The sequence below is a fragment of the Caldimonas hydrothermalis genome, assembly GCF_056746695.1.
The window spans coordinates 56,151-111,010 of sequence record NZ_JBWQXA010000003.1 but is presented as its reverse complement, the minus strand read 5'-3'; the positions used below and the strand labels follow the sequence as shown (position 1 = coordinate 111,010).

Below are 54,860 nucleotides of genomic sequence, written 5' to 3'. Positions count from 1 at the left end.
ACGCCAGCCCCAGGACGCCAGGTTCTCGCCCACGGCGCGGCAACGCTGCAGCGGCGAGGTCCACACCTCGCGGGGGCCCGCCTCGCCCCGAGCCCATTGGCGGATGCGATGCGCCAGGCGCCGGGCGCGGCGCGGGTCGACGGGCAGGTCGGTGCGCCCCAGGCACAGGCCTTCGGCCCCCTCAGGCCGAGGGTGGCGCCACAGGCGCAAGTTCAGATCCATCGCAGGCTTGCCACCAGGGCCAGGTAGAGCGCCAGCTCCGAGAGCTGTTGGGCGGCACCGAGCCCGTCGCCGGTGTAGCCCCCGAGGCGGCGCTGAAGCCAGCGGCCGCACCACAGGCCGGCCAGCGCCGCTGCGGCCAGGGCGACAGCCACCGTCCATGGTGGCAGGACCCATGCAGCGCCCAAGGCGGCCAATGCGGCCCAGCCCAGCGCCACCGCCCACCCGGGGCCGGACAACTGTGTGGCCAGCGGCTTGGCCTTGGCATGCTGCGGGTCGCCCCCATAGGGCAGGGCGCGGATCAGGCCCACCGACACGGTGCGCGAGACAGTGTGTGCCAGCACCAGGGCCACCGGCACCCAGGCGATGGGCAGGCTCGCCAGGCTTGCTGCCTTCAGGCCCAGCATCATCACCAGGCCCACCGTGCCGTAGGTGCCGATGCGCGAATCCTTCATGATGGCCAGCGCCCGCTCCCGGCTCACCGCGCCGCCCAAGGCGTCACAGGTGTCGGCCCAGCCGTCTTCGTGGAAGCAACCCGTCATCCACAGGCTGGCCGCCATCGCCAGCCCCACGGCGATTGCCGGCGGCAGCAGCAGCGCGGCCAGCATGAACACGGCGGCGCTGAAGCCGCCCACCACCGCACCCACCAGCGGGAAGTGCCGTGCACTGGCCTGCAGCCATTCGGGCGCGTAGCCAGCGCGAGCCACCCAGGCGCGCGGCAACGGGATGCGGGTGAAGAACTGCCAGGCGATGGCCAGGAGCCGCAGTTCATGGCCCAGGGGGCTCATGAGCGCTCGCTCACCCCGGCCGACTCGAAGCTGGCCATCTCGGCCAGCAGCTTCACGCTGGAGACGATGAGCGGCCAGGCCAGGGCCGCCCCCGAGCCCTCGCCCAGGCGCAAGCGCAGGTCCACCAGCGGCTCGACGCCCAGATGGGCGAGCATGCGGCGGTGGCCCAACTCCTCCGAGCGATGCGCGAACACGCAGTAGTCGAGCACTTCGGGCGCCAGCGCATGGGCCACCACCACGGCCGCGCCGGTGATGAAGCCGTCCACCACCACCAGGCGCCGCTCGTGGGCGGCCTGCAGCACTGCACCGGTCATCATCGCGATCTCGAAGCCGCCCAGGGCCGCCAGCGCCTCCAGGGGCGATGCGGCGGCCACATTGACTTGCAAGGCGCGCTCCAGCACGGCGCGCTTGTGCGCCAGAGCGGCATCGTCGAGCCCGGTGCCCCGGCCCACGCATTCGGCCAGCGGCACGGCGGCCACGCGCGCCAACAGCAGCGCGGCGGCCGAGGTGTTGCCAATGCCCATCTCGCCCAGCAGCAGCACGTTGCCAGGCAGGCCGCGCACCACCTCGATGCCCGCTTGCAGCGCCGCCCAGCACTGGTCAGGTGTCATCGCCGGCCCGGTGCTGGCATCGGCCGTACCGGGGGCGATCTTGCGGATCAGCAAGCCCTCGCGCGGGGGAAAGTCATGCGCCACGCCCGCGTCAACGACGCGCAGGGCCAGGCCGTGCTGGCGGGCCAGCACGCTCACCGCCGCGCCCCCTGCCAGGAAGTTCTCGACCATCTGCCAGGTGACGTCGCTGGGATAGGCCGACACCCCCTGGCGTGCCAGGCCATGGTCGCCGGCAAAGACGACGAGCTGCGGCTCGCGCAGCGCCGGCGCCTCGCTGGCCTGCACGAGGCCGATCTGCACCGCCAGGGTTTCGAGCCGGCCGAGGGCCCCCAGCGGCTTGGTCTTGCGGTCCAGCCGGTGCTGCAGGCGCTCGCGCAGGCGGGCCTCTTCGGTCGGCAGGATACGGGGCAGGTCGGCAGGGGTCATCAGCGGTGTCCTTGCAGAGGTTTCAGGTCCAGGGGCAGGCCCGCCACCATCAGGGTGACGCGCCGTGCCCGCTCGGCCAGTTGCTGGTGCAGCCGGCCCAGCGCATCGACGGTGCGGCGCGTTTCGGCGCCCACGGGCATGACGCCCAGGCCGATCTCGTTGGAAACGAAGATGACCCGGCCGCTCAGGCCCGGCAGCACTTCGAGCAGGGCGTCAACCTCGGCCTTCGCATCACGCGCGGGCACGCCCGGCGGCGGGCACAGGTGCTGGGCCAGCCACAGCGTGAGGCAGTCGACGAGCAGGCAGCGGTCCTGGGCCGCCTGTGCGCGCAGCATGTCGGCGAGCGCGAAGTCGGCGTCGGGCAGCTCGAGGCTGACCCAGGAGGCCGGCCGCCGCGCTTGGTGCTCGGCGATGCGCGCGCGCATCTCCTCGTCGCCGGCCCAGGCCGTGGCGATGTAGACGATGCGCACCCCCGCCGACTCGGCCTGACGGGCCAGGGCTTCGGCATGGCGGCTTTTGCCCGAGCGGGCACCACCGAGAATGAGGTGAAGGTCGGGGTCGGGCTTCATTGGCCTGTGCGGGCATCGGACGCCCGGGGCATTGTAGGGAGTCCTGTGCCCGGCCCGCTGAGCGCCGGCGAGCCGCCACCGGCAGCAGGCTCCTACAATGCCTGTTCAAGGACGGGCCGCCTCATGTCAACCATCGACGAACTTGCCGATCGCATCGAGCGCCTGCTGCTGCGCCACGAGGAGCTGCGGCGCACCAACGAACTGCTCCAGCAGCAGCTCAGCCAGGTGTCCCAGGAGCGCGACAGCCTGCGCCAGCGGCTCAACACGGCACGCGCGCGCATCGATGCCCTGCTCGAACACCTGCCGGCCGAGCCGGCCCAGGCCACCGAGGACCGACAGGAGCGTTCATGAAGCAGATCGAAGTGACCATCATGGGCCAGAGCTACATCCTGGGTTGCGCCGACGGTGGCGAGGCGGCCCTGCTCGAAGCCGTCAATGCAGTGGACCGGGAGATGTGCGCGATCCGCGACGCCGGCAAGGTCAAGGCGCGCGAACGCATCGCCGTGCTGGCCGCGCTGAACATCGCCTTCGAGCTGGCCAACCGCCCAGCGCCTGCGCCGGCTCCAGCCCCTTCCACTGGCCCGGTGGACCCGGCCTCGCCCACCGACGCCCAGGCGCTGCGCGCTCTGGTGGCACGCATCGACGAGGCCTTGAGCCAGGAAGGTCGCCTGTTCTGACGGCCTCCCGGTCAGCCAAGCCCGCCGCCGTGCCGGGCGTAGAATCGCGATGTCCGTCGCGTTCGCGGGAGTTCTATATTTCCTTGAACCGATGCTCATCGAGCAAGGGCCTGGAACATTGCCTGGCTGGTGCGATCGTCTCGCGTCAGACGAACCCGAGGCCTGGCTGACCTCGCCCACCTGAATCCCCTGGGTTCAGGAATGCGGCTCCCGGCTCGCGGCGGACACCCCGTCTGCCGTCCTCTCGCCCATGCCGCAAAAACAACAGCAGTACTGGCTCATGAAGAGCGAGCCGGACGAATGCTCGATCGACGATCTCGCCGCCGCACCCGGGCAGACCGTGCCGTGGACCGGTGTGCGCAATTACCAGGCGCGCAACTTCATGCGCGATGCGATGCGCATCGGCGACGGTGTGCTGTTCTACCACTCGTCCTGCCCCGAGCCGGGCATCGCCGGGCTGGCGGAGGTGGTGAGCGACCCCTATCCCGACCCCACGCAGTTTGACCCGTCCAGCCCCTACCACGACCCGGCCTCGCGCCCCGAGGCCCCGCGCTGGATGCTGCGCGACGTGAAGCTGGTGCGCAAGACCCGGCTGCTGTCCCTCAAGGAGATGCGCACGCGCCCCGAGCTGGCGACCCTGCGCGTGTTGCAGCCGGGCAACCGCCTGTCCATCACCCCCGTCACGCCCGAGCAATGGCGGGCCGTCCTTGCCTTGCTGGAGCTGTCTTGAGTCTCGAATGGCTGTTCATCGCCGAGCTGATGGTGCTTGGCTGTTTCACGGGTTTCCTGGCGGGCCTGCTGGGCATCGGCGGGGGCATGCTGCTGGTGCCCTTCCTCACCTTCTTGCTGGCGCAGCGGGGGGTCGAAGCGCAACTGGCCGTGAAGATGGCCATTGCCACCTCGATGGCCACGATCCTGTTCACCTCGATCTCCAGCGTGCGGGCCCATCACAAGCGTGGCGCCGTGCGTTGGGACCTGGTGCTCGGCCTGGCACCGGGCATCGTGCTGGGCGGCCTGCTGGCCGGCGCGGGGGTGTTCGCCCTGCTCAAGGGCCAGTGGTTGGCCCTGTTCTTCGCGGCCTTCGTGGGCTTCTCGGCCACGCAGATGCTGCTGGACAAGAAGCCCAAGCCCACGCGACAGATGCCCGGTGCGGCTGGACAGGTGGCTGCCGGTGGCGTGATCGGCTTCCTCTCGGGCCTGGTGGGTGCCGGCGGCGGCTTCGTCTCCGTGCCCTTCATGACCTGGTGCAACGTGGCCATCCACCACGCCGTGGCCACCAGTGCCGCGCTGGGCTTCCCGATCGCGCTGGCCAATGTGGCGGGCTATGTGATCGGCGGCTGGTCGCTGCCGCCGGCCCTGCCCGGGGCCTTCGGCTTTCTGTACCTGCCGGCGCTGGCGCTGATCGCGGCCACCAGTGTGATGTTCGCCCCGCTGGGCGCGCGCGCCGCGCATGCGATGAACGTGAAGCAGCTCAAGCGCGCCTTCGCCATGCTGCTTTACGGGCTGGCGGCCTACATGCTCTACAAGGGGTTGGCCGGCTGAGCCGCCCTCGCGCGCTGCGGATCAGATCGCCGGCGCCGTTGCGGACGGCCGGGGCCGGAAGGGAATGCTGGCCAGCACCACGCCGTTGCCCCCACGGCGCCGGGCTTCCGACAGCGCCTGCTCGGCCAGCCGCAGCAGGCCGGGCAGATCGTCGCTGGTGTGCGGGAAGCTGGCCACCCCCATCGACACGGTGAAGCGCAGATCCTGGCCGTCGTGCATGACGATCTGGGCCTCGCACTGACGGCGCACCCCTTCCATGCGGGCATGCGCCGTGGCCAGGCCCACGCCCGACAGCAGCACGGCAAAGCGGTCGACCCCGATCCGGCAGGGGGCGTCCATGGCGCGGGTGTTGCCGCGCAGCAGTTGGCCCAGTGACTGCAGGCAGCGGTCCGCGGCTTGCCGGCCATGACGGGCCACCAGATCCTCGAGGTCGTCGACCTGGATGGCCACGAGCGCGAACTCGCGATGCTCCCGCGCCGACAGGTCGACCTCGCGCCGAAGCTGCTCGTCGAAATGACGCTGGTTGTACACCCCGGTGAGCGGGTCGCGCACGCCCTGGTCGCGCAGTTCCTGGCGCAGGTCCTCGTTCTGCCGCTGCTGCTGCTCCAGCAGATGCAGCGCGTGCCGCAGCTTGTCCTGCGTGCGGCGCAGTTCGCTGAAGTCGAGCCATAGGCCGGCCAGGCCCACGCCGTGCCCTTCCAACGGCACGGCCATGCGGGTGCAAACCAGGGCGCGGGAGGTGAGCTTTTCCTCGCGCTGCAGCGGCAGGCGCTGGGCGCGAGCCGCCTCGTCCCCTTCTTTCAGGACCGCCGCCGCCTCGGCATCGAGCAATTCCGCATCGGTGTGCCCGACCACGTCGTGCACCGAATGGCCGAGCACGGCCGCGGCAGCGGCGTTCACGAACAGATAGCGCCCCTGGGCATCCTTGACGAAGACCCCGGTGGGCAGTTGCTCGCAGGCCGCCTGGAGCAGGTGCACCAGCGCCTCCAGGCCCAGGCCGCTGCGTCGGGTCTGAGCCAGAACCTGGGCCAACGGGTCGCCCGAATCGGTGTCGGCACTGTCATCCATCGACGCATGGGGCGGCCGGTGCCGCGCGAAGCCGGCGATCAAGTCATTCATGGGGAAGGAACTGCTGCAGGCAGGGGCATCCGCCTTTTGGGGGATTGTCACCCCTTCCGGCAACCGCGTAATCCGGACCACCCCCCCTATTTGGGGCATGTCGCACAGAAAAATCTCAACCGAGCAGCCGCTCGAGACTCAGTTCGTAGCGTTCGGTCAGGCGGTCGAGTTCGGTGAGCAGGGCCTCGCTGGATCGGGCCAGGGCGATCCGGCCCGCCGCTTCGTGGGCCTGGCTCGCCCCGTCGAGCAGGGCCAACCAGGCCTGCGCCGCGGCCTGCAGGGACTCACGCAGTTCCGCGCCGGCCAACGGCAGGGCCTGCAGGTAGGCCTGGGCCTGCTCGAAGGCCTGGCGCGTGGCCTGCGCCTCAGCCAGGGCCTTCCTGTCGTGCGGCGCGGGCAGCAGGTGGGCCAGCAGGGCCTGCTTGGCCAGCCGCTGCGAGAGCATGCGCTGGCGTCCGGCCACGTTGATGACGTGCAGCGTGGCCGCCGGGCCGGCCTGCTCCAAGATCGTGGTCAGCCGCTCGGCCTGCTCGAGCAGCCGCTCGGCCTGGGCATCCACCTCGGGCAGATCCTGCACCATGGCGGTGCGGCCCAGGCCGTCCTTGAGCGCCGCCCAGGCCGATTGCACCGCGGCCAGCAAGTCGCCGAAGCTGGCGGCCGACAGATGACGTGTCAGCAACGCCAGGTTCTCGTCGATGCGCTGCACGGAGGCCACCAGCCTTGCCTGGCTGTCCTCGGCCTCGAGGCCGCAGGCCCGCAGGGCATGGAGCTTGACCAGGCGCTGCGAGAGCATGCGCAGCTGGCCGGCCCGGTTGACGGCCTCGCCGTGCCGGGCAGCGTCGATCAGATCGCGCGCGACCAGGCCGACGCGCCGGTTGGCCTGCATCGACGAGCGCCGCAGGACCCGGAAGGCTTCGTCCTCGCTCATTTGGGTGGCCCGCATCAGCAGGCCCTTGGCGCGGTCGACCAGCTTGCGTTCCTCGAAGCGCTGCCGCACGGCCGCAAGCTCTTCACGCAAGGTCCGCTCTTGCTCGAAGCGCAGCCGGGCCAGCGCCCATTCGGTGCGCAGCCGCTCGCGTGCATAGGCCTGCACCACACAGCCGTGCACCCCGGCCTGCAGCGCGCGGGCCAGGCGCTCCACCTCCGCGTCGGCCGTGTACAGCAGCACTGGGCGAGGCTCGGTGTCACGCAGGCGTTCCAGCGCCTGTACACACGCCTCGTCGAGGTGTGCCGCCCAGCCCACCACCCCATCCGGTGCGAGCCGCACCGCCTCGCGCACCAGCATGTGGCAGCCGGTGGCACCAAGCACGTGAAAGCCCATGGCGCCCAGATCGGCCTCGAGGGTGGCGCAGCGCAGCGGGTCCTCGCCCAGAACGAGGATGGAGACAGGGCGGCAGGCAGTGGCGTTCAGGGCGAGACTCCGGACAGAGGCACACCCTGGGCGTCTAGCAAGCTTCGCACCCGCCGCGGCACGGGTCGTCCAGCACCCGCCCTGGCACGGATGTTGCTGAACCGCCGCAGGGTGCAACGCCGCACCCGGACCGTGCACCGCACCGCCGGTCCTGCGCATGATGCTGTGCGCAACGCAGTGCCTCCCTTCCCGCCGGCCCGCAGGGCTGCGGGTTCACCGAGGCTCGTCATGTCCGGCTCCACGACTTTCCTGAAATCCGGCCACTGGCCGACGCTGTTCGCGTCCTTTCTCTATTTCGACTTCTGCTTCGCCATCTGGGTGCTCAACGGCGCGATGGGCCCGTTCATCGGCGAGAGCTTCCACCTCACGCCAGCACAGCAGGGCTTCATGATCTCGGTGCCCATCCTCGCCGGTGCGCTGATGCGCTTCCCGCTGGGCGTGCTGGCCCAGTACATCGGCCGCAAGAACGCCGCGATGGTGGAGATGGGCCTGATCGTGCTGGCCCTCGTCTACGGCTACTTCTTCGTGGACCGCTACGACCGCGTGCTGGCCATGGGCGTGCTGCTGGGCATCGCCGGGGCCAGCTTCGGTGTGGCGCTGAGCCTGGGCAGCGGCTGGTATCCGCCGCGCTACAAGGGGCTGGCGATGGGCATCGCCGGGGCGGGCAATTCCGGCACGGTGCTGGCCGTGCTGTTCGCCCCGCCCCTGGCCACGCACTTCGGCTGGCAGACGGTCTACGGTCTGGCCGCCCTCACGATGCTGCTGCCCATGGTCGTGATGTGGTGGGCCGCCAAGGAGCCGCCCGACCGTGAGCGCCAGACCCTGCGCGAGCACGTCTCCTGCCTGTTCGAGAAGGACGGCTGGGCCTTCAGCCTGATCTACATCGTCACCTTCGGCGGCTTCATCGGCCTGGCCAGCTTCCTGCCCACCTACTTTTACGACCAATTCAAGGTGACCAAGGTGGAGGCCGGGCAGCTCACGATGTTGGCCACGCTGATGGGATCGGCCGTGCGGGTGGTGGGTGGCTACGTCTCCGACCGCGTGGGCGGCGTGACCACGCTCACCGGTGTGCTGCTCATCGTCAGCGTCACCCTGGTGCTGTGCGGCTTCGCCGGCGGCTCGGTGGTGGTCACCACCTTGCTTTTCATGCTGTGCTTCGCCGCCTTGGGGGCGGGCAACGGTGCCCTGTTCCAGCTCGTGCCTCTGCGCTGGCCACTCACCACCGCCGTCGCAGGCTCGATGATCGGCGAGATCGGGGCCCTGGGGGGCGGCTTCCTGCCCAATGCGATGGGCGTGTCCAAACAGTATGCCGGCACCTACCTCTGGGGCTTCGTCTCCTTCGCTGTGCTGTCCCTGGGCCTGCTGGTGATGCTGCGCATCGTGCAGATCCGCTGGACGCGCACCTGGGCTGAAAGAGGAGGCCGCGCGCGCACGGTCCCCGTCGAGGCCGCGCCCCAGGACTACGGGCGCGCCGAGCTGCGCGGCATGGCAAAGTGAGCGGAGCCGGCGATGAGGACCTCCCCTCCCCCCCGGCAGCTTTCAGCGTGGCAGGAAAAGCAGCCACACGATGAGCAGCCCATTGAAGAGCAAGGAGACCGCCAGCGCGATCTTCCACAGCGCGGCCGGATCGCGCGCCACCAACGGCGTGGGCGGCTGCGCCGGCAAGGGCCGCGAGGCCCCGCGCTCAAGCGCCAACGCGAACTCCTCGGCCGTCTCGAAGCGCTGGCGGCGCTCGCGCGCCACGGCCTTGAGCACCACGTGGTCCAGCCAGACGGGCACATCCGGGCGCCACTGCGAAGGCGGGCGCGGATCGTGGCGGAAGCGGGCGAGCTGATAGGGCTCGACCTCGCCATAGGGCAGCCGGCCGGTGAGGGCCTGGTACAGCGTGACCCCCAGCGCGTAGAGGTCGCTGGCGGCGTCGGCCGGCAGCGGGTCGTCCGGCAACCACTGTTCGGGATTGATGTAGCTGGGCGTGCCCGCGTGCAGGCTGCGCGCGGCCTCGGGCTCGCGTCCCGAGACGGCCACGCCCAGGTCGAGCAGCCGCCACCGGCCGTCCTCGCCCCGGTGCACATTGGCCGGTTTGACGTCCCGGTGGATCACGCCTTGGCGGTGCAGTCGCCCCAAGGCCCCCAGCACCGCACGACCGGCCTCCACGACCTCTGGCACGCCCAGGGGCTGCCCCCGGGCCATGAGCTGCTCCAGGGTTTGGCCGCCATGCCAGTCATACACCACGTAAAAGGCGCTGGGATCGGCCAGGTCGTGGACCTGCACCAGGCCGCTGGATCGATCGCGGGCCACGCGGCTGCCCAGCCAGGCCTCGTGGGCCAGCATCGCACGCTCTTCGGGGTCGCTCGCCCGGGCCTCGTGCAGGGTCTTGATCACCACCAGGGCCTGTGTGCTGCGCTCACGCGCCTGGTAGAGACGGTGCACCCCGTTGTCGGCCAGCACCGCGGTGACGGTGTAGCCGTCCAGCGTGTCACCGACCCGCAAGCGGGGCGGCACCGGCAGGCGGCGGCCGCGCAGCAACAGGTCCTCCAGGCGACCGGCCGCGAGCCCGGCCACACGGATCACCAGCGCCGTGGCGTTGTCACGGCTGCCGGCGGCCAGGGCAGCACGCACCAGCGCTTCGCTGGCCGCCTGGGCCGACCCCTCGCGCGCCAGCGCCGCCAGGTCGCGCCGGCGCAGCACCCCGTGCACGCCATCGCTGGTGAGCACGAAGACATCGCCGCGGTGCAGCTCGCCCTGGCTGTAGTCGACACGCACATGGTCGTCCAGACCGATCGCGCGCGACAGCGCATGGCGCAGGTCGGGATGATCGACACTGTGGTCCTGCGTGAGCTGGACGCACTCGCCTTCGCGCAGCAGCCAGGCCCGCGTGTCGCCCACATGGGCCAGCGTGTAGCTGTGTCCGCGCAGCACCAGTGCCGTGAGCGTGCACATGGCCGCTGCCTGCGCGCTGCCGCGCCGATTGTGACCGGCCAGCCAGGCGTTGTGTGCGCCGATGAGCCGGTCCAGCGCCACCGTGGTGTCCCAGGTCTCGGGCACGGCATGGAAATCCTGCACCAGGCTCATCACCGTGGTCTGCGCCGCCAGCCGGCCCTGACCTGCGCTGGCCACGCCGTCGGCCACGGCCGCGATCAGGCCGCGCATCTCGTCCGAGGGCGCCGGCTGCATCACCGCGGCGAAGTCCTCGTTGTGCTCACGCGCCCCGCGCTCGCTGGCATGGCCGATGTCGACGTCGAAACTCATGGATGCAAGGGCGCACGGGCGCCAAAGAAGGACGGCTCGGCACTGTTGCCCAAAGCGCGTCGCCACGCAAGCCCCGCAACGGTGCACACCGGCGGCTGCGGTCCCTCGCGTCGTGGCATCCCCCTTGCTATTTCTGCCCGGGCAGGCTCATTGATGGAGTTCGGCAAATGAAGAAGATGAAACTGGTGATGGTGGGCAACGGCATGGCCGGCGTGCGCACCCTGGAAGAGTTGCTGAAGATCGCGCCCGATCTCTACGAGATCACGGTCTTCGGTGCCGAGCCGCACCCCAACTACAACCGCATCGCACTGTCGCCGGTGCTCGCGGGCGAGCAGACGCTGGAGGAGATCATTCTCAACCCGGTGTCGTGGTACCAGGACAACGGCATCACCCTGCATCTGGGCAAGAAGGTGGTGGAAGTCGATCGCAGCCGCCGCATCGTGCGCGCCGAGGACGGCACCGAGGCCGCCTACGATCGCCTGCTGCTGGCCACCGGCTCCAACCCCTTCATCCTGCCGGTGCCAGGCAGGGATCTCGATGGCGTGATCGCCTACCGCGACATCGCCGACACCAACGCGATGATCGAGGCGGCTGCGAAGTACCGGCATGCCGTGGTGATCGGCGGCGGCCTGCTGGGCCTGGAAGCGGCCAACGGCCTGATGCTGCGTGGCATGCAGGTCAGCGTGGTGCACATCGCGCCCTGGCTGATGGAGCGTCAGCTCGATGAGGTAGCCGGCAGAATGCTCCAGAAGTCGCTGGAGGCACGGGGGCTGAAGTTCCTGATCGGTGCCCAGACCCAGGCCCTGATCGGCGGCCCCGACGGGCGCGTCATGGCCGTGCAATTCAAGGACGGCTCGGAGGTGCCGGCCGACCTCGTGGTCATGGCCGCCGGCATCCGACCCAACACCGAACTGGCCGAGCGGATCGGCCTGCACTGCCACCGCGGCATCGTCGTCACCGACACGATGCAGACCGTCACCGACCCGCGCATCTACGCAGTGGGCGAATGCGCCTCGCACCGCGGCGTGGCCTACGGCCTGGTGGCCCCGTTGTTCGAACAGGCCAAGGTCTGCGCCACCCATCTCGGACAGTTCGGCATCGGGCGCTACCTGGGCTCGCAGGTGTCCACCAAGCTCAAGGTCACCGGCATCGACCTGTTCTCGGCCGGTGACTTCATGGGCGGGGAAGGCACCGAGGAGATCGTGATGAGCGACCCCTACGGCGGGGTCTACAAGAAGCTCGTGCTCAAGGATGACAAGCTCGTGGGCGCCTGTCTTTATGGCGACACGGTCGACGGCTCCTGGTACTTCAAGCTGCTGCGCGAGGGGCGTCCCGTCCACGACATCCGCGACCGGCTGATGTTCGGAGAATCGAACATCGGCGACACCGGCCACGAAGGCCACAACAAGGCCGCAGCCATGGCCGACAGCGACGAGGTCTGTGGCTGCAACGGCGTGACCAAGGGTGCCATCTGCAAGGCCATCAAGGACAAGGGCCTGTTCACGCTGGAGGAAGTGCGCAAGCACACCAAGGCCAGCGCCTCCTGCGGCTCGTGCACCGGTCTGGTGGAACAGCTCCTGATGTTCACCGCCGGCGGCGACTATTCGGCCACGCCCAAGAAGAAGGCCCTGTGCGGCTGCACCGACCACAGCCACGAGGAGGTGCGCCAGGCCATCCGCACGCCGCTGGCCGACGGCAGCAAGCTGCTCACCATCGACGCGGTGATGCGCCACCTGAACTGGCGCACGCCCAACGGCTGCGCCACGTGCCGGCCGGCGTTGAACTACTACCTCCTGTCCACCTGGCCCAAGGAGGCCCAGGACGACCCGCAATCGCGCTTCATCAACGAACGCAGCCACGCCAACATCCAGAAGGACGGCACCTACTCGGTGGTGCCGCGCATGTGGGGCGGAGAGACCACCGCCGACGAGCTGCGCCGCATCGCCGACGTGGTGGACAAGTACAAGATCCCCACCGTCAAGGTGACCGGAGGCCAGCGCATCGACCTGCTGGGCGTGAGAAAGGAAGACCTCGTCCACGTCTGGCGCGATCTCGGCATGCCCTCGGGCCATGCCTATGCCAAGGCGCTGCGCACGGTCAAGACCTGTGTGGGCAGCCAATGGTGCCGCTTCGGCACCCAAGACAGCACACAGATGGGCAAGGACCTGGAGCGCGCGCTGTGGCGCATGTACGCCCCGCACAAGGTCAAGCTTGCCGTCAGCGGCTGTCCGCGCAACTGTGCCGAGGCCGGCATCAAAGACGTCGGCGTGATCGGCGTCGACTCGGGCTGGGAGATCTACATCGCGGGCAACGGTGGCATCAAGACCGAGGTGGCGCAGTTCCTGGTGAAGGTGCGCACGGCCGAGGAAGTGCTGGAAGTCAGCGGCGCCTTCTTGCAGCTCTACCGCGAGGAGGGCTGGTACCTCGAGCGCACCTGCCACTATGTCGGCCGTGTGGGCCTGGATTACGTGAAAAAGCGCATCCTCGACGATGCCGAGGGTCGCCGGGCCCTGTGGGAGCGGTTGCAGTTCTCGCTGGACGGCGAGCCCGATCCGTGGTTCGAGTTCGACAAGGCCAAGGTCGACACCCGCCAGTTCGAGGCGCTGAGCGCCTGACCCCAAGGAGGAGCCCCACATGACTCAATGGAAACCCATCTGCCACGTCGAGGACATCCCCCGGCTGGGCGCACGCCGCGTGCAACGCCCTGTCGGCGGCGCGGTGGCGGTCTTTCGCAATGCCGACGACCAGGTCTTTGCGCTGCTCGACCGCTGCCCGCACAAGGGCGGCCCGCTGAGCCAGGGCATCGTCTTCGGCACCAGCGTGGCCTGCCCGCTGCACAACTGGACCATCGGTCTGGACGACGGCTGCGCCCGGGAGCCCGACCAGGGCTGCACACAGCGGTTCACGGTGAAGATCGAATCCGGCCAGGTCTACCTCGACGTGGACGAGCTGAACACCCTGGCCCTGGACGAGGTGAAGGCAGCGGCATGACACAGGCGCCGGTCCGGCACACGCGCTCCACCTGCCCCTACTGCGGGGTCGGCTGCGGCGTGATCATCGAGTCGCAGGGCGAGCAGATCATCGGCGTGCGCGGCGACCCCGAGCATCCGGCCAACTTCGGCCGGCTGTGCACCAAGGGCAGCACCCTGCACCTGACCGCCAGTGCGCCGCTCATCGCGCACACCCGGCTGCTGCGACCGATGCGCCGGGCCCACCGTGGGCAGGCACCGCAGGCCATCAGCTGGGACACCGCGCTGGACGAAGCCGCCACCCGCTTTGGCGACATCATCGATCGCCACGGCCCCGATGCCGTGGGCTTCTACATCTCGGGCCAGCTCCTCACCGAGGACTACTACGTCTTCAACAAACTGGCCAAGGGCCTGATCGGCACCAACAACATCGACACCAACTCGCGCCTGTGCATGAGCAGTGCGGTGGCGGCCTACAAGCTGACGCTGGGCGCCGATGCACCGCCCAACTGCTACGAGGACGTCGACCATGCCGAGGTGATCTTCATCGTCGGCTCGAACACGGCCTACGCCCATCCCATCCTGTTCCGGCGCATCGAGGATGCCAAGCGCGCGAACCCGCGCCTCAAGATCATCGTGGCCGATCCGCGCCGCACCGAGACGGCCGAGTTCGCCGACCTCTACCTGCCCATCCAGCCCGGCACCGACGTGGCCCTGTTCCATGGCATGCTGCACGTGCTGCTGTGGGAGCAGCTCACCGACCCGGCCTTCATCGCGGCCCACACCCAAGGCTTCGAGACCCTGCGGCGCCGCGTCCTCGACTTCTCTCCCCGGGAGAGCGCCCGGCTGTGCGGCATCGAGACGGCCGCGCTGATCGAAGCCGCCCGATGGTTCGGACAGTCCCGCGCCACGCTGTCGCTGTACTGCCAGGGCCTGAACCAGAGCAGCAGCGGCACCGCCAAGAACGCCGCCCTCATCAACCTCCACCTGGCCACCGGCCAGATCGGCCGCCCCGGCGCCGGGCCCTTCTCGCTCACTGGCCAGCCTAACGCCATGGGCGGTCGCGAGGTCGGCGGCCTGGCCAATCTGCTGTCGGCGCACCGCGACCTGTCCAACCCGCAGCACCGTGCCGAAGTCGCCCGCCTGTGGGGAGTGGCTGACGTACCGGCCACGCCGGGCAAGACAGCCGTCGAGATGTTCGAGGCCGCCGCCCGCGGCGAGATCAAGGCGCTGTGGATCGCCTGCACCAATCCGGCGCAGTCCCTGCCCGACCAGGCCACCGTGCGCACGGCACTGGAGCGCTGCGAGTTTGTCGTGGTGCAGGAAGCCTTCGCCACCACGGCCACCTGCGCCTACGCGGATCTGCTGCTGCCGGCCAGCACCTGGGGCGAAAAAGAAGGCACCGTCACCAACAGCGAGCGCCGCATCAGCCGCGTGCGGGCCGCCGTGGCGCCGCCCGGCGAGGCCCGTGCCGACTGGCGCATCGCGGTCGAGTTCGCCCACCGGCTCGAAGCCCGCTGGAGCGCGCGCCGCAACGGCCAGGCCACGCTCTTTCCCTACGACACCCCTGAGGCCATCTGGAACGAGCACCGCGAATCCACCCGCGGGCGCGACCTGGACATCACCGGCCTGAGCTATGCGCGGCTGGAGCACGAGGGCCCGCAGCACTGGCCCTGCCCCGAGGGCCAGGCCCCGCGCGCGCGGCTGTACGAAGACGGGTGTTTCCCCACGCCCGATGGGCGTGCGCGCTTTGCCGACGTGCCCTACACCCCCCTGGCCGAGCCACGCGATGCCCGCTACCCGTTCAGCCTGACCACCGGCCGGCTGCGCGACCATTGGCACGGCATGAGCCGCACCGGCCTGCTCGGGCGGTTGTTCGGTCATGTGAGCGAGCCCGCCGTGCAACTGCACCCGCAGGACATGGCGCGGCGTGGCCTGAAGGACGGCGACCTCGTCCATCTCACGTCCCGGCGCGGCTCCATCGTGCTGCCGGTCCAAGGCAGCGAGCAGGTGGGCCTGTCCCAGGCCTTCCTGGCCATGCACTGGGGCGAGGAGTTCCTCTCCGGTGCCAGCAGCACTGGCGAGCGCCTGGCCGGCGTCAATGCCCTGACCACCCCCGCCTTGTGCCCGACATCCAAGCAGCCCGAGCTCAAGCACGCGGCCGTCAAGGTGCTCAAGGCCGAACTGCCGTGGACCCTGCTCGCGGCCGCCTGGCTGCCGGTGGGCCAGGCCCATCGCGCCATCGCGGCCCTGCGCGAGCTGATGCCACGCTTCGCCTACGCCAGTTGCGTACCCTTCGGGCGCGAGCCCAGCGAACGCGGCGTGCTGGGGGTGCTCTTTCGGGCGGCCGCCTACGAGCCCCCCGGCGACGAGTGGCTCGCGCACATCGAGGAGGCACTCGGCCTGGCCGGCGCCGAGGTGCTGCGCTACGCCGACCGCCGCCGGGGCCAGCGCCGTGCGATGCGCCTGGTGCCCCGGGGGGATAGCCCCCAGGGCGCCCGGCTCGAAGCCTTCATGCTGGCCGGCGACACCCGCGCCGAGTCCTGGGTGCGCGCCCTGCTGCAAGACGAAGCGCCCGCCCAGGCCTATGGCCGCGCCCTGCTCGCGCCCGGCGCCAAGCCGCCGGCAACGCTGGCCCCGCGCAGCCGCCAGGTGTGCACCTGCCTGAACGTCACGGAAGGCGAGATCCTCGCCACCCTGGCGCAATGCCAGGGCAGCGCCGAAGACCGCCTGGCCCGTCTGCAGGCTGAACGGCGCTGTGGCACCCAGTGCGGCTCGTGCGTGCCCGAACTGCGCCGGCTGGTGCGCACCAGCCTGCAGGCCGCGTGACAATGGGGCCCCTGCCTGGATCGGACACCCGACACACGACCTCATGAGCATCGCCCCCTACATCAAGGAGATCGGCCGCGGCAAGGAAGGCGCCCGCTCGCTGAACCGCGAGCAGGCCCACGATCTGATGTGCCAGGTCCTCGACGGCCGGGTCAGCGACCTCGAACTCGGCGCCTTTGCCATCGCGATGCGCATCAAGGGCGAATCGGTCGAGGAGCTGGCCGGCTTCTTGCAGGCCACACGAGAGCGCTGCCTGCCCATCGCCCCCGGCCGCCCCCTGGTCGTGCTGCCGTCCTACAACGGCGCGCGCAAGCTGCCCAACCTCACCGCACTGCTGGCCCTGATGCTGTCGCGCGCGGGGGTGGCCGTGCTGGTGCATGGCATGCCCGACGACCCGGGCCGCGTCACCACCGCCGAGATCTTCAGCCATCTCGGCCTGGCGCCGGCCGAAACCCCCGGCGATCTGCAGCAACGCTGGGCCCGAGACGAGCCTGCCTACATCCGCACCGGGCATCTGTGCCCGCCGCTGGCGCGATTGCTCGACGTGCGCTGGGTCATCGGCCTGCGCAATCCCGGTCACACCGTGGCCAAGCTGCTCGACCCGGGCGAAGGCCTGCGTGTCGTGAACTACACCCACCCCGAGTACGGGGCCTTGCTGACGCAGTTCCTGCAGGCCACCGCAGCCCACGCGATGCTGCTGCGGGGCACCGAAGGCGAGCCCTTTGCCGACCCGCGCCGCACACCGCGCATGGACGTCTTCCTGGCGGGCCGGCCCCGCCCTGAGCTGGGGATCGCCGCGCGCGAGGGCGTGCTGACCGAGCTGCCGCTGCTGCCCGCCCAGTGCGATGCCGCCACGACGGCGCACTACATCCAGGCCGTGGTCAGCGGCGCGAGACCCACGCCGGTCCCGCTGCTGCGACAGGTGGAATGCCTCTTGCAAGCGCTGTCTGGGTCACAGGACACCAGGACTCCATCCCATGACCCATCGGCCTGACCCGCCCCGCGCCTGCCAGGCACCGCTCGTCACCCTGGTCGGCGCCGGCCCTGGCGACCCCGAACTGCTCACGCTCAAGGCCGTGCGGGCCATCCGCCGCGCCACCGTGCTGCTGGTCGACGACCTGGTCGGCGATGGCGTGCTGCGCCACGCCCGGCGCGGCGCGCGCATCGTGCCGGTGGGCAAGCGCGGCGGCTGCCGCTCCACCCCGCAAGACTTCATCGAGCGCATGATGATCACCGAGGCCCGCCGCGGCGAACGCGTCGTGCGGCTCAAGGGCGGAGACCCCTTCATCTTCGGCCGCGGCGGCGAGGAGGCCGAGCACCTGCGCGCCGCCGGCTTGCGGGTCGAGGTGATCAACGGCATCACCGCCGGCCTGGCGGCCTGCACGGCCCTGGGCGTGCCCCTCACCCACCGCCACCATGCTCATGGTGTGATTTTCGTCACCGGCCATGCCGGGGACGGGCGGTCCGACCTCGACTGGGCCCAGCTCTCGGCCACCGCCGCCCAGGGCTTCACCCTGGTCATCTACATGGGTGTGGCCCACCACCCGCGCATCGCCGAAGGGCTGCGCACCCATCTGCGCGGCGACACGCCGACGGCGGTGGTGCAGCACGCCACCCTGCCGCAGCAGCGCCATGCGGTGACCACGCTGGACGCCCTGGCCGCCACCGTGCAATGCGAAAACCTCGGCAGCCCGGCCGTGATCGTCGTGGGCGACGTGCTGCAAGGCTTGGCCGCCCTGCCCCGGCACGACGCCACCCCCCTCACAGCGGCTGCCGCTTGAACGCGGCCAACGCCGCCCCCATGCCCATCAGCACCCCGCCGAAACCACGGTTGAGCCAACGCACGGCATGCGGGGTGCGCAGCAGACCCTGCAGTCGCGCGGCCAGTGCCGCATAGCCGTGCATCACGATCACATCCACCACGCACATCGTGGCGGCCAGGATGGACAACTGCAGCAGCAAGGGTCGGCCCGGGTCGATGAACTGCGGCAGCACGGCCACCATGAAGACGATGCCCTTGGGATTGGTGGCATTGGTGAGGAGTCCCGTCAGGAAGCGCCGGCGTGCCGACAGCGGCGGCAGGCGTACCGCCCCCGGTGCGATCGCAGCGCTCGAACGCCATTGCTTCAGGCCCAGCCACACCAGGTAGGCCGCGCCGGCCCACTTCACCACGGTGAAGGCCGTCTCCGATGCCAGCAGCAACGCGCCCAGCCCGGCCCCGGCAATCACCAGCACGATCGTCAGCCCCACTTGCAGCCCGGCGATCGTCACGCTGGCCGAGCGCACCCCATAGGACAGCCCGTGGCTCATCGACAGCACGGCCCCCGAGCCCGGCGACAGCGCGATCGCCCAGCACGCGAAGAAATAAGCCCACCACACGTCCAGTTGCATGTCCCACTCCCGGCCCCACAAAGGCGTGAAATCCTGCCCCCCGATGGTAGCGTGGCCCTACACTGCGCGCCGTGCATTCCTATGACGTGGTGGTGATCGGCGCAGGCGCGGCCGGTCTGTTCTGTGCCGGCATCGCAGGGCAGGCAGGCCTGCGCGTGCTCGTGATCGACCACGCCGAGAAAGTGGCCGAGAAGATCCGCATCTCCGGCGGTGGGCGCTGCAACTTCACCAACCGTGACGCCGGGCCGGCGAACTTCCTGTCCGAGAACCCGCACTTTTGCCGTTCGGCCCTGGCCCGCTACACGCCGCAGGACTTCATTGCCCTGGTGCAGCGCCATCGCATCGGCTGGCACGAGAAGCACAAGGGCCAGCTCTTCTGCGACGAGTCCTCGGAAGACATCATCCGCCTGCTGCTGCGCGAATGCGAAGCCGGCGGCGTCACGCGCTGGCAACCCTGTCGCGTGGCCGCGGTGCGCCACGGCAGCGCCGGCTTCGAATGCGACACCGACCGCGGCACCGTGCGCAGCACCCGCCTGGTCGTGGCCACCGGGGGGCTGTCCATCCCCCGGATCGGCGCCAGCGACTTCGGCTACCGCCTGGCCCGCCAGTTCGGCCACCGCATCGTCCAGACCCGTCCCGCCCTGGTGCCACTGACCTTCGACGGCGAGGTCTGGGCGCCCTTTTCCGGGCTGGCCGGCGTGGCCCTGCCCGTGAGCATCCGCACCGGAGAAGGCCGCGCGCAGGGCCACTTCGACGAGGACCTGCTCTTCACCCACCGCGGCCTGAGCGGCCCGGCCGTGCTGCAAATCTCCAGCCACTGGCGGGCAGGCCAGCCGCTGACGATCGACCTGTGCCCCGGCCTGGACCTGGCCGCGGCCCTGCGCAACGCCAAGCCCGGGTCGCGCCGGCAGCTCGCCACCGTGCTGGCCGAACACCTGCCCCAGCGCCTGGCTGAGGCCTGGCTGCACGCGCTGGGGATGGACGGGGCCCGGGCGCTGGCCGACACCCGGGACCGCGACCTCGCCGTCTTGGCGCAGCGGCTGCAGTCCTGGCAGCTCCTGCCCAGCGGCACCGAGGGCTACCGCAAAGCCGAGGTCACGGCCGGGGGCGTGGACACCCGCGAACTCAGCTCGCAAACCCTGGAAAGCCGCCGCATCCCAGGCCTGCATTTCGTCGGGGAGGTGGTGGACGTGACCGGCTGGCTGGGCGGCTACAACTTCCAGTGGGCCTGGGCCAGCGCCGCCGCCTGCGCGCGCGCCATGGCCGCCGCCATGCCTTGAGCTGCAGGGCGGGCTGCTTTGCAAAGCAGCCCGGGCTGGCTATAATCATTGTCTTTGCTGGCAAACCGTGCGTCTTCGGCCTTGGCCGTACACCAGGGCGCCCATGGGTTCGGACAGGGCCTCAGGGCGAGGCGCCAAGAGATTCAAGGATCCGCATTCTCAATGACTACCATTCGCGTCAAAGAAAACGAGCCGTTCGACGTGGCCCTGCGCCGCTTCAAGCGCACCATCGAAAAGCTGGGCCTGCTGACCGAGCTGCGTGCCCGCGAGTTCTACGAGAAGCCCACGGCCGAGCGCAAGCGCAAGAAGGCAGCCGCCATCAAGCGCCACTTCAAGCGCGTGCGCAGCATGCAGCTGCCCAAGAAGCTGTACTGAAGAAGCCCGGCAGCGGCTGCCCCGTCGTGCAGCCCGGCTTGACCCAAGCCCGCCTGGGGACGCCCGGCGGGCTTTGTGCTTTCTGGCCTGATCGCGGCATACTTTCCTTTGCTTCCACCCAAGACCCCCATGAGCCTGAAGGACCGCATCTCCGACGACATGAAGGCCGCCCTGCGCGCCAAGGACAGTGAGCGCCTGTCGACCATCCGCATGCTGCTGGCTGCCATCAAGCAAAAGGAAGTCGACGAGCGCATCACCCTCGATGACGCCGCGGTCATCGGCATCATCGACAAGCTGATCAAGCAGCGCAAGGACGCCGCCGGGCAGTATGCCCAGGCCGGGCGCACCGACCTGGCCGACAAGGAAAACGCCGAGATCGCCGTGCTGGAGGCCTACCTGCCCCAGCGCCTGAGCCCCGAAGACATCGCGGCGGAAATCGGGCGCATTGTGGCCGAGGTGGGCGCAGCCGGCCCGGGCGACATGGGCAAGGTCATGGCGGCCGCCAAGGCCGCCTTGGCCGGCCGCGCCGACATGGGCCTGGTGTCTGCCGCCGTCAAGCAAGCCCTCAGCCGGTGAACGGCGCACAAGGAGTCCCTGCCATGTCCCTGCCTGTCCAAGCCATCGCCCCCGACGTCTGCGTCGCCCCCCAGCTCGAACCCTCGGCCATGGCCGAGGCCGCGGCCGCCGGCTTCAAGAGCGTCATCAACAACCGCCCCGACTTCGAAGGCGGCCCCGATCAGCCCACCAGCGCCCAGATCGAGGCGGCCGCGCGCGCGGCCGGGCTGCAGTACGTCCACCTGCCCGTCCCGTCGATGGGCCACACGCCCGAGCAGATCGCGCAGGCGGCCGAGGTGCTGGCCGCCCTGCCTCGCCCGGTGCTGATGTTCTGTCGCTCGGGCGCCCGCAGCGCCCGGCTCTACCAGGCCGCCACCGCGGCCGGCTGATTCCGTCTCGGGAGCGCCCTCGCTCCCCACCCTGGTGCACCGTCGCGCCCGGCCGGGACATCGCCATGCCGTGCTTCTAGGGGTCTTCCCTAGAATTCGCGCAAACACGCGCAGCGTTCAGGCGATATTCAGTTCAAGCTCCTTACAGTGCGCGGCGGCACCCACCGCCTGGGCGGCGCAACCCTGAACAAGCCTGCCCAGCCCCCCTTTGCCGTGCCACCCCCGGTCTGCTGCGCCCAGGACCGGCCCGCCCCCGCCGCGGGCCGCAGACGGTGCGGTTGGCCTGTGCAGTTCCACGTTCTTGGAGTCCCCGTGAACATCCTGCTCAGCTTGTCCAGAGCGATCGACTGGATCAACGAACAGATCGGCCGCGTCATCATGTGGCTGGTCCTGGCGGCCGTGCTCATCAGCGCGGCCAATGCCATCGTGCGCAAGACCCTCAGCACCAGCTCCAACGCTTGGCTGGAGATCCAGTGGTATCTCTTCGCCACTGTGTTCATGCTGGGTGTGGGCTACGTGCTGCTGCACAACGCCCATGTGCGCATCGACTTCATCGCCTCGCGCTTTTCCAAGCGCACCAACGCCTTCATCGACATCCTGGGGCTGGTGGTGTTCATCATTCCGCTCAGCCTGATCCTCATCAACCTGTCCTGGCCGCTGTTCGTCAACGCCTGGCACAGCGGGGAGATGTCGCAGAACGCCGGTGGGCTGGTGCGCTGGCCGGTGTACTTCCTGATCCCGGCCGGCTTTGCCATCCTGCTGGCGCAGGCCGTCTCGGAGCTCATCAAGCGCATCGCCTTCCTGACCGGGCATCGCAGCGAGCCCTTCTCCCACATCGAACGCAAGAGCGAAACCGAGCGCCTGGCCGAAGAACTCGCGCAGGAAGCCCAGGCCCACGATCCCCTCGCCGCCAAAACCCAGTCATGAGCGAATTCCTCACCAACAACTTCGTCCCCGTCCTTTTTGCGGGACTGCTGTTCTTCCTGCTGTGCGGAATCCCGGTGGCCTTCGGTCTGGCCGCCACCGGATTGCTGTTCGGCTTCATCGGCATGGAGCTCGGCCTGTTCGGCGCCAACCTGTTCCAGGCGCTGCCGCTGCGGGTGATGGGCATCATGCAGAACGAGACGCTGCTGGCCATCCCGTTCTTCACGCTGATGGGCATCATCCTGGAACGCTCGGGCATGGCCGAGGACCTGCTCGACACCGTTGGCCAGGTCTTCGGCCCGGTGCGCGGCGGCCTGGCCATCGCGGTGATCCTGGTGGGTGCCTTGCTGGCGGCCACCACCGGCGTGGTGGCCGCCGCGGTGATCTCGATGGGCCTGATCTCGCTGCCCATCATGCTGCGCTATGGCTACAACCGCACCATCGCCACCGGCACCATCACCGCCTCAGGCACCCTGGCCCAGGCCGTGCCCCCCTCGCTCGTGCTGATCGTGATGGCCGACCAGCTCGGCCGCTCGGTGGGTGACATGTACGCCGGCGCCCTGATTCCGGCCATGCTGCTGATCGGCTTGTACATCCTCTTTGTCGTCGCCATCGCCATCTTCCGTCCGTCCTGGGTGCCGGCCCTGCCGCCCGAAGCACGCATCTACCGCGAACCCGGCGGGAGCAGCGGGCACCGCTCGCTGATCGTGCTGATGCTGGTGTGCGCCGCCGCAGCGGTGGGTTGGTCCCGCATCCATGCCTCCGTGATCAACCCCCTCGTCGAGCGCCCTTTCGAGACGGCCCCGACGGATGAGGTCTTCATCCTGTCCACCACGGTGGCTTCGCTGCTGGCGCTGACGCTGGCGCTGATCAACAAGTTCCTGAAGCTGAACCTGCTGTCGCGCCTGGCCCAGCAGGTCACCTTCGTGCTGATCCCGCCGCTGGTGTTGATCTTCCTGGTGCTGGGCACCATCTTCCTCGGTGTGGCCACGCCCACCGAAGGCGGCGCGATGGGGGCCGTCGGCGCCCTGATCATGGCCACCGCGCGCCGCCGGCTGAGCTTTGCGGTGCTCAAGCAGGCGCTGGACAGCACAGCCCGGTTGTCGGTCTTCGTGCTCTTCATCCTGATCGGCTCGACGGTGTTCAGCTTCACCTTCAATGCGGCCGATGGCCACATCTGGGTGGAACACCTGTTCGACAAGCTGCCCGGCGGTCAACTCGGCTTCCTGATCTTCGTGAACTTCCTCGTCTTCGTGCTGGGGATGTTCATCGACTTCTTCGAGATCGCCTTCATCGTGATCCCCATCCTCGCGCCGGTGGCCGACAAGATGGGCATCGACCTGATCTGGTTTGGCGTGATCATCGCGATGAACCTGCAGACCTCTTTCCTGACACCCCCCTTCGGCTTTGCGCTGTTCTATCTGCGCAGCGTGGCCCCGAAGGCCGACTACCTCGACCGCATCACGAACAAGCTGATCCCCGCGGTGAGCACGCCGCAGATCTACAAGGGTTCGATCGCCTTCATCTGCATCCAGTTGGTCATGGTCGGCGTCGTCATCGCCTTCCCCGGCCTCGTGACCGGCAACATCACCCAGGGCGAGAAGCTCAGCGCCGAGGAGGTGATGCAGCAGTTGCAGATCCCGGTCGATCCCGAGTTCGGTGCCGAGCAGGAAGAAGAGGAGGCCCCGTCCGATCCCGCTCAGGAGGCCGCCAGCGAGCCCGAAGCCGGCGCCCCGGCTGCCGCCGAGGACGAGGAGGATCCTGCCCGCGCCCTGGAGCGGGCGCTACAGCCGCCTGCTGGACGCTGAAGACCGCCCCTGCCCCCTGACCCGGTCCAGGCCCTGCGCGACGCGCAGGGCCTTTTTCTGCCTGCGTCCCCAAGGGGGCAGGCATCGAAGCACCGGGCCGAAAAAAATCCCGCCCAGCCTGAGGGCGGGGCGGGAGGGGCGGTGCACCCTGGGGCACCGGCCGGACGGACTCAGCCGGTGGCGCCGCGAGCCAGGCTCACAGCTTGGCGGCCTGCAGATAGCGGTCGAACTGCGCCTCGGTGAAGCGGAACCACAGGTTCTGGTCGCGACGGAAGTTCGCGTAGTCGGTGTAGACCTTCTTCCAGTTGGGGTTCTTGGCCGACAGGTCGGCATACAGGGCCATGGCTTCTTTGAAGGCGGCATCCATCACCGCCTTCGGGAAGGCCACCACCTTGGTGCCTGCCGCCACGAGCTGCTTGAGCGCCTCGGGGTTGCGCACGTCATACTTGGCCTGCATCTCCGTGTGCGCATAGGCGGCGGCCGATTCGATGATGGCCTTGTATTCGGATGACAGCCCTTCATAGGCCTTGGTGTTGACGTACAGGTCGAGCTGCGGGCCGCCTTCCCACCAGCCGGGGTAGTGATAGAAGGGCGCCACCTTGTTGAAGCCCAGCTTCTGGTCGTCGTAGGGCCCCACCCACTCGGCCGCGTCGATCGTGCCCTTCTCCAGCGCCTGGTAGATCTCGCCACCGGGGATGTTCTGCGGCACGCCACCCAGGCGCTCGATCACCTTGCCGGCAAACCCACCGACACGGAACTTCAGGCCCTTGTAATCGGCCACGGTCTTGATTTCCTTGCGGAACCAGCCGCCCATCTGCGCGCCGGTGTTGCCCATCGGGAAGCTGATGATGTTGTACTGCGCGTAGAACTCACGCATCAGCTTCAGGCCGTTGCCTTCGTACATCCAGGCCGTCATCTGGCGCGAGTTCAGGCCGAAGGGGATGGCACAGGCCAGCGCGAAGGTCTCGTCCTTGCCGAAGAAGTAGTACGGGGCGGTATGGGCCATCTCGACGGTGCCGTTTTGCACACCGTCGACCACGCCGAAGGCCGGCATCAGTTCACCCCCGGCATGCACCGAGATCTGGAACTTGCCACCCGACATTTCGCCGACCTTTTTGGCGAAGGACTCGGCGGCGCCGTAGATCGTGTCCAGCGCCTTTGGGAAGCTCGAGGCCAGACGCCAGCGGATGTTGGCCTGAGCCTGCACGATCGCCGGCGCAGCGCCAGCGGCCAGAACGCCAGCCAGGCCCGTGGTGCGGATGAAGGAACGACGTTCCATTGAAAGACTCCTGTGTGTCGAGGTGGAAGAAGACGAGAGACAAGGCTCGTGCGGGTGCCGCGAGCGTGCACGAATTCTAGGAGGGGGTTTTCAGCTTCCTGACAGGGTTTTACCCGTGCGCAACTTCACCTACGGGCAAGCCCTCGTCTCAATGTCAGGATTCTTTCAGCTTGACGGGAGGCGTGCGTGCAAGCCCCCAGAAAAAAGGCCCCGCCAAGCGGGGCCTCGTCCTGAACGCGGCAAGTCAGTTGCCGCCGCTCACAGCTTGGCCGACTGCATGTAGCGGTCGAACTGCGCCTCGGTGAAGCGGAACCACAGGTTCTGGTCGCGACGGAAGTTGGCGTAGTCGGTGTAGACCTTCTTCCAGTTGGGGTTGGAGGCCGACAGCTCCGAGTACAGCGCCATGGCTTCCTTGAACGCTGCATCGATCACCGCCTTCGGAAAGGCCTTGAGCTGGGTTTTGGCCGCCACGAGCTGCTTGAGCGCCACCGGGTTGCGGGCATCGTACTTGGCCTGCATGTCCACATGGGCGTAGGTGGCCGCGGCCTCGACGATGGCCTTGTACTCGGCCGACAGGGCCTCGTAGGCCTTGATGTTGATGAAGAAGTCGATCTGCGGGCCGCCTTCCCACCAGCCGGGGTAGTAGTAGAAGGGTGCCACCTTGTTGAAGCCCAGCTTCTGGTCGTCATACGGACCGATCCACTCGGCCGCGTCGATCGTGCCCTTCTCCAGCGCCTGATAGATCTCGCCACCGGGGATGTTCTGCGGCACGCCGCCCAGGCGCTTGATCACCTCGCCGGAGAACCCGCCAATGCGGAACTTCAGGCCCTTGTAGTCGTTGACCGTGTTGATCTCCTTGCGGAACCAGCCGGCCATCTGCGCACCGGTGTTGCCGCCGGCGAAATTGATGATGTTGTACTGCGCGTAGAACTCACGCATCAGCTTCAGGCCGTTGCCCTCGAACATCCAGGCGGTCATCTGGCGCGAGTTCAGGCCGAAGGGAATGGCCGCGCCGATCGCGAAGGTCGGATCCTTGCCGAAGTAGTAGTAGGGCACGGTGTGCCCCATCTCGACGGTGCCATTTTGCAGAGCGTCGACGATGCCGAAGGGAGGCATCAGTTCGCCGCCGGCATGCACCGAAACCTGGAACTTGCCGCCCGACATGTCGTGGACCTTCTTGGCGAACGCCTCGGCGCCACCGTAGATGGTGTCCAGCGTCTTCGGGAAGCTCGACGCGCAGCGCCAGCGCACCACGGGTTGGGCATGAACGACCGGGGCGACCCCAGCGGCGAGCACGCCGGCCAGGCCGGTCGTGCGGATGAAGGAACGACGTTCCATGAAAAGCTCCTGTATTGGTCTGTGTGAAGCGCCCGCAGGCGGCGCGATTCTAGGAGGGCGCCCAGCGGCACGGGCCGGGGAGATTCCGGCTGGAGGAATCACGGAGTCCGGCCGAATTTTCAGGTCTTGCTCAGGACAACGTGATAGAACTCGACACGGCCTCAAGCGTGCTTTCAGGCTGGTGTCAGGAACCGGCCACCTTCATCCGCTCGACGAGCACCGAGCCAATGGTTTTCGAGCCCAGCGTGTAGGCATCGGCCCCCACGGCGACGATGTGCTTGAACATCTCGCGCAGGTTGGAGGCGATGGTGATCTCCTGCACCGGATAGGCGATGCGGCCGCCCTCCACCCAGAAGCCGGCCGCGCCGCGGGAGTAGTCACCGGTCACGTAGTTCACACCCTGGCCCATGAGTTCGATCACGAACAGGCCCCGGTGCAGCTTGCGCAGCATGGCATCGAGATCGTCCTGCGGCTGCGTGAGCCGGCTCGTCAACCGCAGGTTCTGCGACCCGCCGGCATGCCCGGTGGTGCGCAGGCCCAGCTTGCGTGCCGAGTAGCTCGACAGGAAGTAGCCCTGCACGACACCGGCCTCCACCACCCGGCGCGCGCGGGTGAGCACCCCCTCGTCGTCGAAGGGAGCGCTGCCTTTGCCCTTGGGGATGTGCGGGTCCTCGAGGATGTCCACATGGTCCGGGAAGACCTGGCGGCCCAGACTGTCGACCAGGAAGGACGCCTTGCGGTACAGCGCCGCACCGCTGGTGGCCTGCACAAACCCGCCCAGCAACCCGGCGGCCAGCGTCGACTCGAACAGCACCGGACACTCGCAGGTCGGGATCTTGCGGGCATGCAGCCGCGACAGGGCACGCTCGGCCGCGTAGCGGCCCACCGCCTCGGGCGAGGCCAGCTCGGCCGGGTCGCGCATCGAGCTGTACCAGGCATCGCGCTGCATGTGCGCGCCGCGTCCGGCGATGGGGGCCACCGACAGCGAGTGCCGCGAACTGGCATAGCCCCCCCGGAAGCCCCGCGTATTGCCGGCGAAGAAGTGCGACTGCTGGGCCGACACCCCCGCCCCTTCGGAATTGGTGATGCGCTTGTCCACGGCAAAGGCGGCCGCTTCGCAGCGCAGTGCCAGCTCGGCCGCCCCGGCCGCGTCCAGCGCCCAGGGATGGAAGAGGTCCAGGTCGCGCTCGGCCGCCTCGCCCAGCGCCAGGTCGGCCTCATCGGGCAGGCCGGCGGCGGGATCCTCGGCCGTGAAGCGTGCGATGTCGTAGGCCGCCCGCACCGTCTGCTCGATGGCCGCGCTCGAAAAATCGGAGGTGCTCGCATTGCCGCGGCGCTGGCCGATGTAGACCGTCACGCCGATGGATTTGTCGCGGTTGCGCTCGACGTTCTCAATGCTGCCCTTGCGCACCGACACCGACAACCCCACCCCTTCGGAGACTTCGGCGGCCGCATCGCTGGCGCCCAGCCTGTGCGCCAGGGCCAGGCTCGTTTCCACGAGTTCGCGGAACTGGTCGCGGCTGTAGGCAAACCCGCTGTGGGCCGTGTCGGTGTGAGAGGCGGTGGAGACCATGGAGGATGTGAAGAGGATTGCAGCCAGGGGCAGGAAAGGTCCGGGCTTATGATAGCGACCACCGTGGCATCGAGCCCTGCCACACCTGCCTTGCCGACGCATGCCCCTGCCGCCCGCCCGCCCTTCCGACGCCCTCGCCCCCCCGCCCGCCGACGAGCGGCCGAGCAAGACCCGGCTCAAACAGCTCATGCATGAGCTGCAGGCCCTGGGCGAGGATCTCGTCCAACTGCCCGACAGTCGCTTCGAGAGGCTTGCGCTGCCCGAGGCCCTGGTCCATGCGGTGCAGGAGTACAAGCGCACCCGCTCACACGAGGGCCGGCGACGGCAGATGCAATACATCGGCAAGCTGATGCGCCAGATCGACCCCGAGCCCGTGCGAGAGGCCGTGGCCGAGATGAAGCTGGGCCGTGCGCTGGACAGCCTGGCGCTGCACGAAGCCGAGCGCTGGCGCAGCGAATTGCTGTCCGACGACGAGGCGCTCACCCGCTGGATGGCCGACCATCCCGACAGCGACGCCCAGCAGTTGCGCAGCCTGATCCGTGCCGCCCGCCGGGATGCTGCGGCCTCGCCTGAGCAGCGCAGCGCCCGCGCCTACCGCGAACTCTTCCAGTATCTGAAAGGCCGCCTCGCGACCGAGCCGGCCCCCTCCGACGAGGACGCCTGACCCATGAGCAACCCGAGCTTCGACCCCGTGCGCATCGGTGTGGTCTCGATCAGCGACCGCGCCTCTCGCGGCGTCTACGAGGACAAGGGCATCCCGGCTCTGCAGGAATGGCTGGGGCGCGCGCTGCGCAACCCCATCGCCTGGGAAACCCGCCTCATCCCCGACGAGCGGGCCGGCATCGCGGCCACCTTGCGCGAGCTGGTGGACGAGCGCCGCTGCGACCTGGTGCTCACCACCGGCGGCACCGGCCCGGCCCCGCGCGATGTGACCCCCGAGGCCACGCTGGACGTGGCCGACAAGGAAATGCCGGGCTTTGGCGAGCAGATGCGCCAGATCAGCCTGCGCTTCGTGCCCACGGCCATCCTGTCGCGCCAGGTGGCGGTCATCCGAGGGCAGGCCCTGATCATCAACCTGCCCGGCCAGCCCAAGTCCATCGCCGAGACGCTCGAAGGCCTGAAAGACGCCGAAGGCCATCCCGTGGTGCACGGCATTTTTGCCGCCGTGCCCTACTGCATCGACCTGATCGGTGGCCCCTATCTGGAAACCGACGACGCGGTGTGCAAGGCGTTTCGCCCGAAGAACGCCGTGCGTGCCCCCCGGACTACTTGACCAACTGGTTCAGCGATTCGGCGTCGAACTGCTCGGTGGTGTGGGCATCGCTGGGCACGCAGTCCGGGCGGCGGCTGTTGGACAGCTTCTCGATGGCCTGCCACAGCAGGGCAATCTGATGCTCATGGCTGGCCGCGTTGTCCACCAGGCCGCGGATGGCCTGGGACACCGGATCGTCGCTCTGCGTCACGCCATAGGCCGAAAAGCCCATCTTGGCGGCCGCCTCCTCCCGCTGGGCATCGGCCTCCTTGTGCAGGATGCGCGCCGGGTTGCCCACCGCGGTGGCCCCCGGTGGGACTTCTTTCACGACCACGGCATTCGAACCGATCCGCGCTCCGTCGCCCACCGTGAAGCCTCCCAGCACCTGGGCATTGGCCCCCACGATGACACCACGTCCCAGCGTGGGGTGCCGCTTGGCCCCCTTGCTCAGCGACGTGCCTCCCAGGGTCACGCCCTGGTAGATGGTGCAGTCGTCGCCCACCTCGGCGGTCTCACCGATCACCACCCCCATGCCATGGTCGATGAAGACCCGCCGGCCGATGCGCGCGCCGGGGTGGATCTCGATGCCGGTGAAAAAACGATTCAGGTGCGACAGGAAGCGGCCGGTCCAGTGCAGGCCGTGCGTCCAGCACCAGTGCGCCAGCCGGTGCAGCGTGAGCGCATGCAGCCCGGGATAACAGGTGAGCACCTCCCAGGTCGAGCGCGCGGCGGGGTCGCGCTCCAGGATGCAGGCGATGTCTTCTCGGAGATGCTCGAACATGGTGGGGGGGGTCTTGAGTCGACCGGCGATCAGTGTAGCGGTGCGGCGTTCGCGCCGCAGGGGCCCGCCCCGGCGCCCTGATGCCGTCGGGGTCGGGATCAGCGTGGCGAGCGGCCGCGTTCGAGCATGGCCTTGGCGATGCCGCGCAGGATATGCACTTCCTCGGGCGTGAGGCCGGCGCGGTTGAAGAGCTGGTTCAGCCGAGGCATCAGCTTCTTCGGGGCCGCCGGGTCGAGAAAGCCGATCGCCACGAGCGCCTCCTGCCAGTGCGTCAACAGGCCCTGGACGGCCCGGCCATCGGCCCGCGCCGGATCGGCTGCGCGCGGCGGCGCCCCGAAACCGCCCAGCGCCTGGCGCCATTCGTAGGCGAGCAACTGCACGGCCTGGGCCAGGTTGAGCGACCCATACCCCGGGGCCGTCGGGATGCTCAGCACCGCATGGCAGCGGTAGACGTCCTCATTACTCAGCCCATGACGCTCCGATCCGAACACCAGGCCCACGGCATGATCACCGGCGGCCAGCGTCGCGAACAGCTCGCGCGGCGCCTGCGTGGGCGGGCCGAAATCGCGCGGGGTCATCGCGGTGGCGCAGGCGAAGGTGACGCCTTCCAGCGCCTCGGCCAAGGTGTCGACGATGCGCGCGCGCGTCAGGATGTCGGCCGCGCCGCTGGCCATCGCAACCGTCTCCTCCCGCACCAGCACGTCCGCAAAGCGCGGGCGCACCAGCACCAGCTCGGAAAAACCCATCACCTTCATCGCGCGGGCGGCGGCCCCCACGTTGCCGGGGTGGCTGGTCTGGACGAGGATGAAGCGGGTGACATCCGGCATCGGTGAGGCGGCGGCGCCCATCGGGCACCCTGGCAAGCTCATGGGTAGAATCGACATTATCTTTGCGCTGCGCCTTCTTCCAGGCCGGCCGACGCTCTTTTTTGCCGCCAGTTCCCTTGCCCGCGTCCGCACAGGTTCCGTCCATGTCCCAAGCGCTCCACCCCATGCTCAACACGGCCATCAAGGCCGCCCGCACAGCCGGCGCGATCATCAACCGCGCCTCGCTGGACCTCGACCTGCTGCGCATCAGCGCCAAGTCCTCGCCGAACGACTTCGTCACCGAAGTGGACCATGCCAGCGAGCAGGCCATCATCGAAACCTTGCTGACGGCCTATCCCGGCCACGGCATCCTCGCCGAGGAATCCGGGCGCGCCCACGGCAACAAGGACAGCGACCACGTCTGGATCATCGATCCGCTGGACGGCACCACCAACTTCATCCACGGCTTCCCGGTCTACGCGGTGTCTATCGCGCTGGCCGTGCGCGGCCAGATCCAGCAGGCCGTCGTGTATGACCCGGCACGCAACGACCTCTTCTACGCCTCCAAAGGCCGTGGCGCCTACCTCAACGACAAGCGCATCCGCGTGTCCAAGCGCGTGCGCATGACCGAGGCACTGATCGGCACGGGTTTCCCCTTCCGCAAGGGCGACAACTTCAAGCGCTACCTCAAGATGTTCGAGGAGATGAGCCAGGCCTGTGCCGGCCTGCGCCGTCCGGGCGCGGCCGCGCTCGACCTGTGCTACGTGGCCGCCGGCTACTACGACGGCTTCTTCGAGATGGGCCTGAGCCCCTGGGACGTGGCTGCCGGCGCCCTCATGGTCACCGAGGCCGGCGGCCTGATCGGCAACTTCACCGGCGAAAGCGACTTCCTGCACCAGCGCGAGGTGGTGGCCGGCTCGCCACGCATCTACGGCCAGATGGTGCAGATCCTGGCGCCTTACACCCGCGTCATCAAGGACGAAGGCGAGGACACCCCGGCCGCCGCCCCGCCGGCCCCTGCCGTGGTCAGCGCCCTGGCCGCCGCGATCGCTGCACCCCAACCCAAGAAGGGCCCGGTGCGCATCCGCAAGAACGAAACCGAGCCCAAGGCCACCCGCAAGGACGACGCGCCGATGTGACGCGGCGCGGGTGCGCCGAGCGCGCCCCTCCTCCACCGACTTCGCCGCCGATGCAGGACTTCAGCCAGCACACGCCGATGATGCAGCAGTACCTGCGCATCAAGGCCGAGTTCCCCGACACGCTCGTCTTCTACCGGATGGGCGATTTCTACGAGCTCTTCTTCGACGACGCCGTCAAGGCCAACCGTCTGCTCGACATCACGCTGACCACACGCGGCCAGACCGCCGGCCAGCCGATCGTGATGGCCGGGGTGCCGGTGCATGCGGTCGAGAACTATCTGGCCAAGCTGATCAAACTGGGCGAGGCCGTGGCGATTGCCGAGCAGGTGGGCGACGTGGCCACGGCCAAGGGGCCGGTGGAGCGCAAGGTGGTGCGCGTGGTCACGCCCGGCACCGTCACCGACGCTGAACTGCTGGCCGACAAGGCCGACACCCTGCTGCTGGCCCTGCACCGCCAGGGGGCCACCTACGGCCTGGCCTGGCTGGGCCTGACCCATGGACAACTGGGGCTGACCGAATGCTCGGGCCGCGAACTGGCGACCTGGCTGGCGCGCCTGAACGCCGCCGAACTGCTGGCCACTGGCGACGACCTGCCGCCGGCCGTCATCCAATCGCGTATCGCGCTCACGCGCCGGCCGGCCTGGCAGTTCGACCCGGCCCTGGGTCAGCGCAAGCTGTGTGAGCAGCTCAAGGTGGCCAGTCTGGCCGGCTACAACGCGCAGGACCTGCGCGTGGCCCACGGCGCGGCCGCGGCCCTGCTCAGCTATGCCGAGCACACCCAGGGCCGTGCGCTGGCCCATGTGAGCGAGCTGCGCGTGGAGCGCGCCAGCGACCTGCTGGAGCTGCCCCCGGCCACACACCGCAACCTGGAACTCACCCAGACCCTGCGCGGCGAGGACAGCCCCACACTGCTGTCGCTGCTGGACACCTGCCGCACGGGCATGGGCAGCCGGGCCTTGCGGCGTTGGCTCACCCATCCCCAGCGCGACCGCACCGAGGCCGAGCGCCGCCACGCGGCGATCGCCGCCTTCATCGACCACGGCACCGAGGCCTTGCGCGAGGCGCTGCGGCAGGTGAGCGATGTCGAGCGCATCACCGCACGACTGGCGCTGCGCCAGGTGCGCCCGCGTGAACTGGCCGGCCTGCGCGCCACGCTGCAGGCCCTGCCGGCCCTGCGCGCCACGCTGCCCGACGAACCCGCGCCGCTGCTGGCCGAACTGGCCGAGGCCCTGAGCCCCCCGCCGACCGTGGCCGACCTGCTGGGGCGGGCCCTGGCCGAGGAGCCCGCCGTCTTGCTGCGCGACGGCGGCGTGATCGCCCCGGGCTTCGATGCCGAGCTGGACGAGCTGCGCGCGATCAGCCAGAACTGCGACGGTTTCCTGATCGACCTGGAGGCGCGCGAGCGCGAGCGCACCGGCATCGCCAACCTGCGCGTGCAGTTCAACAAGGTGCACGGCTTCTACATCGAGGTCACCCAGGGCCAGATCGACAAGGTGCCGCCGGACTACCAGCGCCGCCAGACCCTGAAGAACGCCGAGCGCTACATCACGCCCGAACTCAAGGCCTTCGAGGACAAGGCCCTGTCGGCGCAGGAACGCGCACTGGCCCGCGAGAAGCTGTTGTACGAGCAACTGCTCGACGCCTTGCAGGTGCACGTGGCGGCACTGACCCGGCTCGCCCGCTCGCTCGCGGCCCTGGACGCCCTGGCCGCCCTGGCCGAACGGGCCATGACGCTGAATTGGTGCCGGCCCGAGTTCGTGCGCGAGCCCTGCATCGAGATCGAGCGCGGCCGCCACCCCGTGGTGGAGGCCCGGCTGCTGGAAACGGGCGCTGGCCCCTTCATGCCCAACGACTGCCGGCTCGATGCGCGCAAGCGCATGCTCATCATCACCGGCCCGAACATGGGCGGCAAGTCCACCTTCATGCGGCAGGTGGCCCTGATCGTGCTGCTGGCGGCCATGGGATCGTACGTGCCAGCCGCCTCCTGCCGGCTCGGACCCATCGACGCCATCCACACCCGCATCGGCGCGGCCGACGACCTGGCCAATGCCCAGTCCACCTTCATGCTCGAGATGACCGAGGCGGCAGCCATCCTCCACGGTGCCACCGAGCACTCGCTGGTGTTGATGGACGAGATCGGCCGGGGCACCTCCACCTTCGACGGCCTGGCCCTGGCCGGCAGCATCGCCAGCCATTTGCACGACAAGAACCGCTCGTTCACACTCTTTGCCACGCACTATTTCGAACTGACGGAGTTCCCGGTGAAGCATGAGCGGGCCTTGAACGTGCATGTCTCGGCCGCCGAGTCCGGCGACGACATCGTCTTCTTGCACGAGATCCAGCCCGGGCCGGCCAGCCGCAGCTACGGCGTGCAGGTCGCCCGCCTGGCCGGCATGCCGGCCAGCCTGGTCCGACAGGCGCGCGCCACGCTGGAAGCCTTAGAGGCCCAGCAGCGCGACAGCCAGGCCCAGATCGACCTGTTCGCCGCCCCCCCGCCGCCCGCCGAGGTGGCCGCCGCCCCTTCGGCCGTCGAAGAGGCCCTGGCGGCGATCCAGCCCGACGCGCTGTCGCCACGCGAGGCCTTGGAGGCCTTGTACCGTCTGAAAGAACTCCAGCAAGGCAGGCCCACATGACCTACTGCGTCGCCATGCGTCTGGACACCGGCATGGTGTTCCTGTCCGACTCGCGCACCAACGCGGGCCTGGACCAGATCTCCACCTTCCGAAAGATGACCGTCTACGAGCAGCCCGGCGAACGGACCATGGTGCTGCTGTCGGCCGGCAACCTGGCGATCACGCAGTCGGTACGCCAGCTCCTGCGCACCGAAACCATCGACGGCCCCGAGGGCCCTGTGTCGATCTGGAACTGCCGCAGCATGTTCGATGCCGCACGCATCGTCGGCGCCACCGTGCGCAAGGTCCATGCGCGCGATGCCGAGTCGCTCAAGAGCTTCGGTATCGACTTCAACGTCAACCTCATCTTCGGCGGCCAGATTCGGGGCGAAACGATGCGGCTGTTCAACGTCTATGCCGCGGGCAACTTCATCGAGGCCGGCCTGGACGGGGTGTGCTACTTCCAGATCGGCGAGTCCAAATACGGCAAGCCCATCATCGACCGCGTCATCACACCGGCCACACCGCTGGAGCAGGCGGCCAAGTGCGCCCTGATCTCGATGGACTCCACGCTCAAGTCCAACCTCTCGGTGGGGCTGCCGCTGGACCTGCTCATCTACGAGGCCAACTCCCTGCAGGCCTCTCGCATCATCCACATCGACGAGAACGACAGCTACTTCCGCATGATCCGCAGCACCTGGGGCCAGCGTCTGCGCGAGGTCTTCGAATCCATCCCCGATCCGGCCTGGGCCGCGCAGCCCGGAGAACCCAGCGCCGAGCGAGCCCCCTCACAGCAAGAACAGCAGGTTCTGCACCCGATCCGCAAGGTGCAAGCTCCCAACGCCTGACCCGCCATGAACCGCCACATCGTCTTCTCGCATGCCAACGGCTTTCCGGCCGGCACCTACCGCAAGCTCTTCGAAGCCTGGCGCGCGGCCGGCTACAGCGTCCATGCAGTGGAAAAATTCGGCCACGATCCGCGCTACCCCGTCACCAGCAACTGGCCCCACCTGCGCAACCAGCTCTTGCATTTCATCGAACGCGAAGTGGGCGAGCCCGTCTGGCTGGTGGGGCATTCGCTGGGCGGCTACCTCAGCCTGCTGGCCGCGGCCAAGCGCAACGACCTGGCGCAGGGTGTGGTGCTGCTGGACTCACCCATCGTCTATGGCCTCAAGGCCCATGGTGTGCGGCTGTTCAAGGCGGCCGGACTGATCCAGCGCGTCTCACCGGGGCGGGTGTCGCGCCAACGGCGCACCACCTGGGCCAGCGAGGAAGAGGCCCTGCGCCACTTCGCCTCCAAGCCCAACTTCGCCGTCTGGGACCCGGAGGTCCTGCACGACTACATCCGCGCAGGCACCCACGCCTTGGGCGGCCGGCGCGTGCTGAGCTTCCGCCGCGAAGTGGAGACCGCCATCTACAACTCCCTGCCCCACCACCTGCACTGGCTGTTGCGCCGCCGACCGCTGCCGTGCCCGGTGGCCTTCATCGGCGGCACCCGCTCGGCCGAGGTAAAGCAGGTGGGACTGCGCGGCACCGAGCAGGTCGTGCAAGGACGCCTGCAGTGGATCGAGGGAGGCCATCTCTTCCCCTTCGAAAAGCCGGTCGAGACCGTCCAGGCCGTGCTCGCGTGGCTGCAGCGCTTCGAGCAGGAGTCCTGCAGCCCGCACCAGGCCCGCGCCGCCTGAGCCCCGTTCACCGATCCTTCGGGGAGCCGGGCCGCTTGGCTTAAAATGCCGCTTTACCACCACAGCGCGGGTGAGGAGCCCGCGCTGCCCACAATGACCAAGTACGTCTTTGTCACTGGCGGTGTGGTGTCCTCGCTGGGCAAGGGCATCGCTTCGGCCTCGCTTGCCGCGATCCTCGAATCGCGCGGCCTCAAAGTCACCCTCATCAAGCTCGACCCCTACATCAACGTCGATCCCGGCACGATGTCGCCGTTCCAGCACGGCGAAGTGTTCGTGACCGACGACGGGGCCGAGACCGATCTCGACCTCGGCCACTACGAGCGCTTCATCACGACGCGCATGCGCCGGGCCAACAACTTCACCACCGGCCAAATCTACAAGAGCGTGCTCGAGAAGGAGCGTCGCGGCGACTACCTGGGCAAGACGGTCCAGGTGATCCCGCACGTCACCAACGAGATCCAGGAGTTCGTCAAGCGCGGGGCCGGCGTGGGCACGCCCGACGAAGTCGATGTGGCCATCGTCGAGATCGGCGGCACGGTGGGCGACATCGAGTCCCTGCCCTTCCTGGAGGCCGTGCGACAGATGAGCCTGAAGCTCGGGCCCAACAACACCGCCTTCGTGCACCTGACCTACGTGCCCTGGATCGCTGCGGCCGGGGAGCTCAAGACCAAGCCGACGCAGCACACCGTGCAGAAGCTGCGCGAGATCGGGATCCAGCCCGACGCCCTGCTGTGCCGCGCCGACCGCCGCATCCCCGATGACGAGCGCGAGAAGATCTCGCTGTTCACCAACGTCCCCGAATACGGCGTGATCTCGATGTGGGACGTGGACACCATCTACAAGGTGCCCCGCGTGCTGCACGAGCAGGGCCTGGACCAGCTCATATGCACCAAGCTGCACCTGAGCACCCGTCCGGCCGACCTGTCCAAGTGGGATCGCCTCGTGCATGCCGTCGAACACCCGCAGCGTGAAGTCACGATCGCGATGTGCGGCAAGTACGTGGACCTGTCCGACTCCTACAAGTCGCTCAACGAGGCGCTGCGCCACGCCGGCATCCACAACCAGGCCCGTGTGAAGATCGAATACGTCGACTCCGAGGAACTCACGCCCGACAACGTCGAGCGGCTCGGCCAGTACGACGCCATCCTCGTGCCAGGCGGCTTCGGCAAGCGCGGCGTGGAAGGCAAGATCCTCGCCGCCCAGTACGCGCGCGAGCACCGCATCCCCTACCTGGGCATCTGCCTGGGCATGCAGGTGGCCACCATCGAGTACGCCCGCCACAAGGCGGGCCTGACGGGCGCCAACAGCACCGAGTTCGACCCCCAGGCCCCGCACCCGGTGATCGCGTTGATCGACGAATGGCAGGATGCCGACGGCTCGATCCAAAAACGCGATGCCCACTCCGACCTGGGCGGCACCATGCGCCTGGGGTCGCAGAGTTCGGACGTCAAGCCCGGCACGCTCGCCCACGAGATCTACGGCGACGTGGTCACAGAACGCCACCGCCACCGCTACGAAGCCAACGAGAAGTACCTGCCGCAGCTCGAAGAGGCGGGCCTCGTGATCTCGGCGATCACCCAGCGCGAGAAGCTCACCGAGATCGTCGAACTGCCGCGCGACGTGCACCCCTGGTACATGGGCGTGCAGTTCCACCCCGAGTTCAAGTCCACCCCGTGGGGCGGCCACCCACTGTTCAACTCGTACATCAAGGCGGCACTGGACCACCAGGACCGTCGTCAGTCGGGCTGAACAGAGCCGCACCGCAAGGAGCAGCCCATGCCCGACGCCTACCTGATCGTGGAGATGAAGATCTCCGATCCGCAGCGCTACCAGCAGTACATGGCCGAGGCGCCTGCGGCCGTCAAGGCCGCCGGGGGGGAGTACCTCGTGCGCGGCGGCCGCCACGAAACCTTGGAAGGCGTCTGGCAGCCCCACCGCGTGGCGGTGCTGCGCTTCCCGTCGTATGAGCAGGCCAAAGCCTTCTATGACGGTGAGGCCTACACCCGCATCCGTGCGCTGCGCAGCGGTGCGACCGACTACTTCAACATGGTCCTGGTCGAGGGCGTTGCCGCCCCGGTCTGACCCTCAACCGCAACTGCCGAAAGGAACACAATGAGTGCCATCGTCGACATCGTCGGCCGCGAAATCCTGGACAGCCGTGGAAACCCCACCGTCGAGTGCGACGTGCTGCTGGAGTCCGGCGTGATGGGCCGGGCGGCCGTGCCGTCGGGGGCGTCCACCGGCTCGCGCGAAGCCATTGAGCTGCGCGACGGCGACAAGGGCCGCTACCTGGGCAAGGGCGTCCTCAAGGCCGTCGAGCACATCAACACCGAGATCTCCGAAGCCGTGATGGGCCTGGATGCCTCCGAGCAGGCCTTCCTCGACCGCACCCTGATCGACCTGGACGGGACCGACAACAAGAGCCGGCTGGGCGCCAATGCCACGCTGGCCGTCTCGATGGCCGTGGCCCGCGCCGCCGCCGAGGAATCCGGCCTGCCGCTGTACCGCTATTTCGGCGGCTCGGGCTCGATGCAGATGCCCGTGCCGATGATGAACGTCATCAACGGCGGCGCACATGCCAACAACAACCTCGACCTGCAGGAGTTCATGATCCTGCCGGTGGGCGCCCCAAGCTTCCGCGAAGCCGTGCGCTACGGCGCCGAGGTCTTCCACGCGCTGAAGAAAATCCTCCACGACCGCGGCATGAGCACCGCCGTGGGCGACGAAGGCGGTTTCGCCCCCAGTGTGGCCAGCCACGAGGCGGCCATCCAGCTCATCCTCGAGGCCATCGACAAAGCCGGCTACACCCCCGGCGAACAGATTGCCCTGGGCCTGGACTGCGCCGCCAGCGAGTTCTACAAGGACGGCAAGTACCACCTCGAAGGCGAGGGCCTCGCGCTCAGCGCGGGTCAGTGGACCGACATGCTGGCCGCCTGGTGCGACAAGTACCCCATCGTCAGCATCGAGGACGGCATGCACGAGGGCGACTGGGACGGCTGGAAGCTGCTGACCGAGCGCCTGGGCCGGCAGGTGCAACTGGTGGGTGACGACCTCTTCGTCACCAACACGAAGATCCTGAAGGAAGGCATCGACAAGGGCATTGCCAACTCGATCCTCATCAAGATCAACCAGATCGGCACCCTGACCGAAACCTTCGCTGCCATCGAGATGGCCAAGCGCGCCGGCTACACCGCCGTGATCTCGCACCGCTCGGGCGAGACCGAGGACGCCACCATCGCCGACATCGCCGTGGGCACCAACGCCGGCCAGATCAAGACCGGCTCGATGTCCCGCTCGGACCGCATCGCCAAGTACAACCAGCTCCTGCGCATCGAGGAAGACCTTGGCGACGTGGCCACCTACCCTGGCCGAGCAGCCTTCTACAACCTGCGCTGAGCTTCTTGCATGAGCGCGCGCTTCGTCACCCTGGGCCTGCTGGCCTTGCTCGGCGCCGTGCATGCCGAGCTATGGCTGGGCAAGAACGGCCTGCCCCGGGTGATGGAGCTGCAAGCCCGCCTGGACGAACAGCGAGCGCGCAACGACGCCGCCCGCGCGCGCAATGAGCAACTCGCCGCCGAGGTGCGCGACTTGCGCGAGGGGCTGGAGATGGTCGAGGAAAAAGCCCGCCTCGAACTGGGCATGATCAAGCCCGACGAGATCTTCGTCCAAGTGATGCCGCGCCGATGAAGCGCTGGCAGATCGCCTGACGATGGACGGCTTGCTCGCCGCGGCAGCACCGCTGATGGTTGCGGCCTTTACGCTGTGGGGTGCGGCAGTCACCTGGCTCGAGATCGTGGCCGTTGGGCTGGCGCTGGCCATGGTGGTGTGCAACATCCGGGTGATCCATTGGGGCTGGCCGCTGGCGGCGGCCAGTGCGCTCCTGTACTTCCTGCTCTTCTGGCAGCACAGGCTCTATGGCGATGCGGGCCTGCAAATCTTCTTCGCCACGGTGGCCCTGTGGGGCTGGTGGCAATGGCTGCGCGGCCGTCGTGCCGACGGCTCCCGCCTGGAGGTGCGGCATCTCGGTTGGCGGGGACGGGTGGGTGCCGTGCTCACCGTGGCGCTGACCTGGCCCCTGCTGGGCTGGTGGCTGGACCACCACACCGACACCGATGTGCCCTACTGGGACGCCTTCCCCACCGTGGCCAGCGTGGTGGCCCAGATCCTGCTCGCGCGCAAGTTCGTCGAGAACTGGCCCGCCTGGCTGGTGGTCAACCTCGTGGCGCTGGCCTTATTCGTCCACAAGGCCCTGTGGCTCACCGCCACGCTCTATGCGGTGTTCGCCATGGGCTCGCTGGTGGGCTGGCGGGCCTGGCACCGGCGGGCCGCCGCAGCCCGGTCGCCGGCATGATCGTCGCACTGCTGGGGGCCGAGAGCACCGGCAAGACCGACCTGGCCCTGGGCCTGGCCGATCGGGCCCGCGCGCTGGGGCTGCGAGCCCACGCGGTGCAGGAGTATCTGCGGGAGTTCTGCGACCGGCAGGGCCGCACGCCACGGCCCGAGGAGCAAGGGCACATCGCCGAGGAACAGACGCGCCGCATCCTCGCAGCCGCAACAGCCCATGAGCTCGTCTTTGCCGACACCACCGCCGTGATGACCGCGGTCTATAGCGACCTGTTGTTCGACGACCCCACGCTGTACGACAGCGCCTTCGAGGCCCATCGCCGCTGCAGCCTGACGCTGGTGACCGGGTTGGACCTGCCCTGGACCCCCGACGGCATCCAGCGCGACGGCCCCCATGTGCGCACGCCCGTCGACGAGCGGCTGCGCCAGCGCCTGCAGGCGGCCGGCGTGGCCTACAGCGTGATCTATGGCCGCGACGCCCAGCGATTGGAAGCGGCTTGGCGGGTCGTGGAGACCGCCTTGCGCGCCAAGGGACGGCTGACCGCCCCCGCGTCGGATGCCGCGCCACGTCTGCGCCCATGGTGCCGCGAGTGCCTGGTGCCCGAATGCGAGCACCTGCTGCTGCGCCGGCTGACGGACCAGCCCTGAACGCCCTATTGCACCGCCGCCGGCCCCGGGGGGTGGTCACGCCCCGGCGTGAACAGGCTGCCCACGTCCACCGCGTCGAATTGATAGCGCGCGCCGCAGAAGTCGCAATCGATCTCGACCCGGCCCTGCTCGGCCACGATGCCTTCAATCTCCTCGCGGCCCAGCCCGAGCAGCATCTGACCCACGCGCTGGCGCGAGCACGAGCAGGCGAACCGCGGGCCCTGCGGCCCGGTGAGCGGCTCGAAACGACGCACCGTCTCCTCCCAGAAGAGCCGTCGCAGCACCGTGTCCGCGTCCAGTCCGAGCAGTTCCTCGCGCGTGAGCGTCGAGGCCAGGTGGGCAATGCGGTTGTAGTGTTCGTTCAGTCCGATGTCGTCCTCCCGGGCCCGGCCTGAGGCCAGGTTGCCCTCACCCTCGACGGGCAGGCGCTGGATCAGCAGACCCGCAGCCACCTGGTCGTCGGCCGCCAGGATGAGCCGGGTGTCGAGCTGTTCGGACTGCAGCATGTAGTGCTCCAGCACCTGGGCCACGTCCTGCAACGGCTCGCGGTGGTCGCCATGCAGGGGCACCACCCCTTGGTAGGGCTGCTGCCCCGGCAACCGGTCCTTGGGGTCGAGCGTGATCGCACACCGGCCCCGGCCATGCACGTTCACCAGGGCCTCCAGCCGCGCCGAAGGCACCACCTCGCCCAGCACCTTGGCCGTGGCGCGCACCCGCAGGTCGGGTTGCACCTCGACGACGGCCAGACGCACAGGCCCGTCGCCCTGGATCTGCAGCACCAGCGAGCCGTTGAACTTGATGTTGGCCTGCATCAGCACACCGGCGGCCGTCATCTCGCCGAGCAGGCGGCGCACCGGCTCGGGGTAGCCACCGGCGGCCTCGCGCCGGCGCAGCATGTCGGTCCAGGCATCGGTCAGGCGCACCAGCATGCCGCGCACGGGCAGGCCCTCGAACAGGAACTTGTGCAGTGCTGACATCAGCCGATCCTCTTGAGCCCGGCGCGGAACCGCCGCGCGTTGTGCACGTAGTGCGCTGCCCCCAGGCGCAAGCGCTCCACCTGCTCGGGCGTGAGCTGCCGGACCACCTTGGCCGGCGCGCCCAGAATCAGCGAACCGTCCGGGAACTCCTTGCCCTCGGTCACGACCGAGCCGGCCCCCACCACACAGCCCTTGCCGATGCGCGCGTTGTTCAGCACGACGGCCTGTATGCCGATGAGCGATCCGTCGCCGATCGTGCAGCCATGGAGCATCACCTGGTGCCCCACGGTCACCTCCTCGCCGATGGTCAGCGGCACACCCAGGTCGGCATGCAGCACCGAGTTGTCCTGGATGTTCGAGCCCCGTCCGATGCGGATGGCCGCCGTGTCGCCGCGGATCACGGTGCCGAACCACACACTGCTGTCCTCGGCGAGGTGGACATCGCCAATCACCTGGGCCGATTCGGCCACCCAGGCGGTCTCGTGCACGGTGGGGATCAGCTCATCGAGCTGGTAAAGGGCCATGGACTGCTCCTGAAGAGGGGATAATTTTAAGTTCCATGACGACTTCCCTCCCGGCAGCCTCCTCGCCCGCCTCGTTGCGACAGCGCGCCTTGCAGGTGCTTTGCCTGCGCAACCCTGCGGACAAGGCTGCCCAGGCCCGAGCCCTGGTGGCCGACGCCCAGGCCGGCTTGGACATCGGATGCGACGAGCCGCTGACGCCCCTGCCCGGCCTGCCGGGGCGCCCCGAGCGTCCCAGGCTCGTGCCTCCCGCCGAGGTGCCACGCCGCTCGCCCCACACGGTGACGGGACGGGCCGCCTTGTTGCACGCCATCGCCCACATCGAATTCAATGCCATCAACCTGGCCTTGGATGCCGTCTGGCGCTTTCCCGGCCTGCCCGCGGCCTACTACCGCGACTGGCTGCGCGTGGCCGGCGAAGAGGCCCTGCACTTCTCGCTGCTGCGCGAACATCTGCGCAGCCTGGGCCACGACTACGGCGACTTCGAGGCCCACGATGGCTTGTGGGCCATGGCCGACAAGACGCGCGACGACATTGTGGCCCGCATGGCCCTGGTGCCGCGCACGCTGGAAGCCCGCGGCCTGGACGCCACGCCGTTGATCCAGTCTAAGCTCGCGAAGGCCGGCGATGCGCGCGCCGTCGAGATCCTGGACATCATCCTGCGCGACGAGGTGGGCCATGTGGCCATCGGCAACCACTGGTACCGCTGGCTGTGCGAGCGCCAGGGGCTGGACCCCCTGGCTCACTACGAGACCCTCGCCCGGCGCCACGAGGCCCCTCGATTGAAACCCCCCTTTAACCACGGCGCGCGGCGTCGCGCCGGCTTCACGCAAGCCGAACTGGATCGGTTGGAACGCCCGCTCTAAAGATCGGGGGCGGCCCACCCGCCCGGCGGGGATGGCCCGCGCCGGGCTTACACTGCGCCCTACGTTGGCGCCGCAGGGGCGGCGCCCGCAACCGTTTTTCCTTTCGAGGACCTCATGACTTCGCTGAACACCCGTCGTTTCCTGAAAGTCGCCGGCCTGATCGCTGCCGGCCTGTGGTTGGCCGCCTGCGGCAAGCAGGAACCGGCCGCCCCCGCGGCCGCACCGGCCGCTGCTCCCGCCAAGGTGTATGTCGTGGGCACCGATGCCGCCTATGCCCCGTTCGAGTCGCAGAACGAACGCGGCGAGATCGTCGGCTTTGACATCGAGATCGTCAGCGCTATCGCGGCCAAGGCCGGCATGGAGGTGAAATTCGTCAACACCCCCTGGGAAGGCATCTTCAACTCGCTGAACCAGGGCGACCGCGACCTGCTGGTGTCGGCCATCACGATCACCGACGAGCGTCGCCAGTCCATGGACTTCACCGCGCCCTACTTCGACGCGGTGCAGCTCATCGCCGTGCGCCAGGACAGCCCCGTGACCAAGTTCGAAGACCTCAAGACCCTGAAGGTCGGGGTGCAGACCGGGACCACCGGCGACGAGGTCGTCACCCAATTGCTGGGCAAGGACAACGCCAACGTGCGCCGCTTCGAGTCCACCCCGCTGGCGCTCAAGGAGCTCGAGTCGGGCGGCGTGGATGCCGTGGTGGCCGACAACGGCGTGATCAACCACTATGTGGCCAACAACAGCTCGGCGGCTTTCAAGACCGTGAGCGACAGCTCCTTCGCGCCCGAGCAGTACGGCATCGCCGTGCGCAAGGGCAACACCGAGTTGCTGGCCAAGCTCAATGAAGGTCTGGCCGCCATCCGAGCCGATGGCACCTACGACCGCATCTACGCCAAGTACTTCGGCGCACCGGCGGCGGCACCGGCCGCCTCCAAGTGAGCGCCTGAGCCCGCATGGACCTGCGCTGGGAAATCCTGGCGGGCTATGGCCCGCTGTTCGCCACCGGCCTGTGGATGACCATCCAGCTCACGCTGGTGGCCATCGGTGCGGGCATGCTGCTGGGCGTGGGGCTGGGGCTCATCAGCAGCTCGGCCGATGCGCCGGCGCCCAAGGCCTGGCCGCTGCGCGTCGGGATGGTCGCGGCCCGTGGGCTCACGCTCGCCTACGTGACCTTCTTCCGCGGCACGCCGCTGTTCGTGCAGATCCTGCTGGTGCATTTCGCGCTGATGCCCACGTTGGTGCACCCGGACCACGGCCTGCTGCTCACGGGGCCGGCCGCCATCAGCTTCCGCCAGGAGCACGGCGCCTTCTTCTCGGGGGCGCTGGCCCTCACGCTGAACGCCGCCGCGTACATCTCGGAAATCTTCCGGGCGGGCATCCAGAGCATCCACCGTGGACAGGTGCAGGCGGCCTACAGCCTGGGCCTCACCCACGGCCAGGCCATGCGCAACGTGGTGCTGCCCCAGGCCTTCCGTCGCATGGTGCCGGCCTTCGTGAACGAGGGCATCACCCTGATCAAGGACTCCTCGCTCGTCTCGGCGATCGGCCTGGCCGAGCTGGCACTGGCCGCACGCACCGTGGCCGGCGCCTACTCGCGCTACTGGGAGCCCTACCTCGCGATCTCGGCGATGTACCTCATCCTCACGCTGACGCTCTCGCTGCTGGCCAAACGCCTGGAAGCCCCCGAGCATCTGCGCGGCCGATAGACCGCGCCTCCCGCAGACACCGCGGATCCGGCGGCGCCGGCTCCGCCGGTGTCGCCCTCACCCGAAGAAATAGCGCTTCAGGCCCGCGAGGATCATCTCGACGGCAATGGCCGTCAGCACCAGACCCATGAGCTTCTCGATGGCCGAGACCATCGAATCGCCCAAGAGCCGGCGCAGCCGGTCGGCCGCCAGCAGCACCGCCCCGCACACAAGCATGGCCGTGGACAGCGCCCCCACCCATTCCAACAGCCGCTCGGGCTGGCGCGAGGCCAGCAGCAGCACCGTGGCCATCGCCGAGGGCCCGGCCAGCAAGGGCACGGCCAGCGGGAAGATGAAAGGCTCACGCCCGGTGCCAGCCGCGTAGATCTCGCCCCCGGACGCGAAGATCATGCGGATCGCGATGATCAGCAGGATCACCCCCCCGGCCACCTCCAGGGAGCGTTCGGACAAATGCATCAGCTCCAGGAAGGCGCCACCGGCAAACATGAAGCCCAGCAGCACGACGAAAGCGATGAGCACTTCGCGCACAGCCACCCGGGTGCGGCGCTCGGGCGGCACGCCGCGCAGCACCGAAATGAAGATCGGCAGACTGCCGAAGGGGTCGAGCACCAGCAGCAGCAGGATCAGAGCAGAGAGAAAGTTGTGGTCCATGGGCCGCGATTGTGCGCGAGGCCGGATCTGTTGCGCCGCCGCGTCATCTCTCTCAGATCTGAAGCAAGCCGGGGCACAGACTTCCTAAAATGACAGGTTCATGACAAGGGCTGCCCATCGATGATGGCAACCCTGATTTCTCATCACCCGTTTTCCCCTCACAAGGAACTCCATGAAAAAGCTCCAAGTCGCCCTGGCGGCCCTGGCCGCACTGAGCGCGGGCTCGGCCCTGGCCCAAAGCAGCGTCAACATCTACGGCCGTATGAACGTCTCCATCGAGCGCCAGAAGGCCGGCGGCACCTCCACCACTGTGATGCAGAACAATGCCTCGCGCATCGGCTTTCGCGGCACCGAGGACCTGGGCGGCGGCCTGAAGGCCGGCTTCGTGCTCGAGCATGGCTTGAACGCCGACACCGGCGCTCAAACCCAACCCGAGTTCTGGGCCCGTCAAAGCGAACTGAACCTGTCCGGCGGCTTTGGCATGCTGCGCCTGGGCCGCTACACCAGCGAAGCCTATTTCGCCACGGCCGATTACGTGAGCATGCACAACCACGACACGGGCACCTCGGCCGATGCCCTGTATGCCTACGTGACCCGCGACACCAACAAGATCGCCTACCGCACCCCCGATCTGGGCGGTCTGACGCTGGAGGCGGCCATGTCGCTGAAGGAAACGCAGGCCGACCACAGCTACGATCTGGCCGCCAATTACGCCATGGGGCCGCTGCAACTGGGCGCCGGCTACTCCAAGCTGGGCGACCAGAATCAATTCGCCGTGCGCGCCTTGTACAGCCTGGGCGACTTCACCTTCGGCGGCTATGTGCAGCGTGACGAAGACGGCTTCGGCACCGGCCTGGGCAAGCGCACCAATGTCCGCCTGTCCGGCATGTATGCGATGGGCGCTTCGGAATTCCATCTGAACGTGGGCCGCGCCGGCGAATACGACAACGCCAACGACAGCGATGCCACCCAGTACACCCTGGGCTACAACTACAACCTGAGCAAGCGCACGAAGCTGTACGCCTTCTACACCAAGCTCAACGACGGCTCGGCTGCCGTCTACGGTGGCGACTTCAGCTCCTTCGCCCTGGGCCTGCGCCACAACTTCTGATCGCGCTTCGGCCTGATCGCAAAAGCCGGCCTGCGGGCCGGCTTTTTTCATCCCCTTGGATGGTGCTGCGCATGCAGCTGGCGCAGGCGCTCCCGTGCCACGTGGGTGTAGATCTGCGTCGTCGAGATGTCCGCATGCCCCAGCAGCATCTGCACGGCGCGCAAATCGGCCCCATGGTTGAGCAGGTGGGTGGCAAAGGCATGGCGCAGTGTGTGAGGGGACAGTGGCTGGGTGATGCCCGCCGTGCGCGCATGCTTTTTCACCAGCGTCCAGAACATCTGGCGTGTCATGCCCTCACCCCGCTGGGTGACGAACAGGTCCCGCGCGGCGCGGCCGCCCAGGATGAGCGGCCGCGATTCGGCCAGGTAACGCCGCAGCCAGGCGTGGGCCTCCTCGCCGAAGGGCACCAGGCGCTCGCGCGCGCCCTTGCCCAGCACCCGCAACACGCCTTCGTCCAGCCCGACATGCACGGTCTTGAGCGTGACCAGTTCGCTCACGCGCAGGCCGCTGGCATACATCAGCTCCAGCATCGTGCGATCGCGCAGACCCAGCGGCGTCTGCGTGTCAGGTGCGCCCAGCAGGGCCTCGACCTGGGCTTCGCTCAAAGTCTTGGGCACGCGCAGGGGTTGGCGGGCCGCCTCCAGGCGCAAGGTGGGGTCGGCCTGGACGAGCCGCTCGCGCAGGGCCCAGCGAAAATAGCGGCGAAAGACCGTGAGTTGCCGGTTGGCCGTGCTGGCCTTGGTCTGCGCACGGTACACGGCATAGGCGCGCAGGTCGGTCTCGGTGGTGGCATCCAAGGCCTTGCCGACCTGGCCGTCGAGCCAGCGCGCATACAGCCTGAGGTCTCGGCGGTAGGCCGCCAGCGTATGGGCCGACAGACCCTCCTCCACCCACAGCGCATCGGCGAAGCGGTCGATGCTGGCCAGGCTCTCGGTCAGTGCAGACATGGACAAAGGCCGCCGCCCGGAGGCGACGGCCGTTCGTCAGGGCAAGCGCGGGACCGGCTCAATCGAGCTTGAGCTTTTGCTTGTCCACCACCTGCTTGTAGACCTCGAACTCGGCCTTGGTCTGGGCGGCGAACTGCTCGGGCGTGTTGCCCACGATGATCGAACCGGTGGCCTCGATGCGGCGGCGCACGTCCGGATCCTGCAGCGTCTGGCGCACGGCGGCATTGATCTTGTCGACCACCTCCTTGGGCAGCCCCTTGGGCCCGTGGATGCCGTAGTAGGCCATGCGGTTGACCGGCTCCAGACCGACTTCCTTGAAGGTGGGCACGTTCGGCAGCACCGACAGGCGCTCAGGGGCGGCCACGACGATGGGAACCAGGCGGCCGTCCTTGATGAAGGGCAGCGCCGAGGGCAGGTTGTCGAAGATCATCGGCACTTGACCGGCCACGGTGTCGTTGAGTGCCGGACCCGCCCCACGGTAGGGAATGTGCGTGATGAAGGTGCCCGACAGCGACTTGAACAACTCCATCTGCAGATGGCCAATGCCACCGGTGCCCGAGCTCGAATAGCTGTACTTGCCGGGGTTGGCCTTGAGCACCTGCAAGAAGGTCTTGTAGTCCTTGGCAGGGAAGGACGGATGCAAGGCGATCACGTTGGGCGTGGCCGCGATGTTGATGATGGACGTGAAATCGGTCAGCGGGTTGTACGGCGTCTTGGGATTGATGGCCGGGTTGGACGCAGTGGTCGACACCGTGGCCATGCCCAAGGTGTAGCCGTCGGGCTGGGCGCGCACGATCTCGGCCGCGCCGATCAGGCCGCCACCGCCGCCGCGGTTGTCCACCACCATCTGCTGGCCCAGCGGGCCCTGGATCTTCTCGGCAATGATGCGGGCGATGATGTCGGTGGTGCCCCCGGGCGCAAAGGGCACGATGAGTCGCACGGGCTTGGCAGGATAGGCTTGGCTCCAGGCCGCCCCACTGAAGGCAAGTGCGGCGGGCAAAGCGAGGGCGGCGATCAGGTGTCGGCGCTGCATGGAGGTCTCCTTGTGTGGGACGATAGGACGGATGGTATCCGGCAAGGCGCCTGATGATACGGGCACCGTGGAGCCGCCGCCAATCCTGTGCGACAGGCCTGCGTCGGCGATTGTGGGAACTACGCATCGGGTTGGCCCGGACACGGCCTGCTGCGCTGGCACACTCGACACCGCCTGCCCATTGCCTGCGCCATGTCCGACGTCTCGCTGCTGCTGCCCGAATGCCTGCTCATCGTTTGCGGCTTTCTGCTGTGTCGCCACACGTCGCTCGACCGGGGGGTGTGGGAAGCCGTCGAACGGCTCGTCTACTACCTGCTGTTCCCGGTGCTGCTGTTCAACTCCATCGTCCGCAGCCCCCTGGAGTTCCAGACCACGCTGCCGCTGGCCGCGGCCGGCCTCGGGATCGTGGGGATGGGCGTTGCCGGCGCCTATGCGCTGCGACGGCTGCCTGGGGTGGATCCCCGGCTGCATGCCTCGGGCGCCCAGGTGGCCTTCCGCTTCAACTCTTATGTCGCACTGGCACTGGCCGACAAGCTGGCCGGCCCCGCGGGCGTGACCTGGACGGCGCTGCTGGTGGCGCTGGCCGTGCCCTTGTGCAACTTCGCTGCGGTGTACCCGCTGGCCCGGCATGGCGGCCATGGCTTTTGGCGCGAGATCGTGCGCAACCCGCTCATCGTCGCCACCGTGGGCGGTCTGCTCGCCAACCTCCTCGGTGTGCGTCTGGCGGATCCTCTGGCCTCGACGGTGCAGCGCATCGGCCAGGCTGCCCTGCCCCTGGGGCTGATGGCCGTTGGTGCCGGGCTCAAGCTCGGCGGCCTGTGGGCCGGCCCGGGCCTGGCCGCCGGACTGCTGGGCATCCGGCATGTGGGGCTGCCGGTGGTCGCGCTCGCGCTGGTGCACCTGCTGGGCGTACCGGCGGCCCAGCAACCCGTGGTGGTCGCCTTCGCCGCGATGCCCACGGCCTCCAGCGCCTACGTGCTGGCCGTGCGCATGGGCGGCAACGGCAGCTACGTGGCCGGCCTGGTTACCGTCTCCACGCTGCTGGGCATGGCATCGATCCCGGTGTGGCTGGCCGCCCTGCGATGGATGCAGGGCTGACCGCCATCACCCGGCCCGCTGCGCCAGCGCCCAGTCGATGTGTTCCCGCACCAGCGGGCTGGCCGCCTCGCGGCGATCCTGCAAGGCCTGACGCACGGCGGGATCGCCCGTCTCCCGCCAGGCATTGCCCAGCGCAACGGCCAGGTTGCGCAACCAGCGCTCGTGCCCGATCCGCCGGATCGGGCTGCCTTCGGTGGCCTTCAGAAACCGGGCCTCGTCCCAGGCGAACAGGTCCACCAGCGTGGCCTGCGCCCACACGGAACGCGCATCGAAGTCAGGCAGGACCGCGCGTTGCGCATACCGGTTCCAGGGGCACACCAGCTGGCAGTCGTCACAGCCGTAGATGCGGTTGCCCATGGCGCGGCGCAGCTCAACGGGAATCGGCCCCGGATGCTCGATCGTGAGGTAGGAGATGCAGCGCCTGGCATCGAGCCGGTAGGGCCCGACGATCGCCTGCGTGGGGCACACGCCGATGCAGGCCTGGCACGACCCGCAGTGGGCCGTGGTGGACGGTGTCGGGGGCAGGGCCAGGTCCACGTAGATCTCGCCGAGAAAGAACATCGAACCTGCCTCGCGCGAGAGCAACAACGTGTGCTTGCCCCGCCAGCCCAGGCCGCTGCGCACGGCCAGCTCGACCTCGAGCACCGGGGCCGAATCGGTGAAGACCCGATGGCCGAACGGCCCGATCGCCTGCGCGAGCCGCTCGGCCAGGGCCTGCAGCCGGCTGCGCAACACCTTGTGATAGTCGCGGCCGCGCGCATAGAGCGAGACGCCGGCCTGCGCCGGGGCCCGGTGCAGACGCTCCCATTCCACGGTCTGCCAGCCTTCGGGCAGGCTTTGGGGCAGGTAGTCCATGCGAGCCGTGATCACGCTCACCGTGCCGGGCACGAGCTCGGCGGGCCGCGCACGCTTCATGCCATGGGCGGCCATGTAGTGCATCTCACCGTGGAAGCCCGCCTCCAGCCAGGCACGCAGGCCGGGTTCGGCACTGCTCAGATCGACACCGGCCACCCCGATCTGGGAAAATCCCAACCCATGGGCCCAGTGGCGCAGTTGCACCAGCAATGCGGTGGGGTCGACGGCACGGTCTTGATGCATTCCACGATTCTAGGAAGCTCCTCCCTCCATTGGCCGGATGAATCGGCCTGCGAGGACTTCGCGCGTGCGCTGGCACGGCGCAGCGAACTGCATGACGCCTTCATCGAACTGCATGGTCCACTGGGGGCCGGCAAGACCACCTTCGTGAGGCACCTGCTGCGCGCGCTCGGGGCCACGGGCCGCATCAAGAGCCCCACCTACGCCGTGATGGAGCCCTACACGCTGCCGGACCTGCAGGCCTGGCACTTCGACCTCTACCGCTTCAGCGACCCGCGTGAGTGGGAGGATGCCGGCTTGCGCGACATCCTTACTGGCCCGGGACTCAAGCTCGTGGAATGGCCCGACCGCGCCGCCGGCCTGTTGCCGGTGCCCGACTGGCGGATGGAACTCCAGCCGGGCGACGACGACCAACGCGAGGTCATGATCACCGCCTACACCCCCCGCGGGGCCGCGCTGCTCGGATGAAGCGGCGGCACTTCCTCCATCGCACCGGCGGCCTCGTGCTGCTGCTGGGCGCCAGCGACATCGCCTTCGGTGCGGCCATCGTCGCCGTGCGCGTGTGGCCCGCCCCCGACTACACCCGCGTCACGCTGGAAAGCGACACACCCTTGCAGGCGCGTCATTTCGTCACCAGTCAGCCCGATCGGCTGGTGGTGGACATCGACGGGCTCGAACTCAGCCCCACGCTGCGCGAGATCGTCGGCAAGGTGCGCGCCGACGACCCCTATATCGCCGGCGTGCGGGTGGGGCAGAACCAGCCGCGCGTCGTGCGCCTGGTGATCGACCTCAAGCAGCCCGTGGAGCCGCAGGTGTTCACTCTTGCGCCGGTGGCCGACTATCAGCACCGGCTGGTCTTCGACCTGTACCCCACCATACCGATCGACCCGCTGATGGCCCTGATCCGCGAGAAGGAGGAGGCCGAACGCCGTGCCCAGGCCGCGCTGGACGATGCCCTGGGGGAGTTCATCGACCGCATCGGGGGCCGTGGCGGCGCGGCGAGCGCCACGAGCCCGCCCGTGGCGGCCGCACCGCCCCTGCCGGCGCCGAATGCGCCGGTGACCCGTCGCAGCGAGCTCGACGGCACGGCCCGGGGCCGCATGAACCGTCTGATCATCGTGGCCCTGGACCCGGGCCACGGCGGCGAGGATCCGGGCGCGATCGGCCCTGCGGGCACGCGCGAGAAAGACGTCGTGCTCGCCATCGCCCGGCGACTGCGCGACCGCATCAATGCCGAGCCGAACATGCGCGCGATGATGACGCGAGATGCCGACTTCTTCGTGCCCCTGCGCCAGCGTGTCGAGAAGGCCCGGCGCGTACAGGCCGACCTGTTCATCTCGATCCATGCCGATGCCTTCACCAACCCCAATGCACGGGGGGCCTCGGTCTATGCGCTGTCCGAGCGCGGAGCCACCAGCGAGGCGGCGCGTTGGCTGGCCAACAAGGAAAACGCCGCCGACATCGTGGGCGGCGTGAACGTGAAGCACAACGATGCGCAGGTGCTGCGTGCGCTGATGGACATGTCCACGACGGCCCAGATCAACGACAGCCTCAAGCTGGGCAGCGCGGTGCTGGGACACATCGGCAAGGTGGGCCGGCTGCACAAGCCTCGGGTCGAGCAGGCCGGTTTCGCCGTGCTCAAAGCGCCGGACATTCCGTCCATCCTGGTGGAGACGGCCTTCATCTCCAACCGGGAGGAAGAGCAAAAGCTCAGATCGGCCGCTTACCAGGACCAACTGGCCGAAGCGTTGATGAACGGCATCCGCCGCTACTTCGAGAAGAACCCGCCGCTGGCGCGCAATCGGCAAGTGTGAAGCCGGCGTGCACGCCAGGCGGCCAGGGCGAGCAGCGCCAGCCAACCCCAGGCCAGCGCACCGCCGCCGGAGCGGCCGGAACCGCCAGGGATGGGGCCATCGCGCACACGCAGCACAGCCGCCTCGGCGTCGAGCATGCCCGTGCCGCACATGCCGGGGTTGTTGGCGCAGTAACTGCCCGCAGGGTGCGGGCGCGCCGTCTCGGCCAGGATGGTGCGTACTTGAACAGGCGTCAAGCCGCCGTCCAGCGACATCATCAAAGCGGCTGCGGCCGACACGAAAGGAGTCGCCGCCGATGTGCCCCCCGTGACATCGCGCCATAGATTGGCCTGAGGTTGCCGTGTGCCGGTGTTGCCCAGCGAGACGATGGGCACCGTATCGCAAGGGGTGAGTCCGTCGATCGGACACCCACCGCCAGGCGCGGTCAGCATCACCTTCGAAGAGCGGTTCGAGTAGCCCGCCAATGCCCCCCGTGAAGTGTGCGCGCCGACCGCTATCACACCGTCACATCCTGCAGGCAGTCCCACAGAGGACTGTCCCTCATTGCCCGCTGCCGCCACGACCACAGCCCCTGCGGACTGCGCCGCGCGCACGGCATCGCGGATATAGCCGTAGGCACTGCTGTTGCAGTCCAGCCCGGGGAGGGAGCCCAGGCTCATGTTGATCACCTTCACCTGAGCGGCACTGGGGTTGACCGGCACACCGGCCACGGGGGCCCCCACAGCCCAACGCAAAGCGTCGGCGACATCGCTGAGCCAGCCCCCGCAGCGACCCAAGGCCCGAATGTGTTGCACCCTCACTCCCGGCGCTGCACCGGCGATGCCTTGGAGGTTGTGCGTCACGGCCGCCAGAATGCTGGCCATCTTCAAGCCGTGCCAAGAAGAGTCCGCGTTGTCAGGCTCGCAATAGTCCCCAGGGTCCGAAGGGTCGGGGTCCCGGCCGTCGCCATCTCCAGCCACCTCGACGCCTGCGATGGTCCCAGCCGACACGAAGTCATGGCCATCGATCTCGTTGGCTTCGAGATCGGCATGACGCACACGCCCGGTATCGATGAGCGCCACGATGACCGACGGGGATCCAATGAACGCCGCGCCGCCGACATCCCAGGCGTCGCTGAAACGGGCGCTGCCGATCACACCCTGGCTCGCCGGCTGAAGGGCCCACTGCTCGGGAAAGTGCAGGTCGTTGGGGATGAAGGCCTGCCGGCGCACCCAGACGTCCACGCCGACCGATTCCACCCCGGGCTGGCCGGCCAGAACCTGCGCGAGGGCCTGCGCTTCGCGCACCGTCTTGGGCTGAGGCATCTCGACCACGAAGGAACCATCGCCCAACGGATGTTTCAGGGTCAGCGCAACGCCGGCCTTCTGCGACAGCCCACGAATCCTTTCACGGGCTCGGTCCATGCGTTCAGTCGGCCCAAGCGGGCTCACTTGGCGTTGGGCCTGGACGT

The 54,860-nt window shown here is 68.6% G+C and carries 55 protein-coding genes and 1 other RNA gene (1 of these 56 only partly in view); 36 read left to right on the top strand and 20 right to left on the bottom strand.

Annotated elements, in window-relative coordinates:
- The 4 genes in view from AC1ECW_RS05555 to cobU are tightly spaced (each overlapping or abutting the next) and all read right to left on the bottom strand, a layout consistent with a single transcriptional unit that may run on beyond the window.
- Positions 1–222 carry the 5' end (the start) of a histidine phosphatase family protein gene (locus tag AC1ECW_RS05555; RefSeq protein WP_481201366.1) on the bottom strand. It extends 363 nt beyond the left edge of the window, so only the first 222 of its 585 coding nucleotides appear in the window; its start codon is at positions 220–222; its stop codon lies off the left edge, out of view.
- On the bottom strand, positions 213–1,007 hold the full coding sequence (locus AC1ECW_RS05550) for an adenosylcobinamide-GDP ribazoletransferase (RefSeq protein WP_481201365.1): 795 nt from the start codon (positions 1,005–1,007) through the stop codon (positions 213–215). Before AC1ECW_RS05550 ends, AC1ECW_RS05555 begins: the two co-directional genes overlap by 10 nt.
- The gene (gene cobT / locus AC1ECW_RS05545) at positions 1,004–2,044 is read right to left on the bottom strand and encodes a nicotinate-nucleotide--dimethylbenzimidazole phosphoribosyltransferase (RefSeq protein WP_409708552.1); all 1,041 of its coding nucleotides are present in this window, start codon (positions 2,042–2,044) and stop codon (positions 1,004–1,006) included. The genes AC1ECW_RS05550 and cobT overlap by 4 nt, the downstream gene beginning before the upstream one ends.
- Positions 2,044–2,613, bottom strand: a complete 570-nt coding sequence (gene cobU / locus AC1ECW_RS05540) for a bifunctional adenosylcobinamide kinase/adenosylcobinamide-phosphate guanylyltransferase (protein ID WP_481201364.1) — start codon at positions 2,611–2,613, stop codon at positions 2,044–2,046. The genes cobT and cobU overlap by 1 nt, the downstream gene beginning before the upstream one ends.
- Before the next feature lie 123 nt (positions 2,614–2,736).
- Here cobU and AC1ECW_RS05535 point away from each other — a divergent pair, with 123 nt between their 5' ends.
- The 5 genes from AC1ECW_RS05535 (at position 2,737) to AC1ECW_RS05515 (ending at position 4,832) form a co-directional block, all read left to right on the top strand.
- Positions 2,737–2,964 (top strand): cell division protein ZapB, encoded by a 228-nt coding sequence (locus AC1ECW_RS05535; RefSeq protein ID WP_409708545.1) that lies wholly within the window; start codon positions 2,737–2,739, stop codon positions 2,962–2,964.
- Positions 2,961–3,290 carry a cell division protein ZapA gene (locus AC1ECW_RS05530; RefSeq protein ID WP_409708542.1) on the top strand — a complete coding sequence of 110 codons (330 nt, stop codon included), beginning with the start codon at positions 2,961–2,963 and terminating at the stop codon, positions 3,288–3,290. Before AC1ECW_RS05535 ends, AC1ECW_RS05530 begins: the two co-directional genes overlap by 4 nt.
- Before the next feature lie 49 nt (positions 3,291–3,339).
- Positions 3,340–3,519: non-coding RNA, 6S RNA (gene ssrS / locus AC1ECW_RS05525), on the top strand.
- Positions 3,520–3,540: 21 nt separating this feature from the next.
- Positions 3,541–4,020, top strand: coding sequence for an EVE domain-containing protein (locus tag AC1ECW_RS05520; RefSeq protein ID WP_481201363.1), 480 nt, complete (start codon positions 3,541–3,543; stop codon positions 4,018–4,020).
- Between the two features lie 29 nt (positions 4,021–4,049).
- Entirely contained in the window at positions 4,050–4,832 is a 783-nt protein-coding gene (locus tag AC1ECW_RS05515) for a sulfite exporter TauE/SafE family protein (protein WP_409708561.1), read from the top strand.
- Positions 4,833–4,853: 21 nt separating this feature from the next.
- Here AC1ECW_RS05515 and AC1ECW_RS05510 read toward each other — a convergent pair whose 3' ends face one another.
- Both AC1ECW_RS05510 and AC1ECW_RS05505 read right to left on the bottom strand, forming a co-directional pair.
- On the bottom strand, positions 4,854–5,951 hold the full coding sequence (locus AC1ECW_RS05510; RefSeq protein WP_481201362.1) for a sensor domain-containing diguanylate cyclase: 1,098 nt from the start codon (positions 5,949–5,951) through the stop codon (positions 4,854–4,856).
- Between the two features lie 115 nt (positions 5,952–6,066).
- Complete coding sequence (locus AC1ECW_RS05505) at positions 6,067–7,272, bottom strand: type IV pili methyl-accepting chemotaxis transducer N-terminal domain-containing protein (protein ID WP_481201361.1); 1,206 nt, start codon at positions 7,270–7,272, stop codon at positions 6,067–6,069.
- Between the two features lie 318 nt (positions 7,273–7,590).
- On the opposite strand from AC1ECW_RS05505, the gene AC1ECW_RS05500 reads away from it, so the two are divergent.
- A complete protein-coding gene (locus AC1ECW_RS05500) occupies positions 7,591–8,859 on the top strand; it encodes an MFS transporter (protein WP_409706019.1) in 1,269 nt (422 codons plus the stop codon).
- Positions 8,860–8,901: 42 nt separating this feature from the next.
- Here AC1ECW_RS05500 and AC1ECW_RS05495 read toward each other — a convergent pair whose 3' ends face one another.
- Positions 8,902–10,611, bottom strand: a complete 1,710-nt coding sequence (locus AC1ECW_RS05495; RefSeq protein ID WP_409706016.1) for a bifunctional protein-serine/threonine kinase/phosphatase — start codon at positions 10,609–10,611, stop codon at positions 8,902–8,904.
- A gap of 167 nt (positions 10,612–10,778) precedes the next feature.
- On the opposite strand from AC1ECW_RS05495, the gene nirB reads away from it, so the two are divergent.
- The 5 genes from nirB to cobA are packed head-to-tail and all read left to right on the top strand — an operon-like array spanning position 10,779 to position 18,190.
- The gene (gene nirB / locus AC1ECW_RS05490; RefSeq protein ID WP_409706013.1) at positions 10,779–13,226 is read left to right on the top strand and encodes a nitrite reductase large subunit NirB; all 2,448 of its coding nucleotides are present in this window, start codon (positions 10,779–10,781) and stop codon (positions 13,224–13,226) included.
- 19 nt (positions 13,227–13,245) lie between these two features.
- Positions 13,246–13,602, top strand: coding sequence for a nitrite reductase small subunit NirD (gene nirD, locus AC1ECW_RS05485; RefSeq protein ID WP_409706010.1), 357 nt, complete (start codon positions 13,246–13,248; stop codon positions 13,600–13,602).
- A complete protein-coding gene (locus AC1ECW_RS05480; RefSeq protein ID WP_409706007.1) occupies positions 13,599–16,409 on the top strand; it encodes a nitrate reductase in 2,811 nt (936 codons plus the stop codon). The genes nirD and AC1ECW_RS05480 overlap by 4 nt, the downstream gene beginning before the upstream one ends.
- Before the next feature lie 43 nt (positions 16,410–16,452).
- A complete protein-coding gene (gene ybiB, locus AC1ECW_RS05475; protein WP_409706004.1) occupies positions 16,453–17,403 on the top strand; it encodes a DNA-binding protein YbiB in 951 nt (316 codons plus the stop codon).
- Complete coding sequence (cobA, locus tag AC1ECW_RS05470; RefSeq protein WP_409706001.1) at positions 17,387–18,190, top strand: uroporphyrinogen-III C-methyltransferase; 804 nt, start codon at positions 17,387–17,389, stop codon at positions 18,188–18,190. The genes ybiB and cobA overlap by 17 nt, the downstream gene beginning before the upstream one ends.
- On the opposite strand, the gene rhtB is transcribed toward cobA, so the two are convergent.
- Positions 18,171–18,800: a homoserine/homoserine lactone efflux protein gene (gene rhtB, locus AC1ECW_RS05465; RefSeq protein ID WP_409705998.1), complete on the bottom strand. Its 630-nt coding sequence runs from the start codon at positions 18,798–18,800 to the stop codon at positions 18,171–18,173. The two genes, cobA and rhtB, sit on opposite strands and share 20 nt — an antisense overlap.
- A 71-nt stretch (positions 18,801–18,871) precedes the next feature.
- On the opposite strand from rhtB, the gene AC1ECW_RS05460 reads away from it, so the two are divergent.
- The 6 genes from AC1ECW_RS05460 to AC1ECW_RS05435 all read left to right on the top strand — a co-directional run bounded on the left by AC1ECW_RS05460 (position 18,872) and on the right by AC1ECW_RS05435 (position 24,131).
- Positions 18,872–20,080, top strand: coding sequence for a BaiN/RdsA family NAD(P)/FAD-dependent oxidoreductase (locus tag AC1ECW_RS05460; RefSeq protein WP_409705995.1), 1,209 nt, complete (start codon positions 18,872–18,874; stop codon positions 20,078–20,080).
- Between the two features lie 162 nt (positions 20,081–20,242).
- Entirely contained in the window at positions 20,243–20,455 is a 213-nt protein-coding gene (rpsU, locus tag AC1ECW_RS05455; protein ID WP_019559597.1) for a 30S ribosomal protein S21, read from the top strand.
- Between the two features lie 129 nt (positions 20,456–20,584).
- On the top strand, positions 20,585–21,031 hold the full coding sequence (locus AC1ECW_RS05450) for a GatB/YqeY domain-containing protein (RefSeq protein ID WP_409705992.1): 447 nt from the start codon (positions 20,585–20,587) through the stop codon (positions 21,029–21,031).
- 23 nt (positions 21,032–21,054) lie between these two features.
- Entirely contained in the window at positions 21,055–21,399 is a 345-nt protein-coding gene (locus AC1ECW_RS05445; RefSeq protein ID WP_481201360.1) for a protein tyrosine phosphatase family protein, read from the top strand.
- 312 nt (positions 21,400–21,711) lie between these two features.
- Complete coding sequence (locus AC1ECW_RS05440; protein WP_481201359.1) at positions 21,712–22,326, top strand: TRAP transporter small permease subunit; 615 nt, start codon at positions 21,712–21,714, stop codon at positions 22,324–22,326.
- Positions 22,323–24,131: a TRAP transporter large permease gene (locus tag AC1ECW_RS05435; protein ID WP_481201358.1), complete on the top strand. Its 1,809-nt coding sequence runs from the start codon at positions 22,323–22,325 to the stop codon at positions 24,129–24,131. Before AC1ECW_RS05440 ends, AC1ECW_RS05435 begins: the two co-directional genes overlap by 4 nt.
- 196 nt (positions 24,132–24,327) lie before the next feature.
- On the opposite strand, the gene AC1ECW_RS05430 is transcribed toward AC1ECW_RS05435, so the two are convergent.
- From AC1ECW_RS05430 to pmbA, 3 genes are all read right to left on the bottom strand, one after another.
- On the bottom strand, positions 24,328–25,410 hold the full coding sequence (locus tag AC1ECW_RS05430) for a TRAP transporter substrate-binding protein (RefSeq protein ID WP_409709205.1): 1,083 nt from the start codon (positions 25,408–25,410) through the stop codon (positions 24,328–24,330).
- A gap of 258 nt (positions 25,411–25,668) precedes the next feature.
- Positions 25,669–26,748, bottom strand: a complete 1,080-nt coding sequence (locus AC1ECW_RS05425) for a TRAP transporter substrate-binding protein (RefSeq protein WP_409709208.1) — start codon at positions 26,746–26,748, stop codon at positions 25,669–25,671.
- A gap of 184 nt (positions 26,749–26,932) precedes the next feature.
- A complete protein-coding gene (pmbA, locus tag AC1ECW_RS05420; RefSeq protein WP_409709211.1) occupies positions 26,933–28,321 on the bottom strand; it encodes a metalloprotease PmbA in 1,389 nt (462 codons plus the stop codon).
- Between the two features lie 100 nt (positions 28,322–28,421).
- Here pmbA and yjgA point away from each other — a divergent pair, with 100 nt between their 5' ends.
- The gene (gene yjgA / locus AC1ECW_RS05415) at positions 28,422–28,985 is read left to right on the top strand and encodes a ribosome biogenesis factor YjgA (RefSeq protein WP_409709214.1); all 564 of its coding nucleotides are present in this window, start codon (positions 28,422–28,424) and stop codon (positions 28,983–28,985) included.
- A 3-nt stretch (positions 28,986–28,988) separates the two neighbouring features.
- The gene (gene mog, locus AC1ECW_RS05410; protein ID WP_409709217.1) at positions 28,989–29,594 is read left to right on the top strand and encodes a molybdopterin adenylyltransferase; all 606 of its coding nucleotides are present in this window, start codon (positions 28,989–28,991) and stop codon (positions 29,592–29,594) included.
- Here mog and cysE read toward each other — a convergent pair.
- A complete protein-coding gene (cysE, locus tag AC1ECW_RS05405) occupies positions 29,587–30,384 on the bottom strand; it encodes a serine O-acetyltransferase (RefSeq protein ID WP_481201490.1) in 798 nt (265 codons plus the stop codon). The genes mog and cysE overlap by 8 nt on opposite strands.
- 68 nt (positions 30,385–30,452) lie before the next feature.
- Positions 30,453–31,181, bottom strand: a complete 729-nt coding sequence (locus AC1ECW_RS05400; protein ID WP_409709734.1) for an RNA methyltransferase — start codon at positions 31,179–31,181, stop codon at positions 30,453–30,455.
- 143 nt (positions 31,182–31,324) lie between these two features.
- On the opposite strand from AC1ECW_RS05400, the gene AC1ECW_RS05395 reads away from it, so the two are divergent.
- The 10 genes from AC1ECW_RS05395 (at position 31,325) to AC1ECW_RS05350 (ending at position 41,588) form a co-directional block, all read left to right on the top strand.
- Positions 31,325–32,299 carry an inositol monophosphatase family protein gene (locus AC1ECW_RS05395; RefSeq protein WP_409709731.1) on the top strand — a complete coding sequence of 325 codons (975 nt, stop codon included), beginning with the start codon at positions 31,325–31,327 and terminating at the stop codon, positions 32,297–32,299.
- 50 nt (positions 32,300–32,349) lie between these two features.
- Positions 32,350–34,932: a DNA mismatch repair protein MutS gene (gene mutS / locus AC1ECW_RS05390; RefSeq protein WP_481201357.1), complete on the top strand. Its 2,583-nt coding sequence runs from the start codon at positions 32,350–32,352 to the stop codon at positions 34,930–34,932.
- Positions 34,929–35,759 carry a proteasome-type protease gene (locus tag AC1ECW_RS05385; protein WP_409710519.1) on the top strand — a complete coding sequence of 277 codons (831 nt, stop codon included), beginning with the start codon at positions 34,929–34,931 and terminating at the stop codon, positions 35,757–35,759. Before mutS ends, AC1ECW_RS05385 begins: the two co-directional genes overlap by 4 nt.
- 6 nt (positions 35,760–35,765) lie before the next feature.
- Positions 35,766–36,596, top strand: a complete 831-nt coding sequence (locus AC1ECW_RS05380; protein ID WP_409710522.1) for an alpha/beta fold hydrolase — start codon at positions 35,766–35,768, stop codon at positions 36,594–36,596.
- Positions 36,597–36,689: 93 nt separating this feature from the next.
- Complete coding sequence (locus AC1ECW_RS05375) at positions 36,690–38,345, top strand: CTP synthase (protein ID WP_481201356.1); 1,656 nt, start codon at positions 36,690–36,692, stop codon at positions 38,343–38,345.
- Between the two features lie 27 nt (positions 38,346–38,372).
- Positions 38,373–38,678, top strand: coding sequence for a DUF1330 domain-containing protein (locus AC1ECW_RS05370; RefSeq protein ID WP_481201355.1), 306 nt, complete (start codon positions 38,373–38,375; stop codon positions 38,676–38,678).
- A 30-nt stretch (positions 38,679–38,708) separates the two neighbouring features.
- Complete coding sequence (gene eno, locus AC1ECW_RS05365; protein ID WP_409704952.1) at positions 38,709–39,992, top strand: phosphopyruvate hydratase; 1,284 nt, start codon at positions 38,709–38,711, stop codon at positions 39,990–39,992.
- Positions 39,993–40,001: 9 nt separating this feature from the next.
- Complete coding sequence (gene ftsB, locus AC1ECW_RS05360; protein ID WP_409704950.1) at positions 40,002–40,283, top strand: cell division protein FtsB; 282 nt, start codon at positions 40,002–40,004, stop codon at positions 40,281–40,283.
- Positions 40,284–40,305: 22 nt separating this feature from the next.
- A complete protein-coding gene (gene pnuC / locus AC1ECW_RS05355) occupies positions 40,306–40,947 on the top strand; it encodes a nicotinamide riboside transporter PnuC (RefSeq protein ID WP_409704948.1) in 642 nt (213 codons plus the stop codon).
- A complete protein-coding gene (locus AC1ECW_RS05350) occupies positions 40,944–41,588 on the top strand; it encodes an AAA family ATPase (RefSeq protein ID WP_409704946.1) in 645 nt (214 codons plus the stop codon). The genes pnuC and AC1ECW_RS05350 overlap by 4 nt, the downstream gene beginning before the upstream one ends.
- A gap of 5 nt (positions 41,589–41,593) precedes the next feature.
- On the opposite strand, the gene hslO is transcribed toward AC1ECW_RS05350, so the two are convergent.
- Together hslO and AC1ECW_RS05340 are read right to left on the bottom strand one after the other, a co-directional pair.
- The gene (hslO, locus tag AC1ECW_RS05345; protein WP_409704944.1) at positions 41,594–42,565 is read right to left on the bottom strand and encodes an Hsp33 family molecular chaperone HslO; all 972 of its coding nucleotides are present in this window, start codon (positions 42,563–42,565) and stop codon (positions 41,594–41,596) included.
- Entirely contained in the window at positions 42,565–43,089 is a 525-nt protein-coding gene (locus AC1ECW_RS05340) for a gamma carbonic anhydrase family protein (protein WP_409704942.1), read from the bottom strand. Before AC1ECW_RS05340 ends, hslO begins: the two co-directional genes overlap by 1 nt.
- A 35-nt stretch (positions 43,090–43,124) precedes the next feature.
- On the opposite strand from AC1ECW_RS05340, the gene AC1ECW_RS05335 reads away from it, so the two are divergent.
- From AC1ECW_RS05335 to AC1ECW_RS05325, 3 genes are all read left to right on the top strand, one after another.
- Entirely contained in the window at positions 43,125–43,952 is an 828-nt protein-coding gene (locus AC1ECW_RS05335; protein ID WP_409704940.1) for a ferritin-like domain-containing protein, read from the top strand.
- A 114-nt stretch (positions 43,953–44,066) separates the two neighbouring features.
- Positions 44,067–44,894: a basic amino acid ABC transporter substrate-binding protein gene (locus tag AC1ECW_RS05330; RefSeq protein WP_409704938.1), complete on the top strand. Its 828-nt coding sequence runs from the start codon at positions 44,067–44,069 to the stop codon at positions 44,892–44,894.
- 14 nt (positions 44,895–44,908) lie between these two features.
- The gene (locus AC1ECW_RS05325; RefSeq protein ID WP_409704936.1) at positions 44,909–45,661 is read left to right on the top strand and encodes an amino acid ABC transporter permease; all 753 of its coding nucleotides are present in this window, start codon (positions 44,909–44,911) and stop codon (positions 45,659–45,661) included.
- A gap of 57 nt (positions 45,662–45,718) precedes the next feature.
- On the opposite strand, the gene AC1ECW_RS05320 is transcribed toward AC1ECW_RS05325, so the two are convergent.
- Positions 45,719–46,312, bottom strand: a complete 594-nt coding sequence (locus tag AC1ECW_RS05320; protein ID WP_409704934.1) for a MarC family protein — start codon at positions 46,310–46,312, stop codon at positions 45,719–45,721.
- A gap of 172 nt (positions 46,313–46,484) precedes the next feature.
- Here AC1ECW_RS05320 and AC1ECW_RS05315 point away from each other — a divergent pair, with 172 nt between their 5' ends.
- Complete coding sequence (locus AC1ECW_RS05315) at positions 46,485–47,423, top strand: porin (protein ID WP_409704932.1); 939 nt, start codon at positions 46,485–46,487, stop codon at positions 47,421–47,423.
- 47 nt (positions 47,424–47,470) lie between these two features.
- Here AC1ECW_RS05315 and xerD read toward each other — a convergent pair whose 3' ends face one another.
- Positions 47,471–48,370: a site-specific tyrosine recombinase XerD gene (gene xerD / locus AC1ECW_RS05310; RefSeq protein WP_409704930.1), complete on the bottom strand. Its 900-nt coding sequence runs from the start codon at positions 48,368–48,370 to the stop codon at positions 47,471–47,473.
- A gap of 58 nt (positions 48,371–48,428) precedes the next feature.
- Complete coding sequence (locus AC1ECW_RS05305) at positions 48,429–49,403, bottom strand: tripartite tricarboxylate transporter substrate binding protein BugE (protein WP_409704928.1); 975 nt, start codon at positions 49,401–49,403, stop codon at positions 48,429–48,431.
- Positions 49,404–49,595: 192 nt separating this feature from the next.
- Here AC1ECW_RS05305 and AC1ECW_RS05300 point away from each other — a divergent pair, with 192 nt between their 5' ends.
- Entirely contained in the window at positions 49,596–50,501 is a 906-nt protein-coding gene (locus AC1ECW_RS05300) for an AEC family transporter (RefSeq protein ID WP_409704926.1), read from the top strand.
- Positions 50,502–50,507: 6 nt separating this feature from the next.
- Here the strand turns inward: AC1ECW_RS05300 and queG are convergent, their stop codons facing one another.
- Positions 50,508–51,599, bottom strand: a complete 1,092-nt coding sequence (gene queG / locus AC1ECW_RS05295; RefSeq protein WP_409704924.1) for a tRNA epoxyqueuosine(34) reductase QueG — start codon at positions 51,597–51,599, stop codon at positions 50,508–50,510.
- Between queG and tsaE the strand changes: the two genes are divergently transcribed.
- The gene (gene tsaE, locus AC1ECW_RS05290; protein ID WP_409704922.1) at positions 51,594–52,064 is read left to right on the top strand and encodes a tRNA (adenosine(37)-N6)-threonylcarbamoyltransferase complex ATPase subunit type 1 TsaE; all 471 of its coding nucleotides are present in this window, start codon (positions 51,594–51,596) and stop codon (positions 52,062–52,064) included. The genes queG and tsaE overlap by 6 nt on opposite strands.
- Positions 52,061–53,410 (top strand): N-acetylmuramoyl-L-alanine amidase, encoded by a 1,350-nt coding sequence (locus AC1ECW_RS05285; RefSeq protein WP_481201354.1) that lies wholly within the window; start codon positions 52,061–52,063, stop codon positions 53,408–53,410. The genes tsaE and AC1ECW_RS05285 overlap by 4 nt, the downstream gene beginning before the upstream one ends.
- Here the strand turns inward: AC1ECW_RS05285 and AC1ECW_RS05280 are convergent.
- Entirely contained in the window at positions 53,365–54,813 is a 1,449-nt protein-coding gene (locus AC1ECW_RS05280; protein WP_409704916.1) for a S8 family serine peptidase, read from the bottom strand. The genes AC1ECW_RS05285 and AC1ECW_RS05280 overlap by 46 nt on opposite strands.
- Positions 54,814–54,860 lie beyond the last annotated feature (47 nt).

Coding starts and splice junctions, on each gene's coding strand:
- AC1ECW_RS05395 (WP_409709731.1), top strand. CDS start 31,325: ATGTCCCAAGCGCTCCACCCCATGCTCAACACGGCCATCAAGGCCGCC.
- AC1ECW_RS05315 (WP_409704932.1), top strand. CDS start 46,485: ATGAAAAAGCTCCAAGTCGCCCTGGCGGCCCTGGCCGCACTGAGCGCG.
- AC1ECW_RS05300 (WP_409704926.1), top strand. CDS start 49,596: ATGTCCGACGTCTCGCTGCTGCTGCCCGAATGCCTGCTCATCGTTTGC.
- AC1ECW_RS05375 (WP_481201356.1), top strand. CDS start 36,690: ATGACCAAGTACGTCTTTGTCACTGGCGGTGTGGTGTCCTCGCTGGGC.
- AC1ECW_RS05450 (WP_409705992.1), top strand. CDS start 20,585: ATGAGCCTGAAGGACCGCATCTCCGACGACATGAAGGCCGCCCTGCGC.
- AC1ECW_RS05530 (WP_409708542.1), top strand. CDS start 2,961: ATGAAGCAGATCGAAGTGACCATCATGGGCCAGAGCTACATCCTGGGT.
- AC1ECW_RS05305 (WP_409704928.1), bottom strand. CDS start 49,403: ATGCAGCGCCGACACCTGATCGCCGCCCTCGCTTTGCCCGCCGCACTT.
- mutS (WP_481201357.1), top strand. CDS start 32,350: ATGCAGGACTTCAGCCAGCACACGCCGATGATGCAGCAGTACCTGCGC.
- yjgA (WP_409709214.1), top strand. CDS start 28,422: ATGCCCCTGCCGCCCGCCCGCCCTTCCGACGCCCTCGCCCCCCCGCCC.
- eno (WP_409704952.1), top strand. CDS start 38,709: ATGAGTGCCATCGTCGACATCGTCGGCCGCGAAATCCTGGACAGCCGT.
- AC1ECW_RS05330 (WP_409704938.1), top strand. CDS start 44,067: ATGACTTCGCTGAACACCCGTCGTTTCCTGAAAGTCGCCGGCCTGATC.
- AC1ECW_RS05505 (WP_481201361.1), bottom strand. CDS start 7,272: ATGGGCTTTCACGTGCTTGGTGCCACCGGCTGCCACATGCTGGTGCGC.
- AC1ECW_RS05510 (WP_481201362.1), bottom strand. CDS start 5,951: ATGAATGACTTGATCGCCGGCTTCGCGCGGCACCGGCCGCCCCATGCG.
- cobU (WP_481201364.1), bottom strand. CDS start 2,613: ATGAAGCCCGACCCCGACCTTCACCTCATTCTCGGTGGTGCCCGCTCG.
- tsaE (WP_409704922.1), top strand. CDS start 51,594: ATGCATTCCACGATTCTAGGAAGCTCCTCCCTCCATTGGCCGGATGAA.
- nirD (WP_409706010.1), top strand. CDS start 13,246: ATGACTCAATGGAAACCCATCTGCCACGTCGAGGACATCCCCCGGCTG.
- AC1ECW_RS05335 (WP_409704940.1), top strand. CDS start 43,125: ATGACGACTTCCCTCCCGGCAGCCTCCTCGCCCGCCTCGTTGCGACAG.
- cobA (WP_409706001.1), top strand. CDS start 17,387: ATGACCCATCGGCCTGACCCGCCCCGCGCCTGCCAGGCACCGCTCGTC.
- AC1ECW_RS05425 (WP_409709208.1), bottom strand. CDS start 26,748: ATGGAACGTCGTTCCTTCATCCGCACGACCGGCCTGGCCGGCGTGCTC.
- AC1ECW_RS05535 (WP_409708545.1), top strand. CDS start 2,737: ATGTCAACCATCGACGAACTTGCCGATCGCATCGAGCGCCTGCTGCTG.
- cobT (WP_409708552.1), bottom strand. CDS start 2,044: ATGACCCCTGCCGACCTGCCCCGTATCCTGCCGACCGAAGAGGCCCGC.
- AC1ECW_RS05320 (WP_409704934.1), bottom strand. CDS start 46,312: ATGGACCACAACTTTCTCTCTGCTCTGATCCTGCTGCTGCTGGTGCTC.
- AC1ECW_RS05370 (WP_481201355.1), top strand. CDS start 38,373: ATGCCCGACGCCTACCTGATCGTGGAGATGAAGATCTCCGATCCGCAG.
- AC1ECW_RS05445 (WP_481201360.1), top strand. CDS start 21,055: ATGTCCCTGCCTGTCCAAGCCATCGCCCCCGACGTCTGCGTCGCCCCC.
- AC1ECW_RS05435 (WP_481201358.1), top strand. CDS start 22,323: ATGAGCGAATTCCTCACCAACAACTTCGTCCCCGTCCTTTTTGCGGGA.
- AC1ECW_RS05325 (WP_409704936.1), top strand. CDS start 44,909: ATGGACCTGCGCTGGGAAATCCTGGCGGGCTATGGCCCGCTGTTCGCC.
- AC1ECW_RS05495 (WP_409706016.1), bottom strand. CDS start 10,611: ATGAGTTTCGACGTCGACATCGGCCATGCCAGCGAGCGCGGGGCGCGT.
- ybiB (WP_409706004.1), top strand. CDS start 16,453: ATGAGCATCGCCCCCTACATCAAGGAGATCGGCCGCGGCAAGGAAGGC.
- pmbA (WP_409709211.1), bottom strand. CDS start 28,321: ATGGTCTCCACCGCCTCTCACACCGACACGGCCCACAGCGGGTTTGCC.
- AC1ECW_RS05400 (WP_409709734.1), bottom strand. CDS start 31,181: ATGCCGGATGTCACCCGCTTCATCCTCGTCCAGACCAGCCACCCCGGC.
- AC1ECW_RS05380 (WP_409710522.1), top strand. CDS start 35,766: ATGAACCGCCACATCGTCTTCTCGCATGCCAACGGCTTTCCGGCCGGC.
- AC1ECW_RS05480 (WP_409706007.1), top strand. CDS start 13,599: ATGACACAGGCGCCGGTCCGGCACACGCGCTCCACCTGCCCCTACTGC.
- AC1ECW_RS05340 (WP_409704942.1), bottom strand. CDS start 43,089: ATGGCCCTTTACCAGCTCGATGAGCTGATCCCCACCGTGCACGAGACC.
- AC1ECW_RS05285 (WP_481201354.1), top strand. CDS start 52,061: ATGAAGCGGCGGCACTTCCTCCATCGCACCGGCGGCCTCGTGCTGCTG.
- AC1ECW_RS05280 (WP_409704916.1), bottom strand. CDS start 54,813: ATGGACCGAGCCCGTGAAAGGATTCGTGGGCTGTCGCAGAAGGCCGGC.
- ftsB (WP_409704950.1), top strand. CDS start 40,002: ATGAGCGCGCGCTTCGTCACCCTGGGCCTGCTGGCCTTGCTCGGCGCC.
- hslO (WP_409704944.1), bottom strand. CDS start 42,565: ATGTCAGCACTGCACAAGTTCCTGTTCGAGGGCCTGCCCGTGCGCGGC.
- mog (WP_409709217.1), top strand. CDS start 28,989: ATGAGCAACCCGAGCTTCGACCCCGTGCGCATCGGTGTGGTCTCGATC.
- rpsU (WP_019559597.1), top strand. CDS start 20,243: ATGACTACCATTCGCGTCAAAGAAAACGAGCCGTTCGACGTGGCCCTG.
- AC1ECW_RS05515 (WP_409708561.1), top strand. CDS start 4,050: ATGGTGCTTGGCTGTTTCACGGGTTTCCTGGCGGGCCTGCTGGGCATC.
- AC1ECW_RS05520 (WP_481201363.1), top strand. CDS start 3,541: ATGCCGCAAAAACAACAGCAGTACTGGCTCATGAAGAGCGAGCCGGAC.
- AC1ECW_RS05350 (WP_409704946.1), top strand. CDS start 40,944: ATGATCGTCGCACTGCTGGGGGCCGAGAGCACCGGCAAGACCGACCTG.
- AC1ECW_RS05550 (WP_481201365.1), bottom strand. CDS start 1,007: ATGAGCCCCCTGGGCCATGAACTGCGGCTCCTGGCCATCGCCTGGCAG.
- queG (WP_409704924.1), bottom strand. CDS start 51,599: ATGCATCAAGACCGTGCCGTCGACCCCACCGCATTGCTGGTGCAACTG.
- rhtB (WP_409705998.1), bottom strand. CDS start 18,800: ATGCAACTGGACGTGTGGTGGGCTTATTTCTTCGCGTGCTGGGCGATC.
- AC1ECW_RS05385 (WP_409710519.1), top strand. CDS start 34,929: ATGACCTACTGCGTCGCCATGCGTCTGGACACCGGCATGGTGTTCCTG.
- AC1ECW_RS05430 (WP_409709205.1), bottom strand. CDS start 25,410: ATGGAACGTCGTTCCTTCATCCGCACCACGGGCCTGGCTGGCGTTCTG.
- nirB (WP_409706013.1), top strand. CDS start 10,779: ATGAAGAAGATGAAACTGGTGATGGTGGGCAACGGCATGGCCGGCGTG.
- pnuC (WP_409704948.1), top strand. CDS start 40,306: ATGGACGGCTTGCTCGCCGCGGCAGCACCGCTGATGGTTGCGGCCTTT.
- xerD (WP_409704930.1), bottom strand. CDS start 48,370: ATGTCTGCACTGACCGAGAGCCTGGCCAGCATCGACCGCTTCGCCGAT.
- AC1ECW_RS05500 (WP_409706019.1), top strand. CDS start 7,591: ATGTCCGGCTCCACGACTTTCCTGAAATCCGGCCACTGGCCGACGCTG.